This window comes from Pseudohongiella nitratireducens (assembly GCF_001642735.1).
Lineage (GTDB): Bacteria > Pseudomonadota > Gammaproteobacteria > Pseudomonadales > Pseudohongiellaceae > Pseudohongiella > Pseudohongiella nitratireducens.
Map to the genome: position 1 here is coordinate 1 of NZ_LWHM01000013.1, position 56,693 is coordinate 56,693.

Sequence of the window (56,693 nt, forward strand, 5' to 3'; positions counted from 1 at the left end):
ACAGAGTTGGCGTGAGGTGTTGCTTGATCTGAAAGCCAGGGGAATGAATACACCCAAGCTGGCCGTTGGTGACGGAGCGATGGGGTTTTGGTCGGCGTTGGATGAGGTGTACGGTGCGACCCGGCAGCAACGGTGCTGGATGCACAAAACAGCCAATGTGCTGAACACGGCCCCCAAGTCAGTACAAGCGAAGATGAAGCAGGCGCTTCATGATATCTGGCAGGCGGCCACGCGAAATGAAGCCGAGGCGGCTTTTGAGAAGTTTGAGTGCATGTACGAGCCAAAGTATCCGAAAGCGGTGCAGTGTTTACACAAAGATCGTGATGAACTGATGGCGTTTTATGATTTTCCTGCCAAGCACTGGCAGAGTTTGAGAACGACCAATCCTATCGAGTCGACATTCGGTACGATCCGTCACCGGACGAAGCGATCAAAGGGCTGTCTAAGTCGAGACGGTATGTTGCACATGATCTACAAGTTGGGGGAATGTGCCCAGAAGAAGTGGCGCAAGCAGCGCGGGTTTAATTACCTGGCCAAGGTGGTCCAGGGTGTGAAGTTCAAGGATGGTGAAGAGGTGATAACAGCTGACCAGAAAGTCGCTTGATCAAATGTCTGAACACCAGATTTGACAATAACTCACAGATATACAAATGCCGGTTATAGTTTATTGGCAGCAATACTTGAAATCGCTAGTGGTGAGCAATGGCAGGAGTTTATCGACTCCAGATTGCTGTCTGGTTCGTTGAATAATATTTACTTTTATACCGAGAGAGATGACATAAAAGATTCTCTTGCTTATGGTTACGCTTTACGCCAGGGGCAGGATTCTGTTTCAGAAGGCAGGGAAACATTCGAGTGGGGAACAATTGGTGCTGCAGGAGTTTATGCTCGTGCAAAAGATCTGGTTTATCTTGTTGACGAGTTGCTTCGGCAAAGTCCGGTGCCGGAACAGCAACGAGAAAAAATGCTGGACCCCACTGAAGAGGAATCTTATGGCTGGCATGTCGACACAGATAGTATGGGGCGGAATAGGGTTCACAAAGGGGGAGATTCTTTGGAGTATACTTCCCAAATACTCTATTACCCGGATAGTGATATTACAATTACCTGGATGGTGAACAACAACAGAAATCGATGGCGCACTATCTTAAGAGATGGTTTGGTTGCCTGGGTTTATGATGAACGCATTCCTGAACATTAAATTGCATTCCCTGATCTTAGGTGCATACTTAAAGAAAAAGTTGCTGCTAAGGAATAGTTTAATGTTGAATCCAATTAACAGTCTCATCAGCATAATTGCGGCAATGTTGCTCATATCCTCTGTTCCAGCACTCGCCCAACGCCCCTGGCGTGCCGGGCCTGTTCCTGTATCCATTCCTGTTGGTGATATTAACTACGAAGGCATGATCTACGATGTCGGCCCTGAGAGCGACGAGCTTAAACCGGCGATTATCCACATTCACGGTTGGCGGCCAGAGGGAGAACATGCCGGTGTTGACGCTTCCTACTATGCTCATTATTTCTCGGATCGTCAGAATATTATGGGACTGGTTATCACGCTGAGGGGATGGCCGCATACCGGTGGAGTTAACGATTGTGGTCTGGTTCAGCCGGATGATGTTTCAAAAGTGGTAGAGTGGTTATCGCAACAGCCTGGAGTTGATCCTGATCGAATCGGGATTCTAGGCGAATCTCAGGGTGGACAGGTTGGTTTGTTAACTGCAGCAATCAATTCGAGGGTGAAGGCCGTTATCGCCTTCTATCCGCTAACAGACGTCACTACCTGGCATGAAGCGACTGATCTTGATGAGGGTATGATAGATAGCTATGTAAACGGGGTTTGTGCCACACCAGGCACAAAGAAGGACAGGTCACCCTTGTTCGTAGCTGATCAAATTAATGCCAGCGTACTGATGCTCCATGGTGAAGCTGATACGCGGGTATCCATTGATCAAAGTGAACGCATGCATGCAGCCCTGACGGCAGAAGGGAAGGATTCAGCCCTGATTCGTATTGATAACGGTACCCATTATTATGGATCACCAGAGTGGGACGAGTGGGTGACACTGGATCGAGTATTTGAATGGCTGGACGGGCGGTTGTGATATGATTGCGGAAGCACCTTTCAGCTACCGCTCGACAAAGAACGGTTTGGTTCAAATCGCTTATAAGGACAGGGTGGTCACGACCCTCAGCGGTGCCGAAGCAGCAAAGTTTCTCAGCCGGGTTACATCGGGCGACAGTGATGCTGCGCAACTGATCATGGCCAAAGCCACTGGCCACTTCAAACATGGTAATGAACGGATGTCCAAAACAGGGAAATGAGGTAACTATGACTTCAACAGTAAAAGGCGAGGACGGAAAAGCCCGCTGTTTCTGGTGCTCAGCCACCCCGGAGTACATCGACTATCACGACAACGAGTGGGGCTACCCCGTTGATGACGACATTCGTCTGTTCGAAAAGCTGACCCTGGAGAGTTTTCAGTCAGGGTTGAGCTGGCGAACCATTCTGGCCAAGCGTGACAACTTCAGAAAAGCCTTTAAGCATTTTGATTTCAAGAAGGTTGCTAAATTTACCGAAAAAGATGTCGAGCGTCTTCTGCAGGATGAAGGTATTGTTCGGCATCGCGGCAAAATTGAGGCTGCTATTAATAACGCGAAACAGGCCTGCGAGATGGTAAAGCAGGAGGGGTCGCTTGCCGCTTTTTTCTGGCAATTTGAACCCAGTGCCGCTGATTTGCCCGAGCCTCAAACTGTCTCCACCACTGACCAGTCTGTGTTGTTTTCCAAAACCCTGAAAAAACGGGGCTGGAAATTTGTTGGCCCGACAACGGTGTATGCCTTCATGCAGGCGGCCGGACTGGTTAATGATCACGCTGAGGGTTGTGTCTTCCGGAAGAAAGTCGCACAGGCACGCAAGCAATTCAAATCGCCTGCCCCCACGGCTTAGGCACTGCTGAAAACAAACCCTAGTATCTAGGCACCAAGCTGCCGTGCCAGGTCCAGAAAATCCTCGGCATAAATATCAAACTGCCCTGGATCAGGCCGGGTCTTGGGATTCTCTGCCCCGCGCTCCAGCGCCCGGTGGACATAACCAGTGCTTAATCCGGCAGCTGCGGCTGCTCTGAGATCACTGGGGTGCGCTGCCACCAGCATGACTTCACCTGGCTCCAGGCTGAACAGCTCGGGCGCTTTCAAATAGGCTTCCGGGTCAGGTTTATAGTGGCGGGATAATTCAGCTGACATAATCGTATCCCAGGGGAGGCCGGCATTTTTGGCCATGTTCATCAGCAAAGAGACATTGCCATTTGACAGCGTAGCGATCGGGTATTCATTTTTCAGGCGACTTAAACCCGCAATGACGTCCGGCCAGGGTGTGAGGCGGTGCCAGGCGTAATTTAAATGCTGAAGCTCTTCTTCGCTCATGTCTGACAGGGAGAACTCTTCAACCAGTTCATCCAGCACCATGCGATGAAGATCATCCAGTTTGGTCCAGGGCAATTCGCCGTTGCGGACCCGGTTCATGGATGGACCGTAACCTGCCCGCCAGCGGTCAGCAAACTCGCCCCAGTCAACGTTATATCCTTTGCGCTCAGCCAGTAGCTGACCTTCACGGATAATGGATCCGCGCCAGTCGACCACTGTGCCAAAGACATCAAACACCAGGGCTTTGACATGGGGTGCGGCCGAGCCGGCGGTTGCAGCGCTACTGCTTTGGCCAGCCAGGCTGGTGGCCACAAGCACGGTCGCAGCCCCTGCCATAGAGAGGAATTGGCGGCGCGGCAGGGAGCCTGGGCCAGGTGGATACGAAATGCGCTCGGTTTCTGCAGTGGCGTGTTTCAGGGTCATTTTTATTCGTCCCCTCAAGCATCATGTTGTTATGTTTTTGCACAGAATAGCCATTTCAGTGTAACAGAAGTCAGTCAGCCTGGGAGGCAGTAAATAAAAATTCTGCCATTAATATCGGTGCGCCGTATATTCCTCGTAGCTGCCCTTAAAATTGATCACTTCGTTTTCTTTGATTTCGATCACATGGGTTGCCAGTGAGGAAACAAATTCGCGGTCGTGACTGACAAAAATCAGTGTGCCGTCAAATGCTTTGAGTGCCTTGTTCAGCTCCTCAATCGCTTCCATATCCAGGTGGTTGGTCGGCTCGTCCATGATCAGTACATTGATGTCCTGCATCATCAGCTTGCCGAACATCAGTCGGTTTTTTTCACCACCGGAGCAAACACGCGCCTTGCGGTTGGCATCATCGGCGGTGAACAGCAAACGGCCCAGCATGCCTCGAATCATCAGATCATCATGCTTGGGCATGCGCCACTGGGACATCCACTCAAACAGGGTCAGGTCACAATCAAAATCCCTGGCGCTGTCCTGAGGACAATAACCAATGGATGCATTTTCCGACCATTTGATGACGCCATTGTTTGGCTCCAGTTCATTGATCAGGCATTTGAGGAAGGTGGTCTTTCCGGCACCATTTTCCCCGATCACTGCGACCCTGGAGCCTGCCTCCAGAATCAGATTGATATCACTGAACAGGTTCTCATCGTCATATCCATGACCCAGTTTTTCCAGAATGAGCGCCTGGCGGTGCAGCTTCTTGTGCTGTTTCAAACGGATAGAAGGCGATATACGACTGGAGGACTTCACTTCGTCGAGCTGGATTTTTTCCAGCTTCTTGGCGCGTGAGCTGGCCAGTTTGGCCTTGGATGCATTGGCAGAGAAACGGTTCACAAAGGCCTGTAGCTCATCCATTTCCGCGCTTTTCTGGGCGTTTTCCGCCAGCAGCTGGTCGCGAATCAGTGTTGAGGCTTCAACAAAGTATTCATAGTTGCCAGGATACACGCGCAGCTCGCCATAATCGATATCCGCCATATGCGTGCAGACCGAGTTCAAAAAGTGGCGATCATGAGAAATGATAATCATGGTGGATTTGCGCTGGTTCAGTACATCAGCCAGCCATTCAATGGTATGCAGGTCCAGGTTGTTGGTCGGCTCGTCCAGTAGCAGGATTTCCGGATCGGCAAATAACGCCTGAGCCAGTAACACACGCACTTTCTTGCCCGGTGCCACCTGTTTCATTGAACCGAAATGGTATTCTTCGGGGATCCCTGCTTCCAGCAAAATGTCACCGGCACGGCTTTCGGCGCTGTAACCGTCCATCTCCGCAAACTCGCCCTCCAGGTGCGCCACCTTCATGCCATCTTCTTCCGACATTTCCGGCAGGGCATAGATGCGATCGCGTTCCTGTTTGATTTTCCACAGCTCAACATCGCCCATAATGACGGCATCCACGACGCTGTAGTCTTCGAAGGCAAACTGATCCTGACTTAGCGTGCCGACTTTCAAACCAGGGTCAATGGAGACACTGCCGGCGGTTGGTGTCAGCGCGCCACTGAGAATTTTCATCAGGGTGGACTTGCCACAACCGTTAGCACCGATCAGGCCATAACGGTTGCCGTTACCGAATTTGGCGGAGATATTTTCGAACAATGGCTCAGAGCCAAACTGCATAGTGACGTTAGCGACGGAAATCAAAGATGTGTCCTGGGGTATTACGAAAGAAATAAAGGCGCCGCACCCTGCAATGTGTGGTGCGGCGAAACGAGCCGCGACTATATAGATTTAGCCGGCAAAAGTCGATGCTGATGATGTGTCAAGCGGATGAAACGGAGAGGGCGCAAGGGACTGCCGTTGCCAATAAAACGGTTGCAGCCAATAAGTTGTAGCCAATAAAAAGGCCCGAACAATGCTGTCCGGGCCTTTTGGTGTTGTTTGTCTATTGGCGATTTACTGAATTGAGTACTTGGTAAACGCACCACCAGCCTGATTAATCGAGTTAGGCCCTTCAGCTGCATAGACATTGCCGTCAGCATCGACCGCAACGCCTTCACCGGCGGTGCCCTGTGCCAGACGGTCTTCCCGTTCAAACGGTGGAATCCAGCCGGTGACGTGATCGTGATCGACATGGCCAATGCGTACGCCGTTGACCCAGCCGGGGTGGTTGGTCGGGCTGGACTCGGAGTCAATGGCATAGAGCATGTCTTCCTCCGTGATGAAGATGCCACTGACCCGGCTGAACTGATAGCGCGACTCCAGGTAGTTACCGTCCTGATCAAACACTTCGAGGCGGTGGTTGCCGCGATCAGCCACCCAGAGGCGGCCTTCGGAGTCAAAATCCAGGGCGTGTGGGGTGCGGAAATCGCCGTGATCAAGACCGAGTTCACCCCATTGCATCAGGAAATTGCCTTGTGGGTCGAACTTCATGATGCGTGCGGTTTGACCGTTAGCGCGGCCTTCTGCCAGTTGTTCACGAGTGATCATGCCCTGGCCGCTGTGGCCGTCGGCTACGTAAATATTGCCATTAGGGCCAACCACTACATCATTGGGCTGGTTGAAGTGTTCGCTGTCGTTGCCTGCCTGTCCTGCCGTACCCAGGCTCATCAGCAGTTCGCCATCCGGGCTGAATTTGTGCACCTGATGGCCTTTGGTGCCTTCCTCATTAACGGCAAAGTCGGTTACCCAGACATTGCCTTCGTCATCGACATGGATGCCGTGCGGGGTCACCATAATACCGCCACCAAAATTGGCCAGCACTTCGCCGGTATTGCGATCAAACTTGAAGATCGGATCAACCGGGTTGGTGTGACAGTTGATCGGTACGCCGGAACCGAAGCTGTTCGCTCCGCAGCGTTCATAGGCCCAGACATGACCGTCGTCAGGGTCGATATCGATGCCGGCAGTGGAACCCCACTCACGGCCTTCGGGCAAGTCGCCCCAGTTGCGGGTGACATTCGGAGCAGGGTTGTCCAGACCCTCACCTGTCACAGTGTTACCGGGCATGTCTGCCTCAGCTGCCATAGCTGCAGATGATGGTACGGCAGAAGGCACATCAACAGATTCAGGCGAAGAGGCTGTCATGTTGTCTTCTGAACCAGTTTGCTGATTACAGGCTGCAAGGAGAAGGGTGCCTGCGCAAAGCAGGCCGGTGTACACGTGTTTCATTGTCGGATTCATGTCAATTTCCTTTATTATCATTCGTGTAGTGAACAGACTATAGGTGCTGACGGCGTTGCTGTAAATGTCCATTCGGTTCCGCGTCGCGATTTATCCGCCGATGTGCCAGCCACAGAGCGATGGGGGTGCAGATTGCCAGCAAGACCAAGTGGATCTGCTGAACCTCTGACCAGGCACTGTCGGTCGCCGCCGGATACAGCGGTTGCAGTATGCCGCTGAGGGCGATATTGGACATCCAGTGGAAAGCTATCGCTGCCAGTATGCTGCCGCTGGCATGAACAACAATGGCTAACATGATCGCTGATACCAGGATAGTATCGACCCAGTAAAGGCCCCATGCTCCAGGAGAGCTTAAAGGAGGTGTGGTACCTGGAGTAAAAGACAGGGGGATATGCCAGAAACACCAGATGGTGCCAATGATGACAGCTGTGCCAGTGACTGAAAAGCGATTTAGCAAATGGGGTTGCAGGTAACCACGCCAGCCGACTTCTTCACATAAGGGGCCGGCCAGCAACGCCACAAACAACGCTGGTGGCAATAACCGGTACCAGGCAGGCAGAACGATATCGCCCAGCGTTTCACTGAAAATGCTGTGCAACAAAGTAGCCATGACAGCAAGTAATAGTGGTAATCCCATTGCCAATAACCAGGTGCCAGCAGGGAACTTGATGCGGGTGAATCTGTGCCCCAGCTCTCTCAGGCCGTCTTTGCCCTTAGTGTATCCAGTGAGAATGATGGCAGCCAGGCTGGGGCCAGTCGCCCCAGTATAAATCAGCACAATGGCGAGTGGTTGCGATATCAGTGCATCAATGGGAGCTCTGCCGTAGATGGTCAGCAGCAAGCCCCAACCGCTGCCAGTGATAGCTGCCGTCAATGCAATAAATGCCAGAACCGGGTAGTGGCTGATGCGCTCTTTCATCAAGGTATCCCATTCTCCTGTCTGGTTAATGCATTATTAGTCAGCGCCTCACCAGGGTGCCTGGTCGCGTTGGTGCTAGTGGCTGTGAGCTAACGTCACAGAACTTCACACACGATCTGCTATCGGATAGCAATCGGGTTGATGACGACCTGCACAGCGCCCTTAAATTTTGGCTGACCCAGTACGAACAGAAATTCCTGGACGCCATCTGCGGCCAGCTCTGCGGTGTTCATGCTCTCAAGGATATAAACACCTTCTTTGGCCAGCAGTGTCTGGTGTACCGCAAAGGCACGATCGGGGTTTTCAAAGGGAATCACTTCCAGGGCAGGGGTGTCAGCACCGACAGCTACCACGCCCAGTTCCGCAAGATAACTGGCGCCTTCAACACCCGGGCCTGGCTGAACGGAAATAAAACGTTCATCATCATTACCGAGCAATTGCATCCAGCCGGTATGAAACAGCATCACGTCGCCGCGCTGTATTTCAATACCCTGTTCGCTGGCAGCCGCTGCTATTTCGGCCTGATTAAACGCGGTGCCTTCTGCCACCATATCAACATTGAAATAGGCGGTCATGTCCAACAATACGCCGCGGGTGACAATCGGTGGAATCGTATGCGTTCCCAACTCTGCCAGCCCGGCATCACTGGCAATCTGCTCGGTAGTCAGGCCGTTGTAATACTGATGACCCACACCCAGGTGACCCAGGCCATCAATCTGAGAACCGACTCCAAAACTGGTGCGTACTCTTTCATCATTAGACGTTACGGCATCGGCACCAACGGGTATGCTGTCACTGCCAGGAACGATATCGATTTCATAGCTGCGGGAACCGTAAGCGGGAGAGTCTTCTGCTGTTTCTATTCCCAGTGAATAGACCTTGCCGGTCGTGATCAGCCCGGCAGCTTGCAGGACTTTGTCAGCACTTAAATAATTTGCGGCACCAATACGGTCATCCGCACCGTGACGGGAAGGTACCCAGTCCTGGGCCAGAGCAGTTGTCGACATCACAGATGTCAGCAGTGCAGCTGAACAGAGCGCGACTCTGGGAGTACGGGAGAGGTTTGTTCTCATTATGATCTCCTAATGACTGGACACGGAGTTGTCTTTTAGTCTTGAAAGGAGGTTACCACTATTTCAGTGTGATGTTCTTTGGATGAGGCTAAACGTAGAAGTTATGCGCTGAGGTTGTACAAGCTTTAAAGTCTTGAAGAGACGTCCATGCGTTTTTGCCATAGCTGTCTCTATATATTTGTTTCTGGTATATATTGGTATATTTCTGCGATTGTGAGTTCAAGTCAATTCTTCATAAGCATTTAAAGATATTCGGCAACTGGTACCTTGAAAGAGGCAAGATGTTCCTGTTTATGAAGGTTTCAGGCTATAGTCAACCGAGAAATAAAATACCCGTTATAAAATAAAAGGGTGACACCATGAAAATAATGAAAAGTGTGGTTGTATTGTTTCAGGACTATGGTATTGCGCAAACACCAACCATGTATGTGAATGGCAAGTTTGTGGTAACAACTGATGTGGGTGGTTATCAGCAGATGCTGGAGGTTGTCGATTATCTGGTAAACCTGGAGCGCGGCTAAAAACAGCCGGGAGGAATTAAGATGCCTGAGCACAAAATATTTTCAATGCCCTTTGCCAGGGTATATCCGATGTACGTTCAAAAAGCAGAGCGAAAGAACCGAAGCAGAGCAGAGGTAGATGAAATCATTTGCTGGTTGACGGGTTATAGCCAGGATGAATTACAGGCTCAGGTTGATCAGGAGAACGATTTTCGGACATTTTTTGCCCAGGCTCCCGACTTTAATCCTGACAGCGCGCTGATCAAAGGGGTCGTTTGTGGAGTACGCGTTGAGGATGTTGAAGATCCCCTGATGCAGAAAATACGCTATCTGGACAAGCTGATTGATGAACTGGCGAAAGGGAAGGTCATGGAGAAAATCTTACGAGAATAATTTAATAGGCAATACGCAAAGTTTGTCAGATTTATACATTCATTGTAGTATGTATAAATTATTAGCAGTGACAATGATAAAAATACCTCTGCGAAATTAATAAACCATCTTTTTTTCTCAGAGGATATTTGTATGAAAAATGCGCATATCATACTGCTGGTCAGTGCGCTGTTTGTCACCAGTTCCTATGCAGCTGAACCTGTTGTTGCCACCGACGACCAGCAAGTACTGCTGGAAAGCAGCAACCCAGCACTGGCTGCCAATAAACAACTGGTGTACGACTTCTGGCGTGAAGTGTTCGAAGGCGGGCATATGGAAAATATTGAAACGTATATGCATGAATCCTATATTCAGCATAATCCGACTGTAGAAACAGGCCGAGCCGCTTTTGTAGAGTTCTTTTCGCAAGTAAGAGAGCCCCGACCCATCGAAGATGAGATCCAGGCACCGCTGGTCTCCATTGTTGCCGAACGCGATCTGGTAATGCTGTCTTTTGCCAGGGAATACCAAGAGCCTGATGCGCCAGGTGAGACCTACACCACGACCTGGTTTGATATGTTTCGCATTGAAGACGGAAAAATCATAGAACACTGGGACCCGGCAACCAAAAACTGATATTTGGACTCAAGGTAGTAATTTTAAGGGATTGCCCAATGTTCAATATGCTTCTAAATAAAGGCCTGAAATCTGGTTAATGAGCTGATAAAGATAATGAAAATTCGGCAGTTTGATAAGAAAGACATAGCAAGTGTTATTTCACTTTGGGAGCAATGCGGACTAACCCGACCCTGGAACAATCCGCAACAGGACATCGCCAGAAAACTAACAGTGCAACCGGAACTGTTTGTTGTCGGTGAGGTTGATGGCCAGATTATGGCGTCAGCGATGGCAGGCTACGATGGCCATCGGGGCTCGGTGTATTATCTTGCTGTCTCTCCCGATTATCAGGAGAGTGGTTATGGTCGAAAGATTATGGCCTGGATAGAGCAGACGCTACTTGAGATGGGGTGCCCAAAACTGAATATTGTGGTGAGAAGCTCCAATAAAAACGTACTTCGATTTTATGATGCCCTTGGTTATGTGACAGACGATGTGATCAGCCTGGGTAAACGCATAATCCCTGATCAATAGCCCTGACGTGTTGCAGAGAAAAACCAGTGCAACATCAACTTTATTAACTTTGAAAGTTCAAGCAATCGGGGTGGCCCAGACGGGCAGGTGATCATTACGCAGGTACTGCGGTCGCATTAAAGGACTTCACGGCGGCCAGAATCCGGCGGCAGGTAATTTGTCCCACCAGCTTTCCATTCTCATCAATGACGGGGCGTCGACGTTGCCCTTTGCTCAACATATCCTGGGCGATATTAACGATATCATCGCCTGGCCTGGCACAGTTAATATGCTCAGTGACCATATATTTAGCGACTTCACCTGCAGAGTCCTGGTGGTAGGTGGCGTTGAGAATGCCTCTCATGCAGTCCAGTTCGGACAAGATCCCCTGCAGGTGACCTTTCTCGTCGACCACGCAGAGGCCGGATACACGGTTTTTTACAATAAGATCAATGGCTTCAAATAAATGAGCATTAGCGGAAATGACGACGGGTTTCGTCAGCATGTAGTCCTTTAAATCGACGGAACGGAGCATGACGCCTCCTATGTCAATCGTGAGTTTAGACTGCTGATTCTTTTTTTAGGAATATAAAACCCTATGTTCTTAAAGTCCAGTCATTTTGGAATCGACTGTCGTTTGGCGGTTTGTATGACTGTTGAGCTGACCTGTACGGTGATTTTTTATGACTTGAAAAACGGACAGACAGAATGGCTTGAACTCGCCGGTCAATTAGTTTCTAATGGAAAAAAGACAGGATAGTTAAAGAAAAGGACAAGAAGTAGCAGTAGCAGGCAATATCATCAATATCGCTGTTGAATCTGCCTAAATGACTTGCGCGAGCCCGTGCAAGCGTTGGGGCAGTGCTGGCCGCCGGGATAATAAAACTGACACCGGTATGCCACAAATTCGGAGAGAGTTGGTATGAGCATCGATCTGTGGCCCCTGATTGTCTACACCATGATAGTACTCCTGGTCGTGGGGACTATGCTGGGTCTGTCCTCTGTGCTCGGGCAAAAACGTCGCGACCGGGCGACCAACGAACCTTACGAATCCGGTATCGTCTCAGTGGGCGATGCGCACTTCAGAATCTCCGTTCATTTTTATCTTACCGCCATACTTTTCATCATCTTTGATCTGGAAGCCGTCTTCCTGTTTACCTGGGCTATTGCCGTGCGTGAAGCGGGCTGGCTGGGTTTCGCTGAGGCGCTGATATTCATTCTTATCTTGCTGGCCGGGCTGGTTTATCTCTACAAAACAGGGGCGCTGGACTGGCGTACAGATCGTCAGCGGGGCAGGCAGGTTGCACTGAAATCTCCTGGCGGCGTAGTGAATCGCAAACCAATCAATCATGAAGATTCGGGAGAGACTGCGCTATGAGCTGGGAGTTGCAACGACCGGAAGACGCTGTCTCTGCCAGCCCAGGCGGCAATCAGTTTGATGAATACATCCGGCGCAACGTCATGATGATGAAGCTGGAGGACATGATTGCCTGGGGACGCAAGAACTCAGTCTGGCCGTTCAATTTCGGGCTCAGCTGCTGCTATGTAGAAATGGCCACGGCCTTTACCAGTCGTCATGACCTGGCGCGTTTTGGCTCAGAAGTTATCCGTGGAACACCTCGACAGGCCGACATGATTGTTATCGCCGGCACAGTATTCCGAAAAATGGCACCGGTGGTGCAACGCCTTTATGAGCAGCTTATGGAGCCGCGCTGGGTTATCAGTATGGGCTCCTGCGCCAACTCAGGCGGCATGTACGATATTTATTCAGTGGTACAGGGTGTCGATAAGTTCCTGCCGGTTGACGTATATGTGTCCGGCTGTCCACCGCGCCCTGAGGCCTTGTTGCAAGGGTTGGTCCTGCTCCAGGAAAGTATTGGCAAAGAGCGACGTCCGCTAAGTTGGGTGGTGGGCGAGCAGGGTGTTTACCGAAGAGAGCCCAACGAAGTACAGAGAGACAAACGTTTAACGGAGAGAATTCAGGCAACGGAATTGCGCAGTCCCGATGAAACCTGATGTGGTCTGAACCACATGGATAGAAGGATGTGCAGTCTTGAGTGATACGGCTACGGAGAGCGTGCTGAAACAACAGGCAGAGGATCTGTCGGCAGTTGTTGGCGCGCTGTATCAACGGTTTGGTGAATCTGCTTTCACCTTGCAGCGAACGGCTGAGGGGTTGCCGACCCTTTGGTTGCAACGTCAGTCGTTGCTGGATGTGTTGCGGTATCTGCGCCGCGATTACCAACCCCGATTTGAAATGCTGCTGGACATCACCGCGATTGATGAACGGGTCAGGGTGCACAGGGAAGGGCAGCCAGAGGCTGACTTTACTGTTGTTTACCACTTGATCTCCTTCACGGGCAACTGTGATGTTCGCCTGAAAATTGCTCTGCACGAGCATGATCTGAACGTGCCCAGCGCCATTCCCGTCTGGCCCTCTGCCAACTGGTATGAGCGTGAAGTCTGGGACATGTTCGGTATCAGTTTTGATGGCCATCCCAATTTGCGTCGTATTCTGTGCCCGCCCACCTGGCAAGGGCATGCACTGCGCAAAGACCATCCGGCCCGAGCCACGGAAATGGAACCTTATTCCCTGGATGATGATATCCAGGACCAGGAACAAAGTGCGCTCAAGTTTCGCCCGGAAGAGTGGGGTATGAAACAGCAGTCGGATTCCTCCGAGTTCATGTTCCTGAACCTTGGCCCCAACCACCCCAGCGTTCACGGTGTGTTCCGCATTGCCCTGCAGCTTGATGGTGAAATTGTCGTCGATGCCATTCCTGATATTGGTTATCACCATCGTGGCGCCGAGAAGATGGGCGAGCGCCAGAGCTGGCATACCTACATACCCTATACGGATCGTGTTGATTATCTGGGCGGGGTTATGAATAACTTGCCTTATGTCATGGCACTGGAACAGATGTGCGGTATTGAAGTGCCGGAACGGGTCCAGGTGATACGCGTCATGCTCTGCGAGTTTTTCCGCATTGCCAGTCACCTCCTGTTTTATGGCACCTTTGCCCAGGATCTGGGGCAACTGTCCCCGATTTTCTACATGTTTGTTGACCGGGAAAAAGTGTTCAACATCATTGAATCCATCTGCGGAGGACGCATGCACCCTTCCTGGTTCCGTATTGGCGGCGTTGCCCAGGATCTGCCAAACGGCTGGGACAAACGTATTCGCGAATTTGTTGATACCTTCCCGGCCCGTCTGGATGAATACGACCGTATGGTGATGGATAACAGCATTATCCGGCAGCGAACCCGTGGCATCGGTGCCTATGATACGGAAGAAGCGTTTGACTGGGGTATCACTGGCCCGGGTCTTAGAGCCACCGGATTTGAATGGGATTATCGCAAGGACCGTCCGTATTCCGGTTATGAGAATTTCGATTTTGATGTGCCGATTGCGGTGAACGGAGACTGTTATGACCGCTGTGCTGTTCGTATAGAAGAGATGCGCCAGAGCACACGCATCATTCGCCAGTGCCTGGAAAACATGCCGGAAGGCCCTTATAAATCGCAGCATGCCAAAACCTCGCCACCGATCAAGGAACACGCAAAACAGGACATCGAAAGTTTAATCGCACACTTCCTCAGTGTGAGCTGGGGGCCTGTTGTTCCCCCGGGGGAAATTACCACGGGGATTGAAGCAACCAAGGGTATTAATACCTATTACCTGGTCAGTGATGGCGGCGTGGGTTCCTATCGGACACGGATTCGTACGCCTTCTTTTGCGCACCTGCAGGCAATTCCCTATATCAGTAATGGATTCATGGTGGCTGACCTGATTGCCATTGTGGCGAGCATAGATTTTGTGATGGCCGATGTGGACCGTTGACCTGAGTAGCACTATGAGTGAAATGATAGCTACAACAAAGAAACAGTCTCGCCAATTGAGCGCGGAAGAGATTCGCGAGATTGAGCATGAAAAAACGCACTATCCCTACACGCAGGCGGTCGGGTTGGAAGCGTTAAAAATTGTACAGAAGCACCAAGGCTGGGTCAGCGATGAAAGCCTGTTGGCCGTTGCAGAGTACCTGGATATTCCAGTGGCAGACCTGGAAGGCGTAGCGACATTTTTCAACATGATCTTTCGCCGACCGGTTGGCAAAAATGTCATTTGCCTTTGCGATAGCGTGGCCTGCTGGATGCTGGGCTGCGATGACCTGAAGGCGCAGATTACCAGCCGCCTGGGCATCGAGTATGGTGAGACCACCGAGGATGGTGAGTTTACGTTACTGCCGGTGCCTTGTCTCGGCGCTTGCGACAAGGCCCCAGTATTGATGGTCGGGCGCGAGACCCACCGGCACGTAGATCCTGAAAATCTTGATCAGCTACTCAATGAATTACAAAGGGAAAATACAAAATCTAAAAAAACGATGTAAAGAATGCATAGGTTGACTCACAGGTCATGGTTAGAGGTTGCAGTCTGTGAGGGCCTCGGCGGCAGGGAAGCCGCCGTGGAGCCTATAGGGACATATTCACGGCGTCCCGTTCAGACTGCAACCTCTAACCATGACCCCTACACTGGAAATGAGCTTTGTAATTATGGATAAAGCCCTGACAAAGAACATTGACGAGACACGCGGCCCTCTAGACTACCAAGGGTATGTCGCAGCGGGTGGCTATGCCAGCGTTGCCAAAGCGATGGAGATGGCGCCGCGGGATATGATGGCGTTAATTAAGGAAGCTGGCTTGGGTGGTCGTGGCGGTGCGGGTTTTAATACCGGGCTGAAGTGGAGCTTTATTCCTGAACCAGATGGTGGGCCACGATACCTGGTGGTCAATGCCGATGAGATGGAACCTGGCACGTTCAAGGATCGCCTGCTGATGGAGCAGGATCCTCACTTGTTGATCGAGGGAGTCATTGCCAGTGCCTGGGCCTTGCAGGCAACCACGGCGTATATTTTCCTGCGCGGAGAATACACTGACGCGGAAGAACTACTGTTAACAGCCATTGATGAAGCGTATGCCCATGGCATGTTGGGCACGTCCGTGAATGGCAGCGATTACCGCCTGGAGCTTTACCTACATACCAGTGCCGGTCGCTACATTTGTGGTGAAGAAACTGCGCTGATCAATGCGCTGGAAGGGCAGCGAGCCACGCCTCGCGCAAAACCGCCTTTTCCGCAAATCAGTGGTTTATGGGGTCGGCCAACACTGGTCAATAACGTGGAGACAATCTGCAACATTCCCAGCATCGTGTTAAACGGCGTGGACTGGTTCAAGCAACAAGGGCTGGGCGAAGAAGCGGGCAGCAAAATGTTTGGTATCAGCGGACGCGTGAACAATCCCGGTTGCTGGGAGTTGCCCTTAGGCACCACGTTCCGCACTTTGCTGGAAGATTATGCGGGTGGCATGCGCGAGGGGTATTCACTCAAGGCGTTTCTGCCCGGTGGCGGCTCAACGGATTTCCTGATGCCAGAACACCTGGATGTCCCCATGAGTTACAGCGAAGTCGGCAAACTGGGCAGTCGCCTGGGTACCGCGCTGGTGATGGTGCTGGATGACAAAACCTGCCCGATCGGTTGCATACATAATCTGATCAAATTTTTCTCTCATGAAAGCTGCGGCTGGTGTACGCCGTGCCGTGACGGTCTGCCCTGGGTTGAGCATATGTTGCTGGAAATCGAGCAGGGTCGCGGCAAACGAGAGTACCTGGATATATTGAAAGAGATGACCGGCTATATGGGGCCGGGGAAAACATTCTGTGCGTTGGCGCCTGGCGCCATGGCACCGCTGCAAAGTGGCCTGAAGCACTTTATGGCCGAGTTTGAGCAGCACATTGATGAGCAGTGCTGCCCATACAAACATGATCATCAACTGCAGAGAAGTGCTTGAGATGACAATGAATGGCGGACGGTATGTCTGAAAAGGTATCCATCACAATCGACAATCAGGCCATTGAGGTGGATCCTGACAAGAATCTGCTGGAGGAAGTGCTCTCCGCCGGTCTGGATCTGCCGTACTTTTGCTGGCACCCCAGTATGGATTCGGTGGGGTCCTGCCGACAGTGTGCGATGACAGAATATGCTGACGAAGAAGATCAGCATGGACGACTGATCATGGCCTGCATGTCCTCCCCGCGCGACGGCGCACGATACTCGCTACAGGCTGCGGCTGACTTCCGCGCGGAAATCATTGAAGGCATGATGATCAGTCATCCGCACGACTGTGCGGTTTGTGAAGAAGGGGGAGAGTGCCACCTGCAGGATATGACCGTGATGTCCGGGCATACCTATCGACGTTACGACGGCACGAAAGTCACGCATCGCAACCAGAACCTGGGGCCATTTATTGGCCATGAAATGAACCGCTGCATTACCTGTTATCGCTGTGTGCGATTCTATCGGGATTATGCCGGTGGTACGGATCTGGGTGCCCAGGCCTCACATCACCACGTCTATTTTGGCCGTTATGACGACGGTCCACTGGAAAGTGAATTCAGTGGCAATCTGGCGGAAGTCTGTCCTACCGGTGTGTTTACCGACAAGGTTTTCAGCAAGCATTACAGTCGTAAATGGGACCTGCAGACATCGCCTTCCATTTGTGCGGGTTGCAGCATTGGTTGCAACATTAACCCTGGCGAGCGTTATGGCACTTTGCGTCGTGTTGTGAATCGCTATAACGATGAAGTCAACGGTTACTTTATTTGTGATCGTGGCCGTTTTGGCACGGGCTATGTCAATGACGATGCCGTTCGTATCCGCCAGAGCATGACACGGAGCAGTCAGGATGCCGATCCGGTCCTGGTATCGAATGCAGACGCACTGCAGCAATTGCAGGACATGTCCGGTGCTATCGGTATTGGTTCCCCCAGAGCATCCATGGAAGCCAATTTTGCCTTGCGCGAGAAAGTGGGCAAGGCCAATTTCTATGCGGGCTTGAGTCAGCAGGAGTTCGCCATCTTGCAGCAGATCCTGAGCATTTATCAGGATACACCCGCCCATATTGCCAGCCTGAAAGACGTGGAAGCCAGCGATGCGGTACTGATTCTAGGCGAAGATCTGACCAATACGGCAGCCCGTATGGCACTGGCTGTTCGCCAGTCGGTACGCCACCGCAGTTTTGAGAAGGCCGCCGAACAGAAAATCCCGCTCTGGCATGATGCAGCGGTGAGAAAGCTGGCCATGGATGAAAGAAGCCCGCTGTATATTCTCAGCCCCCATGCCACCCGGCTGGATGATGTCAGCGAAACCACGCATATCTGTAACGCCGGGCAAGCGGCCCGAATTGCCGCTGCAGTTGCCAGCCGGTTTGATAAGGAAGTGCTCGCGCCCGAGAAACTGGATAAAGCGGAACAAGCACTGGTCAAGCGCATCACGGCAAGCTTCAAAGGTGCCAGGCAGCCGTTGATCATAGCTGGTTCCAACAGCATGAGCCTGCCACTGGTGCAGTCAGCTGCCAATCTTGCTCAGGCACTTTATCAAAAAAATGAGCTGACCCAACTGGCCCTCGTTGGCAGCGAAGCCAATGGCCTGGGGTTGATGCTCTTGATGGAAGATAGTCAGCAAGACTTGCAACAGGCATTTGCGACAGGGACGCAGTCAGCCATTGTGGTGGAGAACGATCTGTATCGGCGGGCACCGACGGCTGAGGTCGATCATTTTATCGCTGGCCTTGAGCAACTGGCTGTCATCGACAACATTAAAACCCGAACGGGAGAGCAGGCTCACCTGGTCTGTGCATCCGCTACGTTTGCAGAAAGCTCGGGCACTTTCGTCAATTACGAGGGCAGGGCGCAACACTATTATGCGACCTTCAAACCGGTCGACAGCATTCTGCCTGCCACTCGCTGGTTAGCACCTGAGACTTCGCTGGCGACACTGACCCAGGCCTGCAGTCAGACACTGGCTAATTGTGCTGGTATGGCTGATCTCACACCGGGGCAGGATTACCACTATGCCGGACTGTTGGTACCTCGCCAGCAGTTCCGCTATTCCGGTCGCACCGCCATGCGTGCCAATAAGAATGTGCATGAGCCCAAACAGGAACAGGATCCCGACGGCATCATGAGCTATTCCATGGAAGGGGTCAGTCCCTTGAAGGAAGCTCGTGTGTTCAACACGCCCTGGGCACCGGGCTGGAATTCCAACCAGAGTGTTTTCAAGTTTCAGGACGAAGTCGGAGGCCACCTTAAACAGAGCTCGATAGGCGTTCGTCTGTTGGACAAGCGTAACAGTGCTGAGGAGGGCGGTTATATTGCGCTGGATTCCTCTGAAAAAAATACGGCATTCCCCTTGTACCACCTGTTTGGCAGCGAAGAATTGAGTGCGCAAAGTCAGGCGATACAGGCCCGGGCCACGTCGGCTTATGTGGCAATGAATCCAGCGGATGCTGACAGGCTCGGATTCAATGCGGGCGGTGGCGTTACCGTACAGGGTAATGGTGTTGTGCCACTGCTACTGAGAGATAGCATTGCTACCGGTTCAGTGGGTATCAGTGTGGGGTTGCCAGGGCTGAATGTGCATGATGTGCTGCCTGATGTGAGCCTGGAGCCGGCACCGCAGTGGCAGGCTCCGCCCCAGTGGCAGCCCGACAATATCATTGTCAGCGACCGGCTGCATAAGCTGCATGAACAGGAGGGCGACTGATGTTTGATATTGAAGTCGGGTCCGCACTGGTCATGGGGCTTATCCTTGGCGGAGTGATTCTGATCTCAGCCTGGCTGATCTGGCTGGAGCGTCGTTTGCTGGGTGTCTGGCAGGACAGGTTGGGTCCCAATCGTGTCGGCCCGCTGGGGTTGGGGCAGGTCATCGCAGACATGTTCAAGATCTTCACCAAAGAAGACTGGGTGCCACCGTTTGCGGATAAACTGGTCTTCATGGTGGCGCCACCGATCATCATGATCTGCATATTGCTGAGTTTTGCCGTTATACCCATCGCACCCAATGTCGGCATCATCGATTTGAACATTGGTCTGCTGTGGATATTGGCGATGGCCTCGCTGGCCGCTTATTCAGTGATGCTGGGCGGCCTGGCTTCGAACAATAAATATGCCTTGCTGGGCAGTCTCCGCGCTGCAGCCCAGATGGTGTCTTATGAAGTCTTCATGGGTATTTCCCTGCTGGGGGTGGTGATGCTGTCTGGCACCTTTAACCTTAGGGAAATCGTTGAGAGCCAGCGCGATGGCTGGTACATCCTGCCGCAGTTTTTTGCCTTTATCGTCTTTGCCATTGCTTCGGTTGCCGAAAGCCACCGTCTGCCTTTTGATTTGCCAGAAGCGGAACAGGAAATCGTCGCAGGTTTTCACACGGAATACTCTGGCATGAAGTTCGGCATGTTTTTTGTGGGGGAATACATTGGCGTATTGCTGGCGTCCGCGTTAATGACCGTGCTGTTTTTTGGTGGCTGGCTGCCACCGTTTGGCATCGGCCCGGAAGACAGTATTGTCGCGGGCATTTTCTGGATGCTTCTAAAGACGATGGTTTTCGTCTGTTTCTTTGTACTGATGAGAGCGGCCATTCCACGGCCACGCTATGACCAGTTGATGTCATATGGTTGGCTGGTACTGCTACCGCTGTCATTGATTAATTTGCTGATCACAGGTGCTGTGATCTTGTTCCAGGGAGCTTGAGACTTATGTTGAAACCCGTATGGGAACAGGTAAAAGTGCTGTGGAGCCAGGTCAGAACCCTGGGGATGGTGCTTGCTCACACATTTAGCAAGAAAGACACGGTAGAGTACCCGGACACCGAACCGTATATGTTTCCGCGCTGGCGTGGCCGAATTATTCTCAGTCGTGATCCAGATGGCGAAGAGCGCTGCGTGGCCTGTAATTTGTGTGCTGTGGCTTGTCCGGTCGATTGCATTGCCTTGCAGAAAACCGAAGATGAAGAAGGGCGCTGGTACCCTGAGTTTTTCCGTATCAATTTTTCCCGTTGCATCATGTGCGGCTTTTGCGAGGAAGCCTGCCCTACGCATGCCATCCAGCTGACGCCGGATTTTGAGATGGCCGAATATGAGCGTCAGGACATGGTCTGGGAGAAAGAACATTTGCTGATTAACGGCACCGGCAAGTATCAGGATTACAACTACTACCGGGTTGCGGGCAAAAGTATCGGCGGAAAGGACAAAGGTGAAGCACAGAACGAACAGCCACCGGTCGACAGAAGGAGTCTGCTGCCATGATGCTGTTGTTCTACACAGCTGCTGCCGTGGCCATACTTGCCACACTGATGGTGATTACCCGAACCAATGTGGTTCATGCCTTGCTGTATTTTATCGTGTCGCTGATCGCTGTGGCAGTGGTGTTCTACACACTGGGCGCAACATTTGCCGCAGCGCTGGAAGTGATTGTCTATGCTGGCGCCATCATGGTGCTCTTCCTGTTTGTGATGATGATGCTCAATCTGGGCCAGTCGACCCAGGAACAGGAAAAGGTCTGGTTAAAACCGAGACTCTGGCTGGGGCCTTGCCTGCTTTCATTGCCATTACTGGTGGAACTGGTCTGGATGATTCGCCAGGCACCTGATGCCAATGCCGCGCATAGCATTATTGAAGCCCGCGACATTGGCGCGGCACTGTTTGGCCCCTATGTGCTGGCCGTTGAGCTCGCCTCTCTGTTATTGCTGGCAGGGCTGGTCGCCGCCAATCACCTGGCCCGCCGGGAGGATAGATCATGATCAGCGTCACCATGCAGGCAGTCCCGATGAGTCATGGCCTCATCCTCGCTGCCATCCTGTTTCTGCTCGGGCTGGCCGGCTTGCTGGTCCGGCGCAACCTGGTATTCGCACTGCTGTCCCTTGAAGTCATGCTCAACGCGGCTGGCCTGGCATTTATCGTCGGAGCCTCCCGCTGGGGCAACGTCGACGGCCAGGTCATGTTCCTGCTCATCCTCACCCTGGCTGCAGCAGAAGTCGCCGTCGGCCTGGCACTGGTACTGCAGCTGTTCCGGCGACATGGGACGGTGGATCTTGATGTGTTGAGCGAGATGAAAGGATGACTTGTGACAATTAATGAGGTGACGTTGGCACTCAAGGCCATGAATTAGGTTTTAAGCTAGAACGAAGACATAGAACCCTGACTCGAGGGCCGGAAACACAGGCACTTACTTCTGAGGCTGAAAGAGAGAACAAATGCTGGACTTACTTTGGCTGGTTCCGACAATACCGTTCATCGGCTTCCTCGCTCTTATGCTGAGCGCAGGAAAGATGCCGCCGTTCGCCGCGGGACTTGTGGGTGCCGGATCCATTGGTCTGTCGTTTTTGGTGGCCTGTCTGGTGGGCGTCAGTTACCTGAACATGGAGCCGACAGGTGAGGGCATAGCCTATACCCAGACGTTATGGACCTGGCTCCGTGTCGGGGATTTTTCTGCCGGATTCAGCTTTTATCTGGATGGTCTGTCGCTGGTGATGATGTTCATCATTACCGGTGTGGGTTTTCTGATTCATGTCTATGCCACCGGCTATATGAAAGACGATCCGGGATTTGCGCGTTTCTTCTGCTACATGAACCTCTTTGTTGCGGCGATGCTGATTCTGGTGCTGGGGGATAACCTGCTGTTGCTGTTCATGGGCTGGGAAGGTGTCGGACTGTGCTCGTATCTGTTGATTGGCTTCTGGTACAAGGACCCCCATAACGGCTATGCGGCCCGAAAGGCCTTTGTCATGACGCGAGTGGGTGATGCCTCGATGGCGCTGGGGCTTTTCCTGATCTTTATGAGCCTGGGCACGCTGGATATCCAGGCGGCCATGTCGACGGCAGAGAGCCAGTGGCAACCGGGATCCGGCATGGCAGTCGCAATTACGTTATTGTTGCTGGGCGGGGCTGTGGGCAAGTCGGCTCAGTTACCGCTTCAAACCTGGTTGCCCGATGCCATGGCTGGCCCCACGCCGATTTCTGCGTTGATTCACGCCGCGACCATGGTGACCGCGGGTGTTTATCTGATTGCCCGTACCCATGTGTTTTATGAGCTGGCGCCGAGTGTGCAGTATCTGGTCGGCGTGATCGGCGTGCTGACCTTGCTGATGGCCGGGTTCACGGCCCTGGTGCAAAACGACATTAAAAAAGTGTTGGCGTTTTCCACGGTCAGCCAGATCGGTTACATGTTCCTGGCCCTGGGCGTGGGTGCCTGGAGCAGTGCGGTTTTCCACCTGATGACGCATGCCTTTTTCAAGGCGCTGCTGTTCCTGACGGCCGGTTCAATCATTCTGTCGATGCATCATGAACAGAATATTTTCAAGATGGGTGGCCTCAGGCGAGATTTGCCATTCTGTTTCTGGATGTTCCTGATTGGCTGTCTGGCATTGACGGCGTTACCGTTTACTTCCGGTTTCTTCAGCAAGGAAGAAATTCTGGCAGAGGCGCTGGCTTCTCCAGATGGCGGGTATCTGCTCTGGCTGGGTGGGCTGACTGGCGCTTTTCTGACAGGTTTATACAGTTTCCGTTTGCTATTTTTGGTGTTCTTCGGTGAGAAAAGGCATGCCGCCGAAGAAATGAAAGGCAGCAACCTGCAACTGCCCCTGGTCATTCTGGCGGTGTTTTCCATTCTGGGTGGCTATATAGCGCTACCGCTGGATAGTGTTTTCCCCCATGCTGAGCATGAAGCCCATCCGGCACTGCATTATCAAATCATTATGATTGCAGTCCCTATGCTGGGCATCCTGCTTGCCTGGTATCTGTTTGTGAAACGCAAGGATATCAGTGATCGCCTGGCGACAGATGGCATGGGCAAAACACTGCATCGTTTCTTCTTCAGCCAGTGGGGCATGGACTGGCTTTATTCATTACTGTTTATTAAACCCTATGTCTGGTTATCCCGCATCAACCGGCGAGACTTTGTGGATGCTTTTTATAACGGCACCGCAGGGCTTGCCCGCTTTGCCCATGGTCTGCTGTCCGATACCCAGACTGGTCACCTGCGCTGGTATGTATTCTGCGTCGGCGTAGGACTTCTGTTGCTGGTCAGTATAGGAGTGTTCGCATGATACTGATCTGGTTAATGCTGATTCTGTTTGTCGGAGGCATAGCGGCAGTCATTGCCGAGCGCAGCAACCCCATGCTGCCCAGGGTGATCGCACTCGGCGCGCTGCTGCTGGATTTGGGTCTGTTGTTACTTGTCCTCTTTTTTCCAGCCACGATGGGGGCGGATGCAACGAATCAGATCAGCATCGGTCAGGAAGGTGAGTGGTTAGTCCTGTTCCAGGCGGACTGGATTCCTCAGTTGGGCATCAGCTTTATTTTCGGTGCTGATGGGCTCAGCTTATTGTTGATTATTCTGACCGTATTCCTGGGGCTGATGTCTCTTGGTGCCGCCTGGCATGAAATCACTGAACGCAGCGGTTTTTTCTACCTGAACCTGTTATGGACACTGACCGGTGTCATTGGTGTGTTCAGCGCACTGGATCTGTTCCTGTTCTTTGTGTTCTGGGAAGTCATGCTGGTACCGATGTATTTCATCATTGCCATCTGGGGGCATGAGAACAAGTCCTACGCCGCGATGAAGTTTTTTATCTTCACCCAGGTCAGCGGCCTGCTGATGCTGGTGGCCATGCTGGGCCTGGTATTCGCTCACTACCAGACTAGCGGGGCACTGACCTTTAATTATTTTGCCTTGCTTGATGGAGAGTTCACGACAGAAGTCGGTTTCTGGTTAATGCTGGGTTTCTTCATCGCGTTTGCTACCAAATTGCCAACGGTGCCATTACATAACTGGTTGCCGGATGCGCACAGCCAGGCACCTACAGCTGGTTCTGTCATCCTGGCCGGTATCTTGCTGAAGACGGGCGCCTACGGCCTGCTGCGCTTCGCCCAGGGTCTGTTTCCTGAAGAAAGTGCCGCCTTCGCTCCGGTTGCCATGACCCTGGGTGCCATCAGTATTCTTTACACCGCCAAAGTGGCGTTTGCCCAGGACGACCTGAAACGTTTGATTGCCTATACCTCAGTCAGTCACATGGGTTTCGTCATGCTGGGTATCTATGCCTGGAATGCACAGTCTGCGCAAGGGGCTGTGATGACCATGCTGGCTCACGGTTTTAGTGCGGCAGCCTTGTTTATGGTGGCAGGCGGATTGCAGCATCGTCTGCATACCCGCGACATGCGACAAATGGGCGGGCTTTGGGGGGTGATGCCAAAATTAAGTTTCATGGCGCTGTTCTTTACTGTGGCGGCTGTCGGCATGCCCGGTTTGGGTAACTTTATCGGTGAGTTTCTGGTGCTGCTGGGCAGTTTCCAGCGCAGTGTCACCATTACGGTCTTTGCTACGGGTGGATTGATCGTTGCTGCCATCTACTCACTGATCGTCATTCAGCGCACTTTCCATGGTGAGCCCAAACAGCAGTACGGTGATGTGGCTGACCTGAGAAAAACGGAAATGGCCTGTTACATTGCCATGATGCTGGGGCTGGTATGGATGGGACTCTATCCGCAAAGCATGTTGGCCCTGGCTGAGTCCGGGCTGATGAACCTGGGTCTTGATATGTCGACAGGAGCGCGCTGATGAGCATTGATGTCCTCATTAATCTGTCGCAAATCATTATGCTGGGGCTCAGTACCCTGGTAGTGATGCTGGTGATCGCCTTTCGCCGGGGCCATAAACTGACGTATGGGCTGACGATGGCAGGATTGGCAATTTCTCTGTTGATCTTCCTGTTCATCAGCCCTGCCGACGCCAGGCAAGCCACTGAGCTGTTAGTGATGGATGATTACAGCCTGTTTTTCTCCACGCTGGTGATCATTAGCGCTTTGGCAGTGACTGCGCTGTCCTATCCGTATTTTGAGGGGGAACAGTCCCGCAATGAGGAATTCTACCTGCTGTTGTTAATGGCAACATTAGGGGGTGTGGTGCTGGCATGCAGTCAGCATATTGTGAGTTTTTTCCTGGGTATGGAAATTCTCAGCATCTGTTTGTACGGCATGATTGCCTACACTGTACAGCAACCAGGTGCGGCGAAATTTCCACTGGAAGCGGGTATCAAGTACCTGCTGTTATCCGGCGCGTCCTCGGCTATGATCCTGTTCGGTATTGCCCTGATCTATACCCAGACAGGCACCTTGCTGTTTAGTGAAATACCACAGCGACTGGTCGAAGCCGGGCAGGGTAACCCCATTGTCATTACCGGCTGGATGATGGCTGTTGCTGGTATTGCTTTTAAACTGTCACTGGTGCCATTCCACATGTGGACACCAGATGTGTATGAAGGCGCGCCTGTGCCTGCCACCACCTTCATTGCCACGGCATCGAAAGCCGCCATGGTGGCAGTGGTCTTGCGTCTTGTACTGGCCAGTCAGGCTTACGAGATTGATGGTTTGCTCAGTACAGTTACGGTATTGGCTGCATTGTCGATGGTCGTGGGTAACCTGCTGGCTCTGTTGCAGAAAAATATCAAACGATTGCTGGCGTATTCGTCCATTGCTCATCTGGGTTACGTCATGATTGTCATGGTGGCTGCTGGCAGTATGGCCAGCAGTGCGGCTGCCGAAGCGGTAACCTATTACATGGCGGCTTATGTGTTCACTACACTGGCTGGTTTTGCTGTAGTCTCGGCGCTGTCCAGCAGTACTAACGAACAGGATCAACTGGCCAGCTACCAGGGACTGTTCTGGCAGCGTCCCTGGGTGGCATTGCCCCTGATGATTGTCATGTTAAGTCTGGCGGGCATTCCTCTGACCATGGGCTTTATCGGCAAATTTTATGTGATTCAGGCCGGTGTGACAGGCCAGCTCTGGTTGTTACTGGCGATGCTGGTGATTGGCAGCGGTATCGGTATTTTCTATTATTTACGCGTTGTCTACCTGCTGGTGCAATCCCCGTCTGGCGAGAGTGAGCAGGGCGGTCTTCCTCTGGCTGTCACTGCCACGCTGCTGCTCACCAGCGGTACTGTGGTGTTATTGGGCATCTGGCCAACGGGTTTGATCGCCAGTTTGTCGGGATTAAGTGTTTTCTAGCGCCTGGCGCTGAGCCGTTGATATGCGGTAATCTCTGGAACATCACGGATGATGAAATAAGTTTGTTTGCTGCGCGTTAATGCATAGGTAACGCTCCTGGCAGGGTATTAAGACATTTCCCGCCAACCAGACAAATATAGCGAGGAATGCTTTCATGCCGAGACGTCGTAACGATGACTTTCTGGATCTGATGATACTGCTACCGTGGTGGTTCAGTGTGGTTTTCGCGCTGCTGGTTTATCTCGGGGTTGAATATCTGTTTCCCTGGTTATTCGCTAATCATCCCTATTTTGGACCTTTTGCACAGGGCCTTTCACAAATTTCTTATATGATAGGTCTGGTCTTTCTGTTGCCGACTTTTCCCTCTTATTTTCTGGGCAGAAAAAAGAAAAAACTACTGGAAACTCAGCGTAGTCTGCACACGATTCGCCAACTGTCCTGGCGAGAACTGGAGTACCTTGTTGCTGAAGCCTATCGTCGTCAGGGGTATGCAGTGGAAGAAAATACCTCTACCGGTGCTGACGGCGGCGTGGATATATGCCTGAGAAAAGCAGGACAAACCCACCTGGTGCAGTGTAAGCAATGGAAATTCCAGAAAGTCGGCGTAAAAATCGTTCGCGAAATGTTTGGCATCATGACGGCTGAGCAGGCGGCGACAGTGAAAATAGTGAGTTGTGGCTACTACACACCTGAAGCCATTGCATTTGCTCAAGGAAAACCCATTGAGCTGATTGACGGACCTTTGCTGCTTAAGATGGTATCCTCGGTTCAACGTTAAGATAACCAACCTATAAGGAAGACATATGTTCAGCCACGTTATGCTCGGCGCCAACGATATTCAGGAATCCAAGAAATTCTATGATGCCATTATGGAAGTGCTGGGATACAAACCAGGCGTAATTGATGAAAAAGGCCGTTGTTTCTACTTTGGAGAGGCGGGTATCTTTGCGCTCAGCGTCCCGATTGATGGTAAACCTGCCTGTAAGGGTAATGGCAGCACCATTGGTTTTGCTGCAAAATCAACCGAAGAGATTGATGCCTGGCACAAAGCGGGCCTGGCAAGTGGCGGGACGGATATCGAGGATGCACCCGGTATTCGTGAAGGCAGCGGTCGGAAACTGTACCTGGCTTACCTGCTGGATCCAGCGGGCAACAAAATCTGTGCGATGAAGCGGGTTGAGTGATTGCAGCAGTGCTTTCTGAGCTAAAAGCACTGGAAAAAGAATTGCACCAGGCCGGTGTGCGGAAAAGTGCACATCGGCTGGCTGCACTGCTACATGATTCCTTTACAGAGATAGGTCGATCTGGTCAGATATTCACCAAGCAGGAAATCATTGATGCGCTGTCCTCTGAAAAGGAAACAGACGTCTGGTCGCAGGATTATTCTTGCCAGCAAATTAATGATGACCTCTACCTTCTCACTTATCGTTGTGCTCGTGTACGATCAGATGGTTCCTTAAACAGGTATTCACATCGATCATCATTATGGCAGCGTATTAATGGGGCGTGGCAGATGAGGTTTCATCAGGGGACGCCCACTGAGGTATTCTCAAAAACAGACCTTGGGAGATAATGCTATGGATGTGCTTGCTATTGATCATGTTCAGTTGGTGATGCCACAGGGTGAAGAAGATAAAGCGAGAATTTTTTACGAGGGAATTCTTGGTATTCCAGAAACACCCAAGCCTGCTAAGTTGGCAAAGCGGGGCGGTGCCTGGTTTGAAAATAAATACGTCAAAATTCATCTTGGTGTCGAGGATAATTTCTTACCAGCAAGGAAAGCTCATCCGGCATTGGTTGTTTCCGATCTTGAACACCTGATTACCAAACTTTAAAAAGAAGGTTACGTAGTCTCTGAGGATCATAATATTCCTGGTGTAATACGAGCGTTTTCTTATGATCCATTCGGCAATCGGATTGAGTTTATTCAGAGCAGCAACGGTGAAAGGTAATATTTAATATTGTTAGGAGCATTCGATTGATAAAAGCAATACTGTTCGATCTGGATGAGACTCTTATCGATCGCTCCGAGATGATGCGGCAGTTCTTATTGGAGCAGCATCAACGTTTTTCGGTATTACATAGTATAGATAAAGCCTCTTTTGTAGAGGCGTGTATACGCCACCAAAACAATGGTTACGCTAATAAAAAGAAAGCATATATTTCAGCTTTAAATGAGATCTCTTTTCCAGATATCCCAGTGGTTGAACTGTTGCTTGAAGATTTGTATACCCACTATGGGAAATTTCCCGTACTGTTTGAGGGAGTACATCAAGTATTGCAGACATTGAGTCTGCAATTCCACCTAGGGGTCGTCAGTAACGGGCGAACAAGCGTGCAATTGGCAAAACTAGAGAATAGCGGAATAGCAAAATACTTTTCATCTATCTGCATCTCTGAATCTATAGGCTGTAAAAAACCAGATCCCATAATTTTTCAAACCTGTCTTCACCAGCTTTCTGTTGCCCCTGAAGAGGCGGTTTTCGTTGGCGATAACCCTTGCTCTGATATTGAACCCGCCATCGCATTAGGTATGCGGGCAATTTGGGTTGAGAATGATAATTTTGATCAACCTGAAGATGATGTCAAAGCGGTAGTTGGTTTGAATGATGTACATTCAATTTTGGCTGGATTCATATCAACCTGACCGGAATTATGTTTTTATTATGTCTCCTGTAATCGTCGTATCAGGCTCTCCTGCTTCCGGAAAAACAACTGTTGCACAATGGCTGGCATCAAAAATCAACATTCCTTTGCTTTCTAAAGATGACTACAAGGAGAGACTGTTTGATAAATTTGGTATAGATGACAGGGCGTGGTCGAAACGCTTGGGTAAAATTAGCTTTAACCAGTTATGTCGTGATGTAAGATGTCATGTGGCGAGAGGAAACTCCTTTATATTAGAAAGTGCTTTCAGGAGTGATGATGGGGAAGCTTTGAGTGAGATGCTCATTAGTCGTCCTGTAATTCATGCACACTGTGTCATACCACCATCATTAGCATTAACTCGATTTCGTATCAGAGCTCGAACCCAGGGACGGCATAAAGGTCATGCTGATGAGACGAACCTGAAGGAACTTTCTTTGATACTTGAAGAAGAGAAGTTTGAACCATCCATAATCAATAGCCAGTTAATCCTGGTACCAAGTGACGACTATTCACATGATTACCTAGAAGCCAGAAAAAAGGTTTATGAGTTGTTTTATAATATAGCTAGGTTAAACGATGATTAAGCTATCTAACTTCAATTCGGCCTGGCCCGATGAATTCAAACACGAGAGTCAAAGAATTCAGGATTCACTCGGTGAAACGATTGCCAATATTTATCACATCGGCAGTACTTCCATTCCTGACATCAAAGCCAAGCCCATTATTGATATTTTGCTTGAAGTGTCAGACCTTGAGCCCCTGGACAGCCAAAAAACGGCAATGGAAACATTGGGCTACGAAGCGATGGGGGAATTTGGTATTCCTGAACGCCGCTATTACCGCTTGAATAATGCGCATGGGATCCGGAAGTTTCAGGTTCATGCCTTTGAGTTAGGTTCTCATGGTGCCATGCGGCATCTGGCATACCGTGATTATTTGCTAGCTCATCCTCACATTGCTCAATCCTATAGTAAGCTGAAGGAACGATTAGTGGCACAACACCCGAATGATATGGATGCTTATATTGATGGTAAAGATTCGTTCATCAAGGATCATGAACGGAAGGCTTTGGAGTGGATTCAGGAGATAAAAGCTGACTATGAAGATTGAGCAGATACCCTCGGCCGATACCCTCAACCTGAGAAGTAAAGTACTTCGCCCGGGCAAACCGATATCCACCTGTCATTTTGACGGCGACGATGCTCCGCAGACCCGGCATTTTGGCGCGCTAAATCACCAAGACCAGATCGTGGGTATCGTTTCCGTCTATCAGCAGGGCAACGCATCCATCTCTGCCCATAATCCCTATCAGCTAAGGGCCATGGCCATAGACACAAGTGCTCGCGGTCAGGGTATAGGCGTTTTACTGCTTAATGCAGCGGAGAGCTACCTGCAATCCTGTGGTTGTGATCGGGTATGGGCCAATGCCCGCTCGGTAGCGATTGGGTTCTATACAAAACAGGGCTACCAGGAATTGTCTGAGGAGTTTGTCATCGAAAACGTTGGACCGCATTATCTGGTCGCTAAAGCGTTAGCACGCTAGCCTTTTCGACCGGCGTGGAATGGGATGATTATGAATTTCAGTAAGCCACCGCTTTTAAAAATTGCCGTGTTTATTCTGGCCAGTGCAGTAACATCAGTATCAATTTCCCAAGAGATTGATTTGGAGATGAGCAAGTTAGGGGAGACCGGGTCAGTATACAGAGCGAAACTGACATTCTTTCCAGCAACTTCGAATGTTACTCCGTCAACTAACTCGGGGAATTCCTCAACTAATCAAAACCCTGTCACGTTTGAGTTTTCTGTCCAATTAAATCTATCTAGCTCTTGGTTGCTGGAGGATGATCCAGACAGGGAACTCTCTGAGGAGGAAATGTTTACTCGAGAGTTCTTTTTAGCGAGAAAAAATGCGTCTTCTTTGGCTGATTTGCGTGGCTATATGGACGACAACTTCTACAGAGAGAAGGAAACCCTATATGCTAGAAATGAAGAGGCTCGTGAACGGGAACTCTCTGCGTTTGAAAACTTTACAGACATTAGACTTTTAGGCGTTGTCATATATGGGAATTTCTACTTCTTCTTGAACATTATAGAGAGACCAAGTGAAACATCGCCAGAAATTCGGGCAGGATTTGCTGCCCGAAAGCATGATGGGCGATATTTGCAAACAAACGCCCTTTCTGGCGATATTGCGATCGGGCTGTTCCGTCCAGGAATGCTACAAGAAGAGATCTATACTGCGCTGGAGCAATTGGGTCAGTAACTTTTAGCGATACGAACATACACCAAACTTAATCATGGATGACATGCAAAGTGGCTTTCTGGAAGGCGGCACTGTGGTCAACGGTGTCCATTTTGGTCCCTATGATGCGCTTGCAGAAAGTTATGTTGCCTTTGAAAAGTGGTTGGAGAAAGCAGGGTTTATACAATCCCGCAGTGCTCAAGGTTTAAAGTTTTCTGGTGATTTTGAGCGACAATTGCTGGACCGTGGGCCCACAAGTAAACGACACAACTCCTGCTGCTGGCCAGGCCAGCAGCCAGGCAGGTAGCCAGTAGTCTGTAAAGTCAGCAACCAGGCCAATGTTGATGAATGTCACCCATGCAGACATAAAAAAGGTCAGCACCCATGACATCAAGACGGCAAAAATAAACCTGTGTTTCATTTTTCATTTCTCCTGTGTTTCTCTGTTGTCGAGACACACCTTATTGCCTTTCAAAAAGACTGTATATATGCAATATTGTTACTATCAATTGCAAATATGAAAGGCTATGCTGGATAATTTAAGAATATTTGTCGTTGCTGCTGAGCAACAGAGCCTGAGTAAAGCCGCAGAGCACCTGGGTATGACGCTGGCGACTGTGTCGAGGCGAGTTCATGAGCTGGAGCAGAAACTGGGTTGTGAATTGTTTCACCGGTCCAACAAAGGTCTGACGCTAACGCCCGCAGGAATAGCTTATTATGATGAGTCAGCAGGTTATATCCACGAACTGGGTCTGCGACTTTCCAACCTGGAGGACTCCCTCAATAGCCTGGAAGGTGAGCTGAGAGTCATGGCTCCCACAAATATTGGCAGTGGGCCGCTTGATGCTTTCTGGAAATCATTTATTGCCAATAACAGCGGAATTTCCCTGAATGTTATTCTGGGAGATCCTTCTGATGACGTTATTTCTCATCAGGTGGATATTGCCATTCGGTCGGGGCCGCAACAGAACTCATCATTAATTCAAAAGAAAATCGGAACGATCACGCCGGTGCTGGTTGCAGCAGCCAATGCCCGGGAACTGGAACCTGAAGATCTTAATGATCTGGAGGCATTGCCAAGTATTGCGGCTCAACTGTTTAGCGACTGGCATTTAATAAAAGGCAATGAAACCTATCGGTGTCATAAAAAGCATAACCATATCAGCAATGACATGAATGTCTCCTTGAACCTGGTAAAAGCTGGAGCAGGCATAGCGTTATTGCCTCTGAGTATGGTTCATGCGGAGTTGGAAAACGGAGAATTAAGACGTGTTTTACCATCCTGGAGCGGAGTGCCACGCGAAATCTGTCTGCTTTGGCCGAATCAGCGAACGCTGTCAGTTCGTGCTGTCCGGTTTCGGGATGAGCTTATTGGTTATTTAAGAAATCAACAGTGGTTTAACATGGTGATTTAATGAGACACATCAAATTATTTCTTTCTGCAATGGCATTGTCGTTGACTCTTTTTGCTTGCTCACAGGGCAATCAGGAAGTGTCTGGTACGCCGGGCATTGCCGCTTCTCCACAACTATGTACGGCGGCCTGGTATGACTCGATAAACGCAGCGGTTCAAACAGGCGACGGGCAAGGCCATGGACCTGATACGGGGTCTGATGAATGGAAGTCAGTGGTTGAATTTCGGCTTGGTGTCAGAGGTAATGCTGATGTTCCTGAACGTGATACGCCAGCGTGGTGCCAGTACATTCAAACATTAGTCGAACCGCCGCCGTCAGCCTTCATTGCGAACGCTTCGCTAGCAAGTTCATCGCAAGCGTCTGCTACGGGACCTTCCTTTGCGTGCAGTGAAGTCACGCCGGGAACCATCGAAGCCCTGATCTGCATTGATACGGAGTTGTCAGCCCTGGATCGTCAACTGGCCAGTGTTTTCGCGGCCGCAATAGCTCAAACTCCAGTTGATGAAACTGCTATGTTAAGGGCTGAGCAGAGGGGCTGGATTAAAGGTCGTGACGCATGCTGGCAAGACACAGACAGGCGCTCTTGTGTCGAAAGCGAATACAATCGACGCATTGCAGGACTTCAGGCCACCTATCAATTGGTCAACAAAATCGGGCCGCTTAGCATGACCTGCAATACCAGTCCAGCCAGTGAGCTTGTGGTGACATTCTTTGCAAGCGAAACACCGACAATGATTGCTGAGTACAACGACAGTCATTCATTGATGTACCTCCAGTCCAGTGCCAGTGGCACGCGTTATCAGGGCAGAAATGAATCCTACTGGGAACATCAGGGGGTAGCGACGGTCACTTGGGGGTATGAGGCCACGGAGATGCAGTGTGGTCAGGAGGAGCGATGATAATAGAGACGATTAAACGCGTTCGAGGCCGTCTTACACTTCAGGTATTAGCTGGTTTTATGTTGCTAATAGCGATCATTTCGCCGTTTAGTCAAGCTGATGATACTTCACCTTTGCCAACATTGCTTATCATTGGTACTGTCCATTTTGACTCGCCGGGCCGCGATGAGATCAACTTTGAAGTAGAAGATATCATGACGTCACAGAGGCAGCAGCAGATGACTGAATTTGTTGCAATGCTCGAGTCAGAATATGCACCTACGCATATTGCTGTGGAGTTTCCCGCGACAGCCCAGGAACAGATCGATGAAGCCTACCGCCGTTATCTGAATGACAATCTAGCGTTGCGTCGGGGAGAACAGCATCAACTCGGTTATCGACTGGGTAAAAGAGCTGAACTAGATAAGATCTATGGGGTTGACTGGAACAACAACCCGCCGGGTGATATCAGCAATTATGACTGGCCGTCTTTTGCTCAGGCGCATGGCATGCAGGATGCGTTAGATCGTATTACTAATCCTGCCGATAAGCAAAACGTCAATGATATGTCAGAGCAGACTATCACTGAGTGGTTAATTAATATTAATTCGCCGCGCATCTTGGCAGAGTTTCACCAAGTGTACTTTGATATTGCGCAGGTCAGGGCAGATGGCTTCCACCCGGGTGCCAATTGGGTGGGCTCCTGGTACGCTCGTAATCTCAAGATCCTTAACAATATACTGTCGGTATCGCCTGAACCTGATGCACGAATTGTGGTTTTCTACGGAATAGGGCATGCCTATTTATTGAATCAACTGGCTGAAGAGTCTGGTAAGTTTAATGTAGTGACCTTGCCAGAAGTGTTGCAGTAAGGCACAGGGCACTCATGCTGTTACTGCTCATTGCTGGCTGCAGTGGAGCGAGACGGATAAGCTGACTTACTGATGAGCTTTCCGGTATTCAGATGGTGTCTGTTTCATCAAGTCTTTGAAAGCCCTGTTAAATACCGACAATGAAGAATAACCCACATCCATGGCAATACGTGACACGGGGTGATGTGTCGTTTTAATCAGCTCACAGGCGGCGTTGATCCGGTAGCTGTTCAGAAACTGATTGAAATTTTTGTACTGCATGGATTGATTAATGATGCGCCTGGCTTTGTACTCCATGATACCGACATGACGAGCCAGATCTGCCAATGTCAGACCGGGCTCTTCGTATAACTTCTCTTCAGACATGGCCTTTTCAATCATGGCAACGTATCGAGCATCCTGATCTCTGCGCTCCGGCGCTTGATCGACCGTATCCTGAGAACTGGAAGTGGCAGGTTTGAGGGCCAGCAGTTGGTTGGCGCCTTTGGAAGCCTGAATCGATAGCAGGTTGAAAAACAGAATGACGCTGAACAGGCAAATGGAAACCAGGATGTCATACAGGTCGCCGCTGCCTGGCAGCCCATCTGAGAGTATGTTGTCCAGCATGTTGCCACTGACAATAATGGCAATCACCACGCTTAGCCCCGCAATGAAAGCGACACGAAATTTCCGACGTTCCTCCAGTAAGTCAGCCTTGTAACCCCTGGCGACCAGCCCAATCGCGTGTAATGAAAAAACCAGCAGAATCATCTGTGGCAGTAAACTGACCAGCCTGTCATACAGATGGCTGGGTTGTTGCCATGAAATAATGCTGAAACTCAGCTCACCCGCGACTTCCAGTACCAGACAGAGAGTGATCGACAGGATTGCGATGACTGGCGTCCGGCGATCATCAACGAACAGTAGATAGGCCACCAGCCACAACAGAAATGGAGCCAGCGCTGAGAGCACTTCTAACGTGAGGTGGACCCATATCGAATTGCCGTGGCTAAGGCTATCGTGAACCAGGTATGCAATCGCACAAACACAGAATGCTGCGACCAGGCGTCCAATCTGGTTTCGGTATTGCAGACCAAAATGAATCGCCAGAAAAATGAACTGGGATATCGCCATGGCAGAAATGAAGATATTGGCTGTATTCATGGTTGCGAGGTGAAAATATCCTGACTGATTTCTCAATGTTGCTTAATGATCAGTGTAACTGATTGAAAATCAGTTGGATATTCAGCATCTGACGGATAGATAAATTTTGTGGATATTCAGAAATCAGGAAGCAGGCAAAACATCGACTTTATTACAATCAGCACTATGCACAGCATCATGCAGTTTGTGATGCTATTTGGAATCGCATGAATCTGCTAATTATTGATAGGTGAGGGAAGTCGATGCGTGTTTTTTTGAGATTATCGGTCATCATGTTTAGCGTGCTGGGGCTGGTTGCCAGCGCTGTCGTTTCAGCCAATGAGCGGGCAGCCAACTTTACCTTGATTGATCAGCACGGCAAGGCAACCGAGCTGCATTATCATGCGGATGCTCCAGCGGTCGTTCTCATGGCGCATAGTACGCAATCAGACCTGGTCGCTGAATCTGCCCGGATTCTGGCAGAAACGCAGGAAATGTACCCCGGTCTTGAGGTTTTCCTGATCAATGCGGTGGACACAGAGAACCGGGAGATGGTTCGCCAGGATATGGAAACGCAGGGTCTGGGTAATCTCACCGTACTGGATGATGCCTCACGGCTGGTCAGCGAGACACTGGGTTTTGATTATGCCGGAGAGGTGCTGGTGGTGGAAACGCAGCGCTGGCAGATACTGTATCGCGGGCCGGTTGCCGAGCAGCCAGGCGAGAGTGAGAACCTGGTCGCCAAGGTGCTGGCACAGCATCAGGCGGGTGAAACGATCAGCGTAGCATCACGCGAAATGCCCGAATCCTTCAACACTGAAAAACTGGCATTAGTCAGCGCTGATGCACCTGAATTGGAGAATATCTCTTATACTGACACTATCGCGCCCATGCTGGTGGAAAAGTGCGCCGACTGTCACCGCCCTGGTGGTATTGGTCCCTGGGCCATGACCAGCCACGCGATGGTACAGGGGTTCTCACCGATGATCCGCGAGACCTTGCTGACCAAGCGTATGCCGCCCTGGCATGCCGATCCTGCAGTGGGTGAGTTTAATCATGACATCAGCCTGAGTATTGAGCAGCAACGCACCCTGGTTAACTGGATTGATGCCGGTGCACCGCGCGGCAATGGGCCGGATCCTTTGCTGGAGGTGACTGCACAGGAAAGTGCCTGGTCGCTCGGTGAGCCTGATCTGGTGATTGATCTGCCCTCATTTGATCTGCCCGCCACCGGGGTGCTGGATTATCAGAACTTTATTGTGGAAAACCCGCTGGAAGAGGCCGTATGGGTCAAGGCTGTGCAAATCATCCCGGGGGATCACAAGGCTGTCCACCATGCGATTGCTACTGTTGGCGAAGCCACAGCAGGTTCAGTAAACGAGGATGAGGAAGATGCCTTGTTCCGGCCGCAGTTGATGACCTTTGTGCCGGGCAACGATACTTACATCTACCCAGAAGGTAACGGACTGTATGTTCGCCCTGACATGGCGTTTTTTACCCAGATGCACTACACCACCTATGGCCGCGAAACGCGCGATCAGACACGTATCGGGTTGTATTTTGCTGATGAAGAACCGGAGCATGTGCTGCAGCATTACTCCATCGTCAACCCGGCCATTCGTATCCCGCCCGGCGAGGCGGCGCATGAGGAAGTAGCTTATATCGAGCTGCAACGCGATGCAGTGATTTATGCCTTGTTCCCGCACGCGCATTATCGTGGCAAAAGCTCCAGCTTCACTTTGCGCTACCCGGATGGCAGTGAGGAACTGGTGCTCAACGTGCCCAATTACGACTTTAACTGGCAGCGTTACTTTCAGTTTGAAGAACCCAAAGCGGTGCCGGCTGGCACCATGATCATTCACCGGACGGTATTTGACAATTCCAGCAATAATGTCAGTAACCCGGACCCTTCTGCCACGGTAGACTGGGGTGAACAAAGCTGGGAAGAGATGCTGTATGGCGGGGTGTCTTTCCGCTATCAGGAACGCCAGGAAGGCGATACCGATGTCAATACTTTGGACTACCTGACCCACATTGCCATGGGTTTTCTGGATCGCAATGTCGATGGCATTCTGTCACTGAATGAAATGCCACAAGACTCCCGGCAGCAACTGGCATTCCCTTTTGTCATGCTCGACAAGGAAAAGAAAGGTGGATTGAACTATCAGCAATTTCATTCGCTGATGTCACAGGATGAGATGGGTGGGGCGATTATGTCCGAGCTTTGACTTTTTTGGGGGCGTATAAGGCTGTTGAAGATGCTTTGAATGATCGTTAAGCTGACATTTGCTTATCGCTGATATCGACCTTAGGGATGGTGCTTGTGAAATTAAAACGACAATTCAGAACCAGCACGGTCATCAAAGCGTTGATCATCCTGGCGTTACTCGTCATTGCACCTTTTGCAGTGCCGTTTACACTTGAATTTATTTTTGTTGCTGACCTGGTGGGACTGGAAGCGTTAATTGCACTGTGCCTCCTGTACTGCAAACCCCTGTTCTCTACTCTACGGATTAAAATTCAGGCATTTTGTGAACACTTACTGGCTACCGCACGACTGGTGTCTGAGCTGTATATGTTCAAACCAGGCGTCTACCTTGGCCATGCGACGTTTTCCAGTGTGGTGATATTGCTGGCCAGTTCGGTCATGCTGGCATCGGCGGTGTGGTTGCCGGTGATGTTTGCAAGTTCTGAATACGTCAGTCGATTAACTTTCCTGATATAGGTTTTACATCTGACAGTAAAAAGCCCCGGCCAAGATTAACCGGGGCTTTTCAATATTAAACGATAATACTAATCTTAATCGCGATAGCTGCTGGTCGGTGGCAGTTGCGAACCTGACAGGTCATCTGGCACGCTCTGTTCACGAACCACGCGGTGGGTCAGTGTGCCAATCCCTTGAATGGTGGCGCTGATGGTCTCACCATCAATCAGATAACCGGAACCGGTGGCGCGTTCAACACGACCAGAACCTGTACCACCAGACGTACCACTTTGCAGTACATCACCCGGGAAGATCGTGATCAGCGAAGACGCGTATTCGATCAATTCCGGAATGTTGTGAATCATGTCGCCAGCGTGCGCTTCCTGAACGGTCACACCATCAACAACCGTGATCTGGTGCAAGCGTTCCATGGGGTCGCCATAGAACTCTTTAGGCACGATCCAGGGGCCATGAGGTGCGAAAGTATCGTGGCCTTTACCGACAAACCAGTCCAGGCCTGAGCTGAAACCACCCGGTGGGCGGCCACCTCGGTCAGAGATGTCCATGGCGACCATGTAGCCGAATACGTGGTCATAGGCGCGAGCAGCAGAGACGTATTTGCCGGAACGACCAAAGACAATGGCCATTTCCACTTCGTATTCAATCTCATCACGGCCATAAGGCATGATGACATCATCTCCGTCACCAATAATGGCGCCGCGAGTTGGTTTCAGGAAGAGGTAAGGAACGCCGCGGTTTTCCTGACGCTGGCGTGTACGTTCGGCCAGTTCTTCTTCCGTGCAGCCTTCACAGGCGTGCGTATAGAAATTCACAGCGGCATTCATGATTTTGCTGGGATACTGGATCGGTGCACGAATATCGACATCGCCTACCTGATGAACGTAGGAAGGGCGGTCACTGCCGCTCAACTGGCCTTCTTCGACCATCCAGTTAACGATTTCATAAACACGGTATTTCAGACCATATTCGTACCCTTCAATCAGGCCTAACATGTCATCAGGCATATCGACGGGAGAATATTGTGGCATCAGCTCCATGGCTTTGTTGGCTTCTACCAGATCCACAATGGTGGAATCGTCACGCATGACCAGGCCGACAAATTGTTCATAACCCATGGCAAATGTGCCAACTTTGTAGGGCTCGGCCGGTTCAATATCCGGTTGAGCCATCAGGCGCCCGGGCATGGCGAAAACAAACGCCACGAGCACCAATCCAAACAGCGATCTTCTTTTCATTATTAACTCCCTCTGTATATTCTTGCTGGGGTACCTTACTTGGAAAGCCCACGTTACCCCTTAATGCCAATTCTGTCTAATGGGTTGAACGCTTGATACGTGATAAACGTCGCAAAGCAACGCTATCGCAGAGCATCCATAGGTACTGAACAACGAGTAAAAAGCGTGCTATCCTCAACTGGCTTAGGCGAGCGACTGCTCGGCTTATAGTTAGCTACGAGACGCCATGAGGTTCGATTTTGAGTAAATGGCATAAAATTGCATTCGGTTTCTATCTAATCGTGACTGCCATGCTGACATTGCGAGGTGTTGAGCTAATGGTAAGTGGCTTTCAGCCCTATCAACTGCGCATACTCGAACTGCCCTGGCAAGATATCTCTCCTCCGTATCAACAGTTAATCCATTTTTTGAATGCTTTCGCGGGTAGCGTCATGCTGGTTTACTGCCTTTGCCTGATGACGTTGTTATGCTTTCCTTTCCGCCAGGGGGAACGATGGGCACGATATGCAGTGCCCATGTTATTGCTGGCATATTGTCTGGCTTCCCTATATGCCATGTTGCAGGTGCAAGAATTTCAGCCCCCGATCAATTCTGTACTGGGGCTGATGGTAATGATCCTGATTGCCATTTTTGTATCATTGATGCCGTACAGGAAGATAAGCTAAACGCAGCAGCTACAGCGTTATTTACAGAAACAAACAACAAGAAGAAATAGAAGGTGTCTTAACGATGAGTACGACAATGCTTAAAGCTTACGCCATTCTGCTCGCACTGACCGGTCTTGCTTATACGCTGCCGGGTTTTTTCCTCATGATGCAAGGGGGTTCACTGTATTACCTGGGAGCCGGCTTGCTGCTGATTGTCATTGCTGGAAAACTGTTTCAGAAACAGACTTCCGGGTTGACCTTGCTTGCTGTCCTGCTGGGACTGACTCTGTTATGGACACTGTACGAAAGTGGTCTGGATTTCTGGGCCTTTGTGCCACGTTTATCACTTTTGACATTGCTGGCCATGATCATGCTGATACCGCCCTTGCGTCGCCAGCTCTATCCGGAGCGGGTACCGACAGCAGTTGAATCGCCCATTGGCATCAGTATCGGAGCGATTTTAGTTGTCACGCTGGTGGCCTATATCAGTTTTATGAACAGTCTCTCCGTTAGCCCGGATGAGTTTGCTTCTCGTGATCGACATGATGTTCACAATACTGACAGCGATACCAACTGGACGGCTTATGGAAACTCGCGCAAAGGCACGCGTTACTCCCCTTCGGAACAGATTAATCGTGACAACGTGGATGAACTGGAACTGGCCTGGGTTTACCGCACCCAGGTTGGTGAAACCTTCAAGAACACGCCGATCCAGGTAAACGACAAACTGTATGCCTGTGCCGCTGGCAACGTGATTATCGCGCTGAACGCGGAAAGTGGTGAGGAAATGTGGCGCTTTGATGCCGAGGTCAGCGAAGATTTGCTGGGCATTGCCTCTTATTTTACCTCAACCTGTCGCTCGGTTTCGTACTATGAAGCCCCGGAAGATTACAGCGGCGAGTGTGCCGAACGTATTCTGATGGGAACAGTTGATGCGCGCCTGTTGGCGGTGGATGCCAATACCGGGCAGCAGTGTCAGTCCTTTGGTGATGGAGGGTCGGTTGACCTGACCAAGGACATGGGCGAGGTGCCGTTATTGTATTACATGGTGACCTCTGCGCCTGCCATCGTCAGAGGCAATGCCGTGCTCGGTGGCTGGGTACTGGATAATCGCGAAGTGAACGAGCCTTCCGGTGTGGTACGTGCATTTGATGCCATTAGCGGTGAATTTGCCTGGGCCTGGGACCTGGGCCGGCCCGGCGAGCATGGTGAGCCGCAAAATGGCGAGATCTATACGCGCGGTACGCCAAACGTCTGGAGCCTGTTCAGCGTTGATGAAGAGCGGGGCATGGTGTTTGCGCCGACAGGGAACGAAACGCCGGATTATTTTGGTGGTCAGCGAAATCCCTTATCGGAGGATTATTCATCCTCGGTGGTTGCACTCAATGGTGAAACCGGCGAGGTGGTGTGGTCATTCCAGACGGTGCACCATGATATCTGGGACTATGATGCGCCATCTCAACCTGCACTGGTCGATGTTGCGGATGAAAATGGCAACCTGGTTCCTGCCGTTTTGCAGGCCACCAAACGTGGTGAAGTGTTTATGCTCAACCGGGAGACTGGAGAGCCTATTGCTGCAGTAGAGGAACGTGCCACGCCGCAGGAGGGCGTTGTACCGGAGGACTGGGTAACGCCGACTCAGCCATATTCAGCTTTGCCTAACACAATTGCCAAAGATTACACCGAACGTGATATGTGGGGCATTACTCCCTTTGATCATATGTGGTGCCGTATCAGTTTTAATAACCTCGACTACGAGGGACATTTCACGCCTCCCAATACAAACGGAATCTTCCAACATCCGGGCAACTCGGGTGGTTACAACTGGGGCAGCCTGGCGATAGATGAAGAGCAGCAGATCATGGTTGGCAGTGCGATGACTTTGCCCAATCACCTGCGTTTGGTGCCCAGGGAAGAGGTGGATGCCGGTGTGCCCGCATCGCCTCAGCTGGGAACGCCGTATGGTGCAAGTACCGTGACGTTTGTTTCGCCACTGGGCATCCCTTGCAGTGAACCGCCGTTTGGTGTGTTGACGGCGATTGACTTACAAACTCAGGAGTTGCTCTGGAAACGGCCCATTGGCACGACCAATGACCTGGGCCCGTTAGGTACCAAAATTGCCTTGCCCATGGAGATTGGTACACCTGTGTCAGGTGGCACGATGGTCACCAAGGGAGGCCTTGTGTTTTTTGCCGGGACGCTGGATCGACGATTCCGTGCGTTTGATATTCATACCGGCAAGGAACTCTGGAAGCATGCCTTGCCTCAGTCTGCTCAGGCAACACCAATGACCTATGTCAGCCCGGAAAGTCACCAGCAAACTGTTGTGGTGACATTACCGGGCGTCGGCCAGAACTATACGGTAGGCGTCTCTGGTGAACCGGAAGATGATCCCCAGGGCGGATACATTATGGCTTTTCGACTCAAGAATCGATGAGATAAGGGAATCCCGCCGCCGTATTAACTGTTATTGCCCAGTACTAGGCGGGGTTGCTTTCACGAACAAACTGCAGGATATAGCCCTTAAAGGGCTGCTCGAGAAAGTCGGTACTGGCGGGCTTGATCTGTGTATATGAAAAGCCTGCCTCGGCTAAACGTTTGCCGAGTTTGTTTTTTCGACCCCGGCCCGGATCAACGATGATCACTTCGCAGTGATCGTTGGCGTGGCGCAGGATAAAATCCGACAGCAGGGCAGTGTGCTCGTCTTCATAAAGCAGGTCGCTGCCAATGATCATGTCGAATTTGCCTAACTGATCTGTTGTGTCTGCCCAGTCGACGCGTTCGAACGCGATGTCGGGGTTGTTATTAAGCAGGGTGTTACGCACCATGTAAGCTTGGACTTCGGGGTGATAGTCTGTCGCAGAGATATCGGCACCTTGCTTGTTCAGCAGCAGGCTGGTCAATGCCATACCACAGCCCACCTCCAATACTCGCTTTGAACCGACGCCACGATCCTGGATATAGTGAGCCAATACCAGGCTGGATGGCCAGATAACGCCGAATAATGGCCAGGTGGCAGAACTGATGCCCAGATCTTCAGCAACACCATCCGGGTCGTGGAATTCCTGCTTGTCGCGAAGTGTGCAAACGTGAATGTCGATATCGCCAAACTCGATGGTCTGGTAGCAAAGCCGGGGTTCTGTCATCAGGATATCCTCAATTGTGACTAAGTCAGCTATCCGGGATAAGTGACGAAACCGGGTATTGGTAGGTTTTGTGTCTGTGAAATTTTCAGACCAGAACATTCCAGCATAGCTTAATAACTCCAGAAAACAATATGTATCTTGCTGATAAAGTGGCTGCCTTCGGATATGGCAGCAAACGTCAATCTTTGCTGCTATAAATCAAAGGCAGTTTGCCCAAGCTGATTAATAGTGTTGTAATACATTGTATTACAAATGATGAGGTGAGCAGTTATGGCCGTGACAACTGTACGTTTACCGTCAGATACAGAACAAGCTCTTGAGGCTTTATCCCACAAGCTTGATAGAAGTAAGGGATGGATAATTAACAAGGCACTCTCTGAATATATGCAGAGACAGATGCTGGAAGAGAGTCGGTGGCAGGAAACACTTGAGGCGATGGAGGCTGTAGCTCGTGGTGATGTCGTGTCCGGTGATGTCGTTCACGACTGGTTATCTGGCTGGGGAACGGGTGACGAGAAGCAGGTTCCAATTGTTGCTGAGCTAAACCCTGAAAGTTCAGGAAATACGCGTTAGCTGCCTGCCAGGCATACGGGATTACGTTTTTGAAACTGATATATTCTAGGCTGGCAGTCGAAGACATAATGCGGTTGAGAGCGCATATTGAAGAACATAATCCCCGAAAAGCGCCTGTTGTAGCACGAAGGTTGGTCGCAAGAATTGAGAAGCTACAACGGTTTCCAAGACTCGGAATTCCTGTAAATAGAGCGCCAAGCCCCGGTACGATCAGAGACTTGATACTGGATGAATACATTGTCCGTTACGCATGTCACAGCAAAAGCATTATTATTCTCAGGTTATGGCACCACCGGGAAAATCGCACTTGAAAAGTAAAATAACTCAGTCAGCTCTCCAGCACTATTATGACGAGACAGCTCGGCGGAAAACCCGAGCTGATTTAAAGTTGGCTGTTTCTTTAGTGACTGATAAAAAAATCGCTGTCGATTGCGGCTGCGGCGCGGGCGCCGACATTCAGTATCTTCTGGATAACGACTTTTTCGTGCATGCCTTTGATATTGAGAAATCTGCCATCGATCGCTGCAGGCAGCGGTTCGCAGATATTCCCCAGGTTGACCTCTCTCAGTCCAGTTTTATCAACTTTGAATACCCGCCTTGCCAGTTAGTCGTAGCAGATGCCAGCCTGTTTTTTTGCCCACCTGAAGCTTTTGCAGCGGTCTGGCAAAAGGTTGATGATAGCCTTCAACCGGGTGGTGTTTTCTGCGGGTCTTTTCTTGGACCAGAGGACACAATGGCCAGGGAGCCAGAGAGTGAGCAAACATTCTGGAAAACGGTCACAGTGCTGACAGAACAAAAAGTCCGGTTGTTGTTTGAGGAATACCATGTGCTTAGTTTCACGGAGCACAAGCGTTCAGGCTTGACACCGCAGGGTACACCTCATGACTGGCATATTTACGCGGTGGTTGCTCAGAAAGGGTAGATACTAGCTCAGCTAGTTGAATATATTTTCGAACAATTGTTAAATAATGCTTGACCCAGGCATAGCATCACTATATTGTGCACTTGGCTTGAAAGTAAGTCTCTTGTTTACGACCTCCATTACGTTGCCTCCTAGTACGACTTCGTCCTGTAGTTTCTAAATATCAGTCTCATTTTTCGCTATTTCAGCCTTAGCGGGCTAATCTTTTATCTACAGGAATATATTATGTCTAATACAGTAACGGGTACAGTAAAGTGGTTTAACGAAGCTAAAGGTTTTGGCTTCATCGAGCAATCATCAGGTCCAGACGTTTTTGCACATTTCAGTGCAATCTCTGGTGGTGGCTTCAAGACTCTGACTGAAGGTCAACGCGTTGAGTTTACTTTGGGCCAAGGCGCCAAAGGTCCTCAAGCTGAGAACATCGTAGGCCTGTAATGATTGGCGGGTATTCCCGCTAACTCATTATCTGGTTTATACAAAAAAGGCCAGCCCTTCGGGGTTGGCCTTTTTTATTGGTCAAGATTTCCTGGTTTGATAGACTTAACAGGCTGTTAAATTGACGCATTCGACGTGAGGACGACCTCACCGCTCGACTTTTCACGGGGACGACCCCAGTTGTTATGTTCTGATGAGGGACAATATGAGTTGGGTCATACTGGTTGTTGCCGGGTTGCTTGAAATTGGCTGGGCGATTGGACTGAAATACACAGAGGGTTTTTCTCGGCTTTGGCCAACGCTGTTCACTATCGCTGCCCTGGTAGCCAGTTTTACGTTGCTGGGCGTGGCATTGCGCACTCTGCCGGTCGGTACGGCTTATGCGGTATGGGTGGGCATTGGTGCTATCGGTACTGCCGTATTTGGCATGTTTGTGTTTGGAGAAGCAGCCACACCAATGCGATTAATCAGCCTGATATTAATTTGCGCCGGTATTGTTGGATTGAAACTGGCCAGTACCTGAAACCACTAAATCGATAACCACTAAATCGATTCGTTGACCGGTGTTGCATAATGAACCCGTCCGACATTGGCAAAGCCTACGACCAGATCACGCACCTGTGGCAGAGCGATGAGTTTGATCGCACCAATGGGATCGCAGCGCATCACAGAGCGTTGCAGTTTGCCAGCAATCGGCATGCGGCGCTGGATGTGGGGTGTGGCTGCACTGGACGCTTTGCTGATTTGTTGCTGGATGCAGGCTTTCACGATGTAGATGGGGTCGATATCTCTGAAAAGATGCTTTCTCTGGCGAGGCAACGACACCCTGATATGCAGTTCTATTGTGCTGATATTTGTCAGTGGGAATTGCCCGGATTCTATGACTTTATCACTGCCTGGGACAGCATCTGGCATATCCCTCTACAAGAGCACCCCCAGGTTATTGCTAAGCTGGTTAATGGTCTCAATCCGGGAGGAATTCTGATTTTTTCCTTTGGCGGTACTGACGCACCGGATGAACACCAGAATTATCTTATGGGGCCGGATGTCTACTATTCAACGCCAGGCACAGAGGGCGTGCGGGAAATATTGCAAACGCTTGACTGTAGCATCCTGCATATCGGTTACGACCAACACCCGGAAACACACGCTTACGTTATTGTACAAAGGGGTTGATGGTCTGATTCTGCCTGACGTCCCGAAAGCGTATTTCATGGCAAAACAGTTGCGAGGCGAAACGCCTCAGGGCACTGTTATGTATCATGAGGCATTTGAGGTGAAAGCGTAGTCTGGTGCTGTCGGAGCGTTCTCATTTTATATAGCAGAACGTCGGCAAACGACTATTAGGCTAGGCGACTAGGTTTGATGTCTATGCAGCCAGTAAAAAGGTAGGTTCAAATGGAAGAGCAGCCTGATGAGAAACTGTTGGTCCTGGTAAACAGATTGAAACAGGAAAAATACCCGGATGCTGATAGTCTTTTGCTTGCTGGGTCTGTGATCAGAGGAGAAGCAACGTCCACCTCAGATTTGGACATCATTGTTCTTTACCCTGAACTCCCTAATGCTTATCGAGATTCCTACTATTATGATAACTGGCCCGTCGAGGCATTCGTTCATGACCTTCAAACTCTGACATACTTTATTGACGAAATTGACGCACCAACCGGAGTCCCATCTCTTGCTACGATGGTGGATGATGGAAAAAGCGTACCGAGTGCCACTGAACTGAGCAAATCGGCAAAAGTATTGGCCCAGGCCTCCTTGAGAAAAGGGCCAGAGCCCTGGTCAATACAAACAGTAAACTCAGCGCGCTATATGATTACTGATCTGATTGAAGATTTAAAAGATTCCAGAAATGCGACTGAGTCACAGGCGATAGCATCTGTACTTTATTCTACCATCGCCGATTTTTATTTCCGTATTCACGGGTTTTGGTCGGCTAAAGGAAAGACCATTCCCAGGCGCTTGAGAAAAGTTGATCCTGGCTTCGCAGAACGTTTCGAGAAGGCTTTCTCAGCTGTTTTTCTGAAAAATGAGTCACAAGCACTCATTTCTCTAGTCTCAGATTTGTTGGCGCCTCATGGAGGACCGCTGTTTTCTGGACACAGGCTTGAAGCGCCGGAAGAATGGAGAAAGTAAACAGAGCTGATGGTGATTGGTGGACATGGGTAATCAACTTAATGTGCGTGTTGCTGATTCGGGGGATGCAGAGTCACTGCTAGAGTTGTTCGGTATTCTGGACTCTGAAACCAGTTTTATGTTGCTGGAGCCTGGAGAGCGCTCTACCACAGTAGGTGAGCAGAGAAACTATATTCGACAGTTTGCTGATTCTCCTCATCAATTGATGTGCCTTGCTGAGGATGGTGAGAGCATTACAGGTTTTTTGATTGCAAATGGCGGCGGGTTTGCCCGAAACAAGCATACAGCCAGTATTGTGATCGGTGTGAGGCAAGATGTCTGGGGTAAGGGGATTGGTAAAGCCTTAATGCATTTTATGGAAAGCTGGGCCAGGCAAACTGACATCCATCGGCTTGAATTGACGGTGATGGAGAATAATGCCCAGGCAATTGCTTTTTACAGGAAGTCAGGCTTTATTGAAGAGGGGGTTCGCCTTGATTCTCTTAAGATAGAGGGTGCCTTTGTGAGTGAAATTTATATGAGAAAAATACTGAAATCATAGAAAACGGTTTAGCCAGGTGGCTAATACTCCGGTAACGTTAAAGCTCTTATTATAAGAATAGCAATTATCATCAAGTAATCATGTAGGAGGGGAGAGCATGAGTGCTGTAGCCGGGTTTAATATTAGTGCTAAAAGAATGGATCTTTTCTTTTCAGTCACTGTTGTAAGTTTCTTATTGTTCTTGAGCCTGCTCACTTCCACTGCCTCTGCGCAAACCCCTGAACAGCGAGTTAACCTGGATGTGACCTCGGTGACACTCCATCCCGGTTCAGCCTGGATCACCAGAACCGGCACTCTGAGCTTTCCAGCTGGCAGAAGCCTGTTAGTCATTGAAGGGTTGTCAATCTCTGCAGACTTGAGTCAGTTCGAATTTTTGGCTGCGGATAACAGTATAGAGATGCTTGGTTTGCAGATGCAGCCAAGATCCACGACGACGCCTGAAGAAGACGAGTTAATTGCTCAGTCCCAGGAAATACAATACAGAATTTCCACCCTCAATGATGAAATTGAAACGGCAGAATCAGAACTTGATTTACTGCAAAGCCTGGCCTTAACGGAATCAGGGTTGTCTCCTGCAGTGGATGGTGAAACTTTGAGTAATCTTGTGGAGGTTATGTCGACTCGCTCCAATAGTGCCAGACAGAGAATTCGAGATGCCAGAATTGAGCTGCAAGAGCTTCGCCAGCAGGAAAATCAAATCAACGCTGAGTTATCAAAACCACTTCATCGTGGTGTTACCTATGCGGATCTCAGGATTGAACTGGTTTCAGAGACGCAGACATCAAGCCCGGTAACATTGAGCTACCATAATGATAATGCGTTTTGGCGCTGGATGTATGATGCCCGACTTGATACGTCAGCCAAGCAACTGGATTTCACCAGAAAAGCGGAAGTTAGTCAGTCGACGGGCGAGGACTGGGATGATGTGAATCTTACATTAAGCACAGCGAGATTTAGCAATCGTTCTGCTGCTCCACACTTAAGTGCTCAGTTTGTTAATCTGGGGCAGGTGCGCCGCCAGGCTTCATCTGGAATCCAGGAAGTGGTGGTGACAGGTAGCCTGGTTAGATCTGCATCTGGTCAGGTTTCTGAAAGTCCCCCTGCAGTTGAGATCAGAAATACAAATTTTCAACTGCAATATCAGCTGGCCGGTCAGCAATCGGTACCTTCCACTTCTGGAGAGCCTTTTACGGTTATCCCCATAGATAACCGAGAGCTACCTGTTAACCTGGTTTCACGAGCTGTACCGGTTCATGACCTGAATGCGTATTTAGAAGCACGGTTCGAACTGGATGGCGAAGAGCCATTTTTTAACGGGGTGCTTTATACATACCGGGATGGTGCATTTATTGGACGAGGAAGTTTTGCGGAAACACTGCCTGGTGAAACAACACGTATTTCATTTGGCCAGGACCAGAGAATCCAGGTCAGACGCTTTGATGAGCAACAAAATTCACGCGATACAGGCATTTTCTCAAGAAGTAACCTGCAGGAAGAGCGTATTCGCTACGAAGTCACAAACCGGCACTCGGATACAATTTCGGTTGAGCTGCTGGATCAGGTGCCGGTTGCCCAGCATGCCGATATTAACGTGAGTATTCCTCGCGGCGCCACGGAAGCCACAGAAGATAATGCCGGAGGCCTTGCCGGGGTTTTGCTATGGCGTATGGAAATAGATCCGCAAGAAACCAGTACAGTAAGGCATTACTACGACTTGAGCCACCCTGAAGGTGAAGCAATACACTTTTCGCGCTAGAAAGTTTTATTTCATATGGCCGTAATCAGACTCAGCGTGCTTCTGCGCATAATTAGAATTGCACTCATTGCTTGATTAGGAGTGTGCCGATGACCCAGTCTAATAAGCCAAAAAGACCTATTACAATCCTGTTTCTGTGTGTTGTCACTATCTCCATATTGTTCATATGGGGGCGAATCGTTCAAATAAAAAGTGTCAATTATGAAGCGAGAATATTGAGCGAGGCGGTTCAGGGGCAGTCAAGAGAATATAATGAGGTCTTACTTCCCAGTAACATGTCAGATTCATCAAGCAAAGGCAGTACTGGCAGTAAGTCGTCATTGCCGACAGTTGAGCTCGGTCGTGCTCAGGAGCTTGTCATCCCTTACTCCAGTAATGCGCTGGCTAGCAGGCTTGAATTGATGGGCGAGGATTTTCGTGCCGTTTATTTATCAGTGGTATCAAGGTATGAACACATCTTTGCTGAGATGGATATTGATCCGCAATCTGCTGCGAATTTAATGCACTCCATAGCAGAGTCTTTATTCGAGCTTCAAAACATGCAATTTGCATTTCAGGCAGGAGAAATTTCCAGGGAAGATTATATTGCTTTAACGAGTGAACTTTCGCCCGGCAGATTTTTGAGAGCAACGTTATCTGATGATCAATACCGAGCGTATACAGAATTGCGCTTAACAGAAGAAATACAAGCTTTTGCGTCAGCAATTTATGACGAAATGTACCGCTATACACCTAACCTGGATATCGCTACCAGGGATCGTGTCTCCATGGCTTACGTGAGAAAAGCATGGGAGATTCCTGATATGAGTCATTATTCAGCCGGTCCCGAAATGTTTCGTTATCGCAACCAATACATTATGGAAGTGGTGATTCCTGAAATTATAGATATGGTAGCCAGCGAGTTGTCAGGCAACCAACTACAGGAAGTTATGAATTACCTTGAGCACAAGTCATTAGAGCTTGAACGGATGAATCAGAACTTGAGTAGGAACTGAATAAGGGAAAGGGAATAAAGTTTGGCGGAATATTACGGCGTAGACTGGGTAGCCATGGTACTGACCCTTACAGCTATTTATCTGCTGGGTAACAAATCGCGCTATGGTTTCATTACCATGATGGGTGGTAACTCCTGTTGGGTGGCGCTTGGTATCCTGACAGGATCACTGGGTCTGATTGCAGCGAACGTGGTGTTTCTGTTTATGAACCTGCGTGGTTATTTGAAGTGGGGACAGGATGACAGTTAAGTACACCTTAAGCCAGAAACCGATGGTTGACGCCATTGACGTTCAAATCAGCCACAAAGGTCAGTGCCATTGTGGCCGGGTCAAGTACACAGTGTCATTGCCGGATGGGTTGGTGGATGTTCGCCGTTGTAACTGTTCCATGTGTCGCCGCCGTGGTGCGGTATTGATGATGGCCACATTGCTCTAAGTCCTATCTTTACTTTATTTATATAGACCAAACGGTAGAAATCCGAGACAAATGCATCCGGCTTGTCAGACAGCTCTGCTACCATCGTATGAAAATACGAAAAAAGGAGAGGGCAATGATAAAGCGCGTTTCGTTCGTAAAGCTGGCAGCATTATTCCTGGGGCAAACCTTAACCTTCAGTGCCGTTCACGCCCAGCCCACTGCCAGCGCTGAGGAGCTGGCAACCACGGTGGATGACGGCTTCACGATTGCTGTCGTCGGTGACATTATCATTGCCTATCCTTTAAATCAGATGATGAGCACGCCGGGGTTCCCTGAGGTCATTGAACTGTTGCATGGTGCCGATGTGGTTGCCGGTAACATGGAAGGTAATATCATTGATGGACGCACGTTTCGTGGTTCACGACCGGGGGGATTTCGGGCAGAGCCTGAAGCGGCGCAGTGGCTGAAAGAGATGGGTGTGGATATTGTAGCGCGCCCGAATAATCATGCTGATGACTTTGGCATTGAAGGCTTGCGTGAGACTTCGGTGCACCTGGATCGTGCTGGCATTCAACATGCGGGGTACGGTGAAACGTATTGGGCGGCGCGTGCGGCCCGGTACGTGAGCAGTGACCGCGGGCGAGTTGGCATGGTGGCCGCGTCGGACCATATGCCCCAGGCAGCGCCAATGAGTGGTGAGTGGCCGGGAACCGGCGGCCTGAGTCCACTCAGAGTGACACGTAACTTTATGGTTCCTGAGGCGCAGTGGGAGGCCGTTGGCACTTTGCGTGATCTTTTCCCCAACGGGACCATTCATTTTGCCCGTGGCGCGAATACCGACGACCACATCCAGTTTCTCCGACAAAATTTCCGCAAGGCAGCACCTGGCGTAGAAGAGCCTTATTACTCCTTCGACATAAATCCGACTGACATGCGTGACATTATGGCCTCAGTGGAAGAGGGCAAGATGATTTCTGACCTGATCACGGTCGCTTTTCATGCGCACCATTTTCATGATGCCAAAGGCGGTTATCGTGGGGAAGGGCTGGAAGAAGGCGAGCATCTGGATACCAATCCCAGTATTGCCGATTACCTGCCGATGTTTTCCAAAGCAGCGATTGATCATGGCGCTGATGTGATTCAGGGCACAGGTGTGCATGTACTGCGCGGCATCGAAATCTATAAGGATCGTCCTATTTACTATGGTCTGGGCGAGTTTATCCGGCAAATGGATGTGACTGGTCTGGCCGGTCGCGGTGCGCCGGGTAAAAGCGAAGGCCCTCCCGGGCATGAAGCGATTCCCGTCAAGTATGAAAGTATCGTGGCGATTAATGAGTTCAGACAGGGCAGGCTGTATGAAGTCCGTCTGCATCCGATCGAGTTACGCTACGATGAACAGAAGCTGGCCCGCCGGGGCATCCCTGTGATTGCATCGGATGACGTGGCACAGCGAATATTGCGTCGCCTGCAGGATCTGTCAGCGCCTTTAGGCACTGAAATCATGATTGATGGCAATATCGGCATCATTCGGCCCTGATCTGATGATCCAGAATACCCCTTAGCCGTGTAAAGCTCTTAGAAGATATTTTTTTAAGGGTTAGACATGTTAAGGGGCTTTACATGCTGTTATTCCGACTCTTCCTGGTGACACTCCTGGTGTCCGTTTCTACCTATGCTGTTATCGTCACCCTGGAATATGGTGGCGGCTGGTTTGGTATATTCATGGGTGACCTTATTGCCATGAACTGGCCGGGTCAGTTTAATTTCGACTTCATGTGTGTCCTTGCCGTTATCGGGCTCTGGGTTGCCTGGCGACATGAATTCACACTGCCAGGAATTCTACTCGGGCTCTGTGGTTTCCTTGGTGGCGCATTTTTCCTGACGACCTACCTGTTTGTGATCAGCTATCTGGTTAAAGGTGATGCCAGGGCACTTTTGCTCGGGCCAGGCAGATACTCGGGCCAGGCAGATTACAGTCCGGCAGGTGATAGTCAGGCTGGTGACACAATCTAATGTAACGCTAGTCAGAGCACGATCTCAAAATATTGCCAAGCATGACGCCAAGGATTTACATGTGTATATACACAATGTAGTATCCAGGCCATGGATAAAGAAACGCTACAAGAAGTCTATGGCAATTGTGCCTGTTACCGGGCTCGGGCTGCTGCCCGGCGGGTGACACGTGACTACGATGAAGCCCTGAAGCCGCTGGGGTTGAAGATCACGCAGTTTACCGTGCTGGCCAGTATCAAAGGTCTCAAGCCCAGTTCTACCTCAAAACTGGCCAAAGGGCTTGCCATGGAGCGCACCTCACTGGTTCGCACGCTGGAGTTGATGCAGAACAAAGGCTGGGTTCGTCTGGGTCCAGAGGGGTATCGGCGTGAACAGCAGATGGAATTGACGGCTGAGGGAGAGGCATTGCTGGAGCAGGCCTTACCGGTGTGGCGCGATGTTCAGGCGCGCTTTGAGAGCCGCGTTGGCGAAGCGCGCTGGCAGGAGAATAAAGACTGGTTGCTGGATGTGGCGTTCAGTGACTGAAAAGTAAGAGTGTTAGTGCGGTAGCACAATATTATTGCGATAACACAATAACAGGCCCCGTTGTCAGAGTGCTGCATTTGGCACTCAATACTGTCGGGGCTTTTTATGAAATTCTATAGTGTATATACACTACATAGGTTGCAAGACACTAGACTTTATAAACGATCCGCATCAGGCGAGTCAGGCTCGCATACAGAAGGAGAAGGAGATGCAAAGTAATAAGGTATTTTCACGACTGATACGATGGCGCTGGCCAACCCTCATATTGTCTCTGCTGTTGTTTGGCGCAATGGTGGCGAATGCGCCCAAACTGACTCGCGACACCAGTTCTGATGCCTTTATTGATTCCCAGGATCCTGCACTGCTCAATCGCGAGCGCGTGGAAGACATTTTTGGCTTATCCGACCCCATTGTGGTGGCCGTGGTGAATGAAGGAGAGGACGGGATTTACAACACCGGGTCGTTGAACCTGGTGGCCTGGCTGACGGATCAGATGATGCGGATTGAAAATATTGATCCTGATCAGGTGACGTCACTGGGCACCGAGTCTTCCATTACCGGTACCGCATCAGGGATGGATGTCGACGATTTTTTCGAGACACTGCCCATCAACGAGTCGGATGTTGAGCGTATTCGTAACGGGGTTGATAACTTTCCACTTTATCAGGGCGCTTTGGTTGCCAGAAATGGTAAGGCCACTGTCGTGGTTGGCGAGTTGATTGACCCTGATCTGGCAACGGAGACCTATCAGCAAATCATGTCACTGCTCGAAGAGGCGCCTGTCTCTGCTGGAGATGTTTTGCATGTGACCGGGGAGGGAGCTGTGGCGGCTTACCTGTCGACCTATGTTGATAACGATGCCAGTCGGCTTAATCCTTTAGCGGCTGTCGTGATCACCATCATTCTGTTACTGGCATTTCGCACCTTGCGCGGGACGTTGCTGCCCAACCTCATCGTCTTGATGACCGCCGGCGGCACGATTGGGACCATGGCAGCACTGGGTGTCAGCTTTTACGTGATCACCAACGGCCTGATCGTCTGCATGATTGGTATCGCAGTGGCAGATTCGGTGCACATCTTCAGTCAGTACTACGAAGAAATTCGCAAAGACCCGATGGCTGACGGTCGCACAGTTACAGAACGTGCCATGTCTGCAATGTGGAAACCAGTGACCCTGACCACGCTGACAACAATGGCGGGATTCATTGCGCTGGCATTCACAACCACCATGCCACCGATTTACTACTTTGGTGTGTTTGGTGCCTGGTCGGTGGCGCTGGCCTGGTTGTTCTCGATGACAACATTACCAGCCTTGCTGAGTATGCTAAAGCCCAAACAAAGCCCCAGCTTCCGGGCTGCACCGGCCCAGGAAGCAACACCTGATAATCTGTCTGCCCGGTTAATGGATCGATTCGGCAGCCTTGTCGTTAATCAGCCACTTGCTGTACTGATTATTGGCATCATTATCGCAGTGTGCGCATCTGCAGGTGCCATGTTTGTGGTCGCAAACGAAGAGCGAATCGACAGTTTTAGAGAAGTAGAGCCCATACATATTGCTGATCGCACCATCAATCGACTGATGGATGGTACCTACTATCTGGACGTGATGATCGAAACTGATCAGGCAGAAGGGTTGTTTGAACCAGCCGTGCTGCGTCAGATCGACCAGACTCAACGATATCTGGAAACACTGCCCAATGTCGGCGGCAGTACTTCCATTGTCGATTACATCAAACGTATGCATCAGGCGATCAACGAAGATGACCCTGCCTATTACAGCATACCGGATAATAAAGCCCTGATTGCCCAGTTGTTCCTGCTTTATTCCGCGTCGGGCGACCCTGCTGATTTTGAAGAGGAGATAGACGGCGAACGACGCCTGGCGCTGATTCGTGCCAACGTATCGGTCAACCGTTATCAGGATAATGCTGTGCTGGTTGAACGTGTCACTGAGCATCTGGCAGACGCCTATCCGGTGGCTGGGGCCAGTGCCACAATCACTGGTGATCTGAATGTTGATTTCCACTGGATAAACGGCATTGTTCGCTCAAACCTGTTGAGCATCGTGCTTTGTCTGGCAGCGGTTTTCATCATGGCATCGCTTTTGTTTCGCTCAGTGGTTGCCGGTATGTTCGCCACCATCCCGGTCAGCATGGCCGTGCTGTTTGTCTATGCTGTGATGGGCGTTAGTGGCATCTGGCTGGGTGTCAGTACATCCATGTTTGCATCCATTGCGATAGGCCTGGGTGTTGATTTCTCCATACATACACTTCATAGCATGCAAGAGAAAGTCTCGGCGGTGAAGGGCTCATGGAATGAGCGCCTTGTCACACTTTATGCGTCCACTGGACGGGCGCAGCTTTTTAATTTCCTGGCCATTGCCCTGGGTTTCAGTGTGTTGATGACCTCGACGGTGCCCCCGCTGGTCAGGTTCGGTGCCCTGGTCGGTGTGGCGGTGGCCTCAGCATTCCTGGCGGCGATGACACTGCTGCCAGCCATGGCCTTGGTGTTTAAGCCCGAATTTCTGCAACAACCA

63 protein-coding genes and 1 pseudogene (1 of these 64 running past the window's edge) are annotated in these 56,693 nt (G+C 50.5%); 54 read left to right on the plus strand and 10 right to left on the minus strand.

Annotation, left to right across the window (positions count from 1 at the left end; all coding sequences use genetic code 11):
* The 5 genes from PSCS_RS04805 to PSCS_RS04825 form a co-directional block, all read left to right on the plus strand.
* A partial coding sequence (locus PSCS_RS04805; protein ID WP_157885624.1) for an IS256 family transposase occupies positions 1-604 on the plus strand: 604 nt, incomplete at its 5' end.
* Between the two features lie 21 nt (positions 605-625).
* Positions 626-1,201 carry a serine hydrolase gene (locus tag PSCS_RS04810; RefSeq protein WP_082866740.1) on the plus strand — a complete coding sequence of 192 codons (576 nt, stop codon included), beginning with the start codon at positions 626-628 and terminating at the stop codon, positions 1,199-1,201.
* A 61-nt stretch (positions 1,202-1,262) separates the two neighbouring features.
* Complete coding sequence (locus PSCS_RS04815; RefSeq protein ID WP_068810667.1) at positions 1,263-2,105, plus strand: alpha/beta hydrolase family protein; 843 nt, start codon at positions 1,263-1,265, stop codon at positions 2,103-2,105.
* Position 2,106: 1 nt separating this feature from the next.
* On the plus strand, positions 2,107-2,325 hold the full coding sequence (locus tag PSCS_RS04820; protein ID WP_068810668.1) for a hypothetical protein: 219 nt from the start codon (positions 2,107-2,109) through the stop codon (positions 2,323-2,325).
* A gap of 7 nt (positions 2,326-2,332) precedes the next feature.
* Positions 2,333-2,950 (plus strand): DNA-3-methyladenine glycosylase I, encoded by a 618-nt coding sequence (locus PSCS_RS04825; RefSeq protein ID WP_068810669.1) that lies wholly within the window; start codon positions 2,333-2,335, stop codon positions 2,948-2,950.
* A gap of 26 nt (positions 2,951-2,976) precedes the next feature.
* Here the strand turns inward: PSCS_RS04825 and PSCS_RS04830 are convergent, their stop codons facing one another.
* The 5 genes from PSCS_RS04830 to PSCS_RS04850 form a co-directional block, all read right to left on the minus strand.
* On the minus strand, positions 2,977-3,849 hold the full coding sequence (locus PSCS_RS04830; RefSeq protein WP_229694698.1) for a haloacid dehalogenase type II: 873 nt from the start codon (positions 3,847-3,849) through the stop codon (positions 2,977-2,979).
* Positions 3,850-3,957: 108 nt separating this feature from the next.
* Positions 3,958-5,544, minus strand: a complete 1,587-nt coding sequence (locus PSCS_RS04835; RefSeq protein ID WP_082866738.1) for an ABC-F family ATPase — start codon at positions 5,542-5,544, stop codon at positions 3,958-3,960.
* A 252-nt stretch (positions 5,545-5,796) separates the two neighbouring features.
* Complete coding sequence (locus PSCS_RS04840) at positions 5,797-7,023, minus strand: peptidyl-alpha-hydroxyglycine alpha-amidating lyase family protein (RefSeq protein WP_068810671.1); 1,227 nt, start codon at positions 7,021-7,023, stop codon at positions 5,797-5,799.
* Between the two features lie 37 nt (positions 7,024-7,060).
* Positions 7,061-7,942: a CPBP family intramembrane glutamic endopeptidase gene (locus PSCS_RS04845; RefSeq protein ID WP_068810672.1), complete on the minus strand. Its 882-nt coding sequence runs from the start codon at positions 7,940-7,942 to the stop codon at positions 7,061-7,063.
* Positions 7,943-8,061: 119 nt separating this feature from the next.
* Positions 8,062-9,015, minus strand: a complete 954-nt coding sequence (locus PSCS_RS04850; RefSeq protein WP_082866736.1) for a cyclase family protein — start codon at positions 9,013-9,015, stop codon at positions 8,062-8,064.
* Positions 9,016-9,374: 359 nt separating this feature from the next.
* Here PSCS_RS04850 and PSCS_RS15835 point away from each other — a divergent pair, with 359 nt between their 5' ends.
* The 4 genes from PSCS_RS15835 (at position 9,375) to PSCS_RS04865 (ending at position 11,039) form a co-directional block, all read left to right on the plus strand.
* Positions 9,375-9,536: a thioredoxin domain-containing protein gene (locus PSCS_RS15835; RefSeq protein ID WP_157885626.1), complete on the plus strand. Its 162-nt coding sequence runs from the start codon at positions 9,375-9,377 to the stop codon at positions 9,534-9,536.
* Between the two features lie 21 nt (positions 9,537-9,557).
* Positions 9,558-9,908, plus strand: a complete 351-nt coding sequence (locus tag PSCS_RS04855; RefSeq protein ID WP_068810674.1) for a DUF2200 domain-containing protein — start codon at positions 9,558-9,560, stop codon at positions 9,906-9,908.
* A 132-nt stretch (positions 9,909-10,040) separates the two neighbouring features.
* Positions 10,041-10,523 (plus strand): nuclear transport factor 2 family protein, encoded by a 483-nt coding sequence (locus tag PSCS_RS04860; RefSeq protein ID WP_068810675.1) that lies wholly within the window; start codon positions 10,041-10,043, stop codon positions 10,521-10,523.
* A gap of 96 nt (positions 10,524-10,619) precedes the next feature.
* Positions 10,620-11,039: a GNAT family acetyltransferase gene (locus tag PSCS_RS04865; protein ID WP_068810676.1), complete on the plus strand. Its 420-nt coding sequence runs from the start codon at positions 10,620-10,622 to the stop codon at positions 11,037-11,039.
* A gap of 94 nt (positions 11,040-11,133) precedes the next feature.
* Here PSCS_RS04865 and PSCS_RS04870 read toward each other — a convergent pair whose 3' ends face one another.
* Entirely contained in the window at positions 11,134-11,553 is a 420-nt protein-coding gene (locus PSCS_RS04870) for a CBS domain-containing protein (protein WP_068893813.1), read from the minus strand.
* A 387-nt stretch (positions 11,554-11,940) separates the two neighbouring features.
* Here PSCS_RS04870 and ndhC point away from each other — a divergent pair.
* The 22 genes and pseudogenes from ndhC to PSCS_RS04980 all read left to right on the plus strand — a co-directional run.
* A pseudogene (ndhC, locus tag PSCS_RS04875) lies at positions 11,941-12,330 on the plus strand (NADH-quinone oxidoreductase subunit A); the annotation flags it as partial.
* Positions 12,331-12,392: 62 nt separating this feature from the next.
* Entirely contained in the window at positions 12,393-13,034 is a 642-nt protein-coding gene (locus tag PSCS_RS04880; RefSeq protein WP_082866735.1) for an NADH-quinone oxidoreductase subunit B, read from the plus strand.
* A gap of 37 nt (positions 13,035-13,071) precedes the next feature.
* Entirely contained in the window at positions 13,072-14,859 is a 1,788-nt protein-coding gene (gene nuoC / locus PSCS_RS04885; protein ID WP_267890027.1) for an NADH-quinone oxidoreductase subunit C/D, read from the plus strand.
* A 22-nt stretch (positions 14,860-14,881) separates the two neighbouring features.
* The gene (gene nuoE, locus PSCS_RS04890) at positions 14,882-15,406 is read left to right on the plus strand and encodes an NADH-quinone oxidoreductase subunit NuoE (protein ID WP_106387079.1); all 525 of its coding nucleotides are present in this window, start codon (positions 14,882-14,884) and stop codon (positions 15,404-15,406) included.
* A 163-nt stretch (positions 15,407-15,569) separates the two neighbouring features.
* On the plus strand, positions 15,570-16,862 hold the full coding sequence (nuoF, locus tag PSCS_RS04895; protein WP_068810747.1) for an NADH-quinone oxidoreductase subunit NuoF: 1,293 nt from the start codon (positions 15,570-15,572) through the stop codon (positions 16,860-16,862).
* 23 nt (positions 16,863-16,885) lie between these two features.
* On the plus strand, positions 16,886-19,615 hold the full coding sequence (gene nuoG, locus PSCS_RS04900; protein WP_082866742.1) for an NADH-quinone oxidoreductase subunit NuoG: 2,730 nt from the start codon (positions 16,886-16,888) through the stop codon (positions 19,613-19,615).
* On the plus strand, positions 19,615-20,598 hold the full coding sequence (gene nuoH, locus PSCS_RS04905; protein WP_068810681.1) for an NADH-quinone oxidoreductase subunit NuoH: 984 nt from the start codon (positions 19,615-19,617) through the stop codon (positions 20,596-20,598). Before nuoG ends, nuoH begins: the two co-directional genes overlap by 1 nt.
* Before the next feature lie 5 nt (positions 20,599-20,603).
* Positions 20,604-21,152 carry an NADH-quinone oxidoreductase subunit NuoI gene (gene nuoI / locus PSCS_RS04910; RefSeq protein WP_068810682.1) on the plus strand — a complete coding sequence of 183 codons (549 nt, stop codon included), beginning with the start codon at positions 20,604-20,606 and terminating at the stop codon, positions 21,150-21,152.
* Complete coding sequence (gene nuoJ / locus PSCS_RS04915; protein ID WP_068810683.1) at positions 21,149-21,646, plus strand: NADH-quinone oxidoreductase subunit J; 498 nt, start codon at positions 21,149-21,151, stop codon at positions 21,644-21,646. Before nuoI ends, nuoJ begins: the two co-directional genes overlap by 4 nt.
* A gap of 11 nt (positions 21,647-21,657) precedes the next feature.
* Positions 21,658-21,966: an NADH-quinone oxidoreductase subunit NuoK gene (nuoK, locus tag PSCS_RS04920; protein WP_068810748.1), complete on the plus strand. Its 309-nt coding sequence runs from the start codon at positions 21,658-21,660 to the stop codon at positions 21,964-21,966.
* A gap of 136 nt (positions 21,967-22,102) precedes the next feature.
* The gene (gene nuoL / locus PSCS_RS04925) at positions 22,103-23,950 is read left to right on the plus strand and encodes an NADH-quinone oxidoreductase subunit L (protein WP_317621784.1); all 1,848 of its coding nucleotides are present in this window, start codon (positions 22,103-22,105) and stop codon (positions 23,948-23,950) included.
* Entirely contained in the window at positions 23,947-25,461 is a 1,515-nt protein-coding gene (gene nuoM / locus PSCS_RS04930) for an NADH-quinone oxidoreductase subunit M (RefSeq protein WP_068810685.1), read from the plus strand. Before nuoL ends, nuoM begins: the two co-directional genes overlap by 4 nt.
* Positions 25,461-26,909: an NADH-quinone oxidoreductase subunit N gene (locus PSCS_RS04935; protein ID WP_068810686.1), complete on the plus strand. Its 1,449-nt coding sequence runs from the start codon at positions 25,461-25,463 to the stop codon at positions 26,907-26,909. Before nuoM ends, PSCS_RS04935 begins: the two co-directional genes overlap by 1 nt.
* Before the next feature lie 154 nt (positions 26,910-27,063).
* A complete protein-coding gene (locus tag PSCS_RS04940) occupies positions 27,064-27,687 on the plus strand; it encodes a restriction endonuclease (RefSeq protein WP_068810687.1) in 624 nt (207 codons plus the stop codon).
* Between the two features lie 25 nt (positions 27,688-27,712).
* A complete protein-coding gene (locus tag PSCS_RS04945; protein ID WP_068810688.1) occupies positions 27,713-28,093 on the plus strand; it encodes a VOC family protein in 381 nt (126 codons plus the stop codon).
* Positions 28,090-28,482 carry a nuclear transport factor 2 family protein gene (locus tag PSCS_RS04950; RefSeq protein WP_082866734.1) on the plus strand — a complete coding sequence of 131 codons (393 nt, stop codon included), beginning with the start codon at positions 28,090-28,092 and terminating at the stop codon, positions 28,480-28,482. The genes PSCS_RS04945 and PSCS_RS04950 overlap by 4 nt, the downstream gene beginning before the upstream one ends.
* Positions 28,483-28,486: 4 nt before the next feature.
* Entirely contained in the window at positions 28,487-28,744 is a 258-nt protein-coding gene (locus PSCS_RS04955; protein WP_317621781.1) for a VOC family protein, read from the plus strand.
* Positions 28,745-28,887: 143 nt separating this feature from the next.
* Positions 28,888-29,556: an HAD family hydrolase gene (locus tag PSCS_RS04960; protein ID WP_068893812.1), complete on the plus strand. Its 669-nt coding sequence runs from the start codon at positions 28,888-28,890 to the stop codon at positions 29,554-29,556.
* Between the two features lie 19 nt (positions 29,557-29,575).
* A complete protein-coding gene (locus tag PSCS_RS04965) occupies positions 29,576-30,142 on the plus strand; it encodes an AAA family ATPase (protein WP_068810690.1) in 567 nt (188 codons plus the stop codon).
* The gene (locus PSCS_RS04970; protein WP_068810691.1) at positions 30,135-30,668 is read left to right on the plus strand and encodes a GrpB family protein; all 534 of its coding nucleotides are present in this window, start codon (positions 30,135-30,137) and stop codon (positions 30,666-30,668) included. The genes PSCS_RS04965 and PSCS_RS04970 overlap by 8 nt, the downstream gene beginning before the upstream one ends.
* On the plus strand, positions 30,658-31,101 hold the full coding sequence (locus tag PSCS_RS04975) for a GNAT family N-acetyltransferase (RefSeq protein WP_068810692.1): 444 nt from the start codon (positions 30,658-30,660) through the stop codon (positions 31,099-31,101). The genes PSCS_RS04970 and PSCS_RS04975 overlap by 11 nt, the downstream gene beginning before the upstream one ends.
* A gap of 30 nt (positions 31,102-31,131) precedes the next feature.
* Positions 31,132-31,821 carry a hypothetical protein gene (locus tag PSCS_RS04980; RefSeq protein ID WP_157885627.1) on the plus strand — a complete coding sequence of 230 codons (690 nt, stop codon included), beginning with the start codon at positions 31,132-31,134 and terminating at the stop codon, positions 31,819-31,821.
* A gap of 184 nt (positions 31,822-32,005) precedes the next feature.
* Here PSCS_RS04980 and PSCS_RS04985 read toward each other — a convergent pair whose 3' ends face one another.
* Positions 32,006-32,221 carry a DUF2798 domain-containing protein gene (locus PSCS_RS04985; protein WP_068810694.1) on the minus strand — a complete coding sequence of 72 codons (216 nt, stop codon included), beginning with the start codon at positions 32,219-32,221 and terminating at the stop codon, positions 32,006-32,008.
* Positions 32,222-32,327: 106 nt separating this feature from the next.
* On the opposite strand from PSCS_RS04985, the gene PSCS_RS04990 reads away from it, so the two are divergent.
* From PSCS_RS04990 to PSCS_RS05000, 3 genes are read left to right on the plus strand one after another with little or no spacing between them, the layout of a single operon-like run.
* Positions 32,328-33,215: a LysR family transcriptional regulator gene (locus PSCS_RS04990; RefSeq protein ID WP_068810695.1), complete on the plus strand. Its 888-nt coding sequence runs from the start codon at positions 32,328-32,330 to the stop codon at positions 33,213-33,215.
* Positions 33,215-34,114, plus strand: a complete 900-nt coding sequence (locus PSCS_RS04995) for an MliC family protein (RefSeq protein ID WP_068810696.1) — start codon at positions 33,215-33,217, stop codon at positions 34,112-34,114. Before PSCS_RS04990 ends, PSCS_RS04995 begins: the two co-directional genes overlap by 1 nt.
* Positions 34,111-34,965 (plus strand): DUF5694 domain-containing protein, encoded by an 855-nt coding sequence (locus PSCS_RS05000; protein WP_068810697.1) that lies wholly within the window; start codon positions 34,111-34,113, stop codon positions 34,963-34,965. The genes PSCS_RS04995 and PSCS_RS05000 overlap by 4 nt, the downstream gene beginning before the upstream one ends.
* Before the next feature lie 66 nt (positions 34,966-35,031).
* On the opposite strand, the gene PSCS_RS05005 is transcribed toward PSCS_RS05000, so the two are convergent.
* Positions 35,032-36,108, minus strand: a complete 1,077-nt coding sequence (locus PSCS_RS05005; protein WP_068810698.1) for a helix-turn-helix domain-containing protein — start codon at positions 36,106-36,108, stop codon at positions 35,032-35,034.
* A gap of 242 nt (positions 36,109-36,350) precedes the next feature.
* Between PSCS_RS05005 and PSCS_RS05010 the strand changes: the two genes are divergently transcribed.
* Both PSCS_RS05010 and PSCS_RS05015 read left to right on the plus strand, forming a co-directional pair.
* Positions 36,351-38,315, plus strand: a complete 1,965-nt coding sequence (locus PSCS_RS05010) for a hypothetical protein (RefSeq protein WP_082866731.1) — start codon at positions 36,351-36,353, stop codon at positions 38,313-38,315.
* Positions 38,316-38,410: 95 nt separating this feature from the next.
* Positions 38,411-38,812: a hypothetical protein gene (locus PSCS_RS05015; RefSeq protein ID WP_157885628.1), complete on the plus strand. Its 402-nt coding sequence runs from the start codon at positions 38,411-38,413 to the stop codon at positions 38,810-38,812.
* Between the two features lie 74 nt (positions 38,813-38,886).
* On the opposite strand, the gene PSCS_RS05020 is transcribed toward PSCS_RS05015, so the two are convergent.
* Entirely contained in the window at positions 38,887-40,047 is a 1,161-nt protein-coding gene (locus PSCS_RS05020) for a fumarylacetoacetate hydrolase family protein (RefSeq protein WP_068810700.1), read from the minus strand.
* A gap of 239 nt (positions 40,048-40,286) precedes the next feature.
* Between PSCS_RS05020 and PSCS_RS05025 the strand changes: the two genes are divergently transcribed.
* Together PSCS_RS05025 and PSCS_RS05030 are read left to right on the plus strand one after the other, a co-directional pair.
* Positions 40,287-40,712, plus strand: a complete 426-nt coding sequence (locus tag PSCS_RS05025; RefSeq protein WP_068810701.1) for a hypothetical protein — start codon at positions 40,287-40,289, stop codon at positions 40,710-40,712.
* Between the two features lie 64 nt (positions 40,713-40,776).
* Positions 40,777-43,131, plus strand: coding sequence for a membrane-bound PQQ-dependent dehydrogenase, glucose/quinate/shikimate family (locus tag PSCS_RS05030; RefSeq protein WP_068810702.1), 2,355 nt, complete (start codon positions 40,777-40,779; stop codon positions 43,129-43,131).
* Positions 43,132-43,174: 43 nt separating this feature from the next.
* Here the strand turns inward: PSCS_RS05030 and PSCS_RS05035 are convergent, their stop codons facing one another.
* Positions 43,175-43,840 (minus strand): class I SAM-dependent methyltransferase, encoded by a 666-nt coding sequence (locus PSCS_RS05035; protein WP_068810751.1) that lies wholly within the window; start codon positions 43,838-43,840, stop codon positions 43,175-43,177.
* Positions 43,841-44,224: 384 nt separating this feature from the next.
* Here PSCS_RS05035 and PSCS_RS16315 point away from each other — a divergent pair, with 384 nt between their 5' ends.
* From PSCS_RS16315 to PSCS_RS05110, 16 genes are all read left to right on the plus strand, one after another.
* Positions 44,225-44,413 carry a hypothetical protein gene (locus tag PSCS_RS16315; RefSeq protein WP_317621782.1) on the plus strand — a complete coding sequence of 63 codons (189 nt, stop codon included), beginning with the start codon at positions 44,225-44,227 and terminating at the stop codon, positions 44,411-44,413.
* 29 nt (positions 44,414-44,442) lie between these two features.
* Entirely contained in the window at positions 44,443-44,724 is a 282-nt protein-coding gene (locus PSCS_RS15515) for a type II toxin-antitoxin system RelE/ParE family toxin (RefSeq protein ID WP_082866730.1), read from the plus strand.
* A gap of 92 nt (positions 44,725-44,816) precedes the next feature.
* Positions 44,817-45,335, plus strand: coding sequence for a class I SAM-dependent methyltransferase (locus PSCS_RS05045; RefSeq protein WP_229694699.1), 519 nt, complete (start codon positions 44,817-44,819; stop codon positions 45,333-45,335).
* A gap of 225 nt (positions 45,336-45,560) precedes the next feature.
* A complete protein-coding gene (locus tag PSCS_RS05050) occupies positions 45,561-45,770 on the plus strand; it encodes a cold-shock protein (RefSeq protein ID WP_068810704.1) in 210 nt (69 codons plus the stop codon).
* A 205-nt stretch (positions 45,771-45,975) separates the two neighbouring features.
* The gene (sugE, locus tag PSCS_RS05055; protein WP_068810705.1) at positions 45,976-46,293 is read left to right on the plus strand and encodes a quaternary ammonium compound efflux SMR transporter SugE; all 318 of its coding nucleotides are present in this window, start codon (positions 45,976-45,978) and stop codon (positions 46,291-46,293) included.
* Positions 46,294-46,343: 50 nt separating this feature from the next.
* On the plus strand, positions 46,344-46,946 hold the full coding sequence (locus PSCS_RS05060) for a class I SAM-dependent methyltransferase (RefSeq protein ID WP_068810706.1): 603 nt from the start codon (positions 46,344-46,346) through the stop codon (positions 46,944-46,946).
* Between the two features lie 222 nt (positions 46,947-47,168).
* Entirely contained in the window at positions 47,169-47,909 is a 741-nt protein-coding gene (locus tag PSCS_RS05065; protein ID WP_068810707.1) for a nucleotidyltransferase domain-containing protein, read from the plus strand.
* Between the two features lie 25 nt (positions 47,910-47,934).
* Positions 47,935-48,450 carry a GNAT family N-acetyltransferase gene (locus PSCS_RS05070; protein WP_068810708.1) on the plus strand — a complete coding sequence of 172 codons (516 nt, stop codon included), beginning with the start codon at positions 47,935-47,937 and terminating at the stop codon, positions 48,448-48,450.
* Positions 48,451-48,547: 97 nt separating this feature from the next.
* Complete coding sequence (locus PSCS_RS05075; RefSeq protein WP_068810709.1) at positions 48,548-50,206, plus strand: DUF4139 domain-containing protein; 1,659 nt, start codon at positions 48,548-48,550, stop codon at positions 50,204-50,206.
* Between the two features lie 89 nt (positions 50,207-50,295).
* On the plus strand, positions 50,296-51,201 hold the full coding sequence (locus PSCS_RS05080; RefSeq protein ID WP_157885629.1) for a hypothetical protein: 906 nt from the start codon (positions 50,296-50,298) through the stop codon (positions 51,199-51,201).
* Between the two features lie 21 nt (positions 51,202-51,222).
* Entirely contained in the window at positions 51,223-51,450 is a 228-nt protein-coding gene (locus tag PSCS_RS05085; RefSeq protein WP_317621783.1) for a YgjV family protein, read from the plus strand.
* Positions 51,440-51,637: a GFA family protein gene (locus PSCS_RS05090; protein WP_308426226.1), complete on the plus strand. Its 198-nt coding sequence runs from the start codon at positions 51,440-51,442 to the stop codon at positions 51,635-51,637. Before PSCS_RS05085 ends, PSCS_RS05090 begins: the two co-directional genes overlap by 11 nt.
* 115 nt (positions 51,638-51,752) lie before the next feature.
* A complete protein-coding gene (locus tag PSCS_RS05095; RefSeq protein WP_068810712.1) occupies positions 51,753-53,156 on the plus strand; it encodes a CapA family protein in 1,404 nt (467 codons plus the stop codon).
* Between the two features lie 83 nt (positions 53,157-53,239).
* Complete coding sequence (locus PSCS_RS05100; RefSeq protein WP_068810713.1) at positions 53,240-53,632, plus strand: hypothetical protein; 393 nt, start codon at positions 53,240-53,242, stop codon at positions 53,630-53,632.
* 90 nt (positions 53,633-53,722) lie between these two features.
* The gene (locus PSCS_RS05105) at positions 53,723-54,157 is read left to right on the plus strand and encodes a MarR family winged helix-turn-helix transcriptional regulator (protein WP_068810714.1); all 435 of its coding nucleotides are present in this window, start codon (positions 53,723-53,725) and stop codon (positions 54,155-54,157) included.
* Between the two features lie 208 nt (positions 54,158-54,365).
* A protein-coding gene (locus PSCS_RS05110) for an efflux RND transporter permease subunit (protein ID WP_082866728.1) crosses the window boundary here: on the plus strand, positions 54,366-56,693 show its 5' portion. It continues 18 nt past the right edge of the window; 2,328 of the gene's 2,346 nt are visible here — the first part of the coding sequence; its start codon is at positions 54,366-54,368; its stop codon lies beyond the right edge, outside the window.

Coding starts and splice junctions, on each gene's coding strand:
- PSCS_RS04815 (WP_068810667.1), top strand. CDS start 1,263: ATGTTGAATCCAATTAACAGTCTCATCAGCATAATTGCGGCAATGTTG.
- PSCS_RS04820 (WP_068810668.1), top strand. CDS start 2,107: ATGATTGCGGAAGCACCTTTCAGCTACCGCTCGACAAAGAACGGTTTG.
- PSCS_RS04825 (WP_068810669.1), top strand. CDS start 2,333: ATGACTTCAACAGTAAAAGGCGAGGACGGAAAAGCCCGCTGTTTCTGG.
- PSCS_RS04830 (WP_229694698.1), bottom strand. CDS start 3,849: ATGACCCTGAAACACGCCACTGCAGAAACCGAGCGCATTTCGTATCCA.
- PSCS_RS04840 (WP_068810671.1), bottom strand. CDS start 7,023: ATGAATCCGACAATGAAACACGTGTACACCGGCCTGCTTTGCGCAGGC.
- PSCS_RS04845 (WP_068810672.1), bottom strand. CDS start 7,942: ATGAAAGAGCGCATCAGCCACTACCCGGTTCTGGCATTTATTGCATTG.
- PSCS_RS04850 (WP_082866736.1), bottom strand. CDS start 9,015: ATGAGAACAAACCTCTCCCGTACTCCCAGAGTCGCGCTCTGTTCAGCT.
- PSCS_RS15835 (WP_157885626.1), top strand. CDS start 9,375: ATGAAAATAATGAAAAGTGTGGTTGTATTGTTTCAGGACTATGGTATT.
- PSCS_RS04855 (WP_068810674.1), top strand. CDS start 9,558: ATGCCTGAGCACAAAATATTTTCAATGCCCTTTGCCAGGGTATATCCG.
- PSCS_RS04860 (WP_068810675.1), top strand. CDS start 10,041: ATGAAAAATGCGCATATCATACTGCTGGTCAGTGCGCTGTTTGTCACC.
- PSCS_RS04865 (WP_068810676.1), top strand. CDS start 10,620: ATGAAAATTCGGCAGTTTGATAAGAAAGACATAGCAAGTGTTATTTCA.
- PSCS_RS04870 (WP_068893813.1), bottom strand. CDS start 11,553: ATGCTCCGTTCCGTCGATTTAAAGGACTACATGCTGACGAAACCCGTC.
- PSCS_RS04880 (WP_082866735.1), top strand. CDS start 12,393: ATGAGCTGGGAGTTGCAACGACCGGAAGACGCTGTCTCTGCCAGCCCA.
- nuoE (WP_106387079.1), top strand. CDS start 14,882: ATGATAGCTACAACAAAGAAACAGTCTCGCCAATTGAGCGCGGAAGAG.
- nuoF (WP_068810747.1), top strand. CDS start 15,570: ATGGATAAAGCCCTGACAAAGAACATTGACGAGACACGCGGCCCTCTA.
- nuoG (WP_082866742.1), top strand. CDS start 16,886: ATGTCTGAAAAGGTATCCATCACAATCGACAATCAGGCCATTGAGGTG.
- nuoH (WP_068810681.1), top strand. CDS start 19,615: ATGTTTGATATTGAAGTCGGGTCCGCACTGGTCATGGGGCTTATCCTT.
- nuoI (WP_068810682.1), top strand. CDS start 20,604: ATGTTGAAACCCGTATGGGAACAGGTAAAAGTGCTGTGGAGCCAGGTC.
- nuoJ (WP_068810683.1), top strand. CDS start 21,149: ATGATGCTGTTGTTCTACACAGCTGCTGCCGTGGCCATACTTGCCACA.
- nuoK (WP_068810748.1), top strand. CDS start 21,658: ATGCAGGCAGTCCCGATGAGTCATGGCCTCATCCTCGCTGCCATCCTG.
- nuoM (WP_068810685.1), top strand. CDS start 23,947: ATGATACTGATCTGGTTAATGCTGATTCTGTTTGTCGGAGGCATAGCG.
- PSCS_RS04935 (WP_068810686.1), top strand. CDS start 25,461: ATGAGCATTGATGTCCTCATTAATCTGTCGCAAATCATTATGCTGGGG.
- PSCS_RS04940 (WP_068810687.1), top strand. CDS start 27,064: ATGCCGAGACGTCGTAACGATGACTTTCTGGATCTGATGATACTGCTA.
- PSCS_RS04945 (WP_068810688.1), top strand. CDS start 27,713: ATGTTCAGCCACGTTATGCTCGGCGCCAACGATATTCAGGAATCCAAG.
- PSCS_RS04955 (WP_317621781.1), top strand. CDS start 28,487: ATGGATGTGCTTGCTATTGATCATGTTCAGTTGGTGATGCCACAGGGT.
- PSCS_RS04965 (WP_068810690.1), top strand. CDS start 29,576: ATGTCTCCTGTAATCGTCGTATCAGGCTCTCCTGCTTCCGGAAAAACA.
- PSCS_RS04970 (WP_068810691.1), top strand. CDS start 30,135: ATGATTAAGCTATCTAACTTCAATTCGGCCTGGCCCGATGAATTCAAA.
- PSCS_RS04975 (WP_068810692.1), top strand. CDS start 30,658: ATGAAGATTGAGCAGATACCCTCGGCCGATACCCTCAACCTGAGAAGT.
- PSCS_RS04980 (WP_157885627.1), top strand. CDS start 31,132: ATGAATTTCAGTAAGCCACCGCTTTTAAAAATTGCCGTGTTTATTCTG.
- PSCS_RS04985 (WP_068810694.1), bottom strand. CDS start 32,221: ATGAAACACAGGTTTATTTTTGCCGTCTTGATGTCATGGGTGCTGACC.
- PSCS_RS04990 (WP_068810695.1), top strand. CDS start 32,328: ATGCTGGATAATTTAAGAATATTTGTCGTTGCTGCTGAGCAACAGAGC.
- PSCS_RS04995 (WP_068810696.1), top strand. CDS start 33,215: ATGAGACACATCAAATTATTTCTTTCTGCAATGGCATTGTCGTTGACT.
- PSCS_RS05000 (WP_068810697.1), top strand. CDS start 34,111: ATGATAATAGAGACGATTAAACGCGTTCGAGGCCGTCTTACACTTCAG.
- PSCS_RS05005 (WP_068810698.1), bottom strand. CDS start 36,108: ATGAATACAGCCAATATCTTCATTTCTGCCATGGCGATATCCCAGTTC.
- PSCS_RS05010 (WP_082866731.1), top strand. CDS start 36,351: ATGCGTGTTTTTTTGAGATTATCGGTCATCATGTTTAGCGTGCTGGGG.
- PSCS_RS05020 (WP_068810700.1), bottom strand. CDS start 40,047: ATGAAAAGAAGATCGCTGTTTGGATTGGTGCTCGTGGCGTTTGTTTTC.
- PSCS_RS05030 (WP_068810702.1), top strand. CDS start 40,777: ATGAGTACGACAATGCTTAAAGCTTACGCCATTCTGCTCGCACTGACC.
- PSCS_RS05035 (WP_068810751.1), bottom strand. CDS start 43,840: ATGACAGAACCCCGGCTTTGCTACCAGACCATCGAGTTTGGCGATATC.
- PSCS_RS16315 (WP_317621782.1), top strand. CDS start 44,225: ATGCAGAGACAGATGCTGGAAGAGAGTCGGTGGCAGGAAACACTTGAG.
- PSCS_RS05050 (WP_068810704.1), top strand. CDS start 45,561: ATGTCTAATACAGTAACGGGTACAGTAAAGTGGTTTAACGAAGCTAAA.
- sugE (WP_068810705.1), top strand. CDS start 45,976: ATGAGTTGGGTCATACTGGTTGTTGCCGGGTTGCTTGAAATTGGCTGG.
- PSCS_RS05060 (WP_068810706.1), top strand. CDS start 46,344: ATGAACCCGTCCGACATTGGCAAAGCCTACGACCAGATCACGCACCTG.
- PSCS_RS05065 (WP_068810707.1), top strand. CDS start 47,169: ATGGAAGAGCAGCCTGATGAGAAACTGTTGGTCCTGGTAAACAGATTG.
- PSCS_RS05070 (WP_068810708.1), top strand. CDS start 47,935: ATGGGTAATCAACTTAATGTGCGTGTTGCTGATTCGGGGGATGCAGAG.
- PSCS_RS05075 (WP_068810709.1), top strand. CDS start 48,548: ATGAGTGCTGTAGCCGGGTTTAATATTAGTGCTAAAAGAATGGATCTT.
- PSCS_RS05080 (WP_157885629.1), top strand. CDS start 50,296: ATGACCCAGTCTAATAAGCCAAAAAGACCTATTACAATCCTGTTTCTG.
- PSCS_RS05090 (WP_308426226.1), top strand. CDS start 51,440: ATGACAGTTAAGTACACCTTAAGCCAGAAACCGATGGTTGACGCCATT.
- PSCS_RS05095 (WP_068810712.1), top strand. CDS start 51,753: ATGATAAAGCGCGTTTCGTTCGTAAAGCTGGCAGCATTATTCCTGGGG.
- PSCS_RS05100 (WP_068810713.1), top strand. CDS start 53,240: ATGCTGTTATTCCGACTCTTCCTGGTGACACTCCTGGTGTCCGTTTCT.
- PSCS_RS05105 (WP_068810714.1), top strand. CDS start 53,723: ATGGATAAAGAAACGCTACAAGAAGTCTATGGCAATTGTGCCTGTTAC.